At 49.6% G+C, this 55,489-nt stretch carries 63 protein-coding genes and 6 pseudogenes (1 of these 69 cut by a window edge); 27 read left to right on the top strand and 42 right to left on the bottom strand.

The features are described from left to right. From DT73_RS20890 to DT73_RS20880, 4 genes are all read right to left on the bottom strand, one after another. Positions 1 to 1,005, bottom strand: the 5' portion of a protein-coding gene (locus DT73_RS20890; protein ID WP_160173986.1) for a carbohydrate porin. 549 nt of this gene lie to the left of the window's left edge; 1,005 of the gene's 1,554 nt are visible here — the first part of the coding sequence; it begins with the start codon at positions 1,003 to 1,005; its stop codon lies off the left edge, out of view. Beyond that, entirely contained in the window at positions 980 to 1,108 is a 129-nt protein-coding gene (locus tag DT73_RS26955; RefSeq protein ID WP_255358367.1) for a hypothetical protein, read from the bottom strand. Before DT73_RS26955 ends, DT73_RS20890 begins: the two co-directional genes overlap by 26 nt. Positions 1,109 to 1,294: 186 nt before the next feature. Continuing rightward, the gene (locus DT73_RS20885) at positions 1,295 to 2,758 is read right to left on the bottom strand and encodes a glycoside hydrolase family 1 protein (protein WP_036114569.1); all 1,464 of its coding nucleotides are present in this window, start codon (positions 2,756 to 2,758) and stop codon (positions 1,295 to 1,297) included. Next, entirely contained in the window at positions 2,755 to 4,158 is a 1,404-nt protein-coding gene (locus tag DT73_RS20880; protein WP_051691498.1) for a PTS transporter subunit EIIC, read from the bottom strand. Before DT73_RS20880 ends, DT73_RS20885 begins: the two co-directional genes overlap by 4 nt. A gap of 172 nt (positions 4,159 to 4,330) precedes the next feature. On the opposite strand from DT73_RS20880, the gene DT73_RS20875 reads away from it, so the two are divergent. From DT73_RS20875 to DT73_RS20810, 14 genes are all read left to right on the top strand, one after another. Next, entirely contained in the window at positions 4,331 to 5,329 is a 999-nt protein-coding gene (locus DT73_RS20875) for an AraC family transcriptional regulator (RefSeq protein WP_036114566.1), read from the top strand. 121 nt (positions 5,330 to 5,450) lie between these two features. Next, positions 5,451 to 5,924, top strand: coding sequence for a MarR family winged helix-turn-helix transcriptional regulator (locus tag DT73_RS20870; protein ID WP_036114653.1), 474 nt, complete (start codon positions 5,451 to 5,453; stop codon positions 5,922 to 5,924). A gap of 330 nt (positions 5,925 to 6,254) precedes the next feature. Then, positions 6,255 to 7,373 carry an amidase gene (locus DT73_RS20865; protein ID WP_109266661.1) on the top strand — a complete coding sequence of 373 codons (1,119 nt, stop codon included), beginning with the start codon at positions 6,255 to 6,257 and terminating at the stop codon, positions 7,371 to 7,373. A 67-nt stretch (positions 7,374 to 7,440) separates the two neighbouring features. Continuing rightward, entirely contained in the window at positions 7,441 to 8,595 is a 1,155-nt protein-coding gene (locus DT73_RS20860; protein ID WP_235234562.1) for an acyl-CoA dehydrogenase family protein, read from the top strand. Between the two features lie 16 nt (positions 8,596 to 8,611). Next, entirely contained in the window at positions 8,612 to 8,971 is a 360-nt protein-coding gene (locus DT73_RS20855) for a hypothetical protein (protein ID WP_036114559.1), read from the top strand. Positions 8,972 to 8,986: 15 nt separating this feature from the next. Continuing rightward, positions 8,987 to 9,511 (top strand): nuclear transport factor 2 family protein, encoded by a 525-nt coding sequence (locus DT73_RS20850; protein ID WP_036114647.1) that lies wholly within the window; start codon positions 8,987 to 8,989, stop codon positions 9,509 to 9,511. Positions 9,512 to 9,531: 20 nt separating this feature from the next. Beyond that, the gene (locus tag DT73_RS20845; RefSeq protein WP_036114556.1) at positions 9,532 to 10,836 is read left to right on the top strand and encodes a Rieske 2Fe-2S domain-containing protein; all 1,305 of its coding nucleotides are present in this window, start codon (positions 9,532 to 9,534) and stop codon (positions 10,834 to 10,836) included. Further along, positions 10,833 to 11,312 (top strand): aromatic-ring-hydroxylating dioxygenase subunit beta, encoded by a 480-nt coding sequence (locus DT73_RS20840; RefSeq protein ID WP_036114552.1) that lies wholly within the window; start codon positions 10,833 to 10,835, stop codon positions 11,310 to 11,312. Before DT73_RS20845 ends, DT73_RS20840 begins: the two co-directional genes overlap by 4 nt. An 8-nt stretch (positions 11,313 to 11,320) precedes the next feature. After that, positions 11,321 to 12,061: an SDR family NAD(P)-dependent oxidoreductase gene (locus DT73_RS20835; protein WP_036114550.1), complete on the top strand. Its 741-nt coding sequence runs from the start codon at positions 11,321 to 11,323 to the stop codon at positions 12,059 to 12,061. 52 nt (positions 12,062 to 12,113) lie between these two features. Further along, on the top strand, positions 12,114 to 13,088 hold the full coding sequence (locus tag DT73_RS20830; protein ID WP_036114548.1) for a PDR/VanB family oxidoreductase: 975 nt from the start codon (positions 12,114 to 12,116) through the stop codon (positions 13,086 to 13,088). 11 nt (positions 13,089 to 13,099) lie between these two features. Next, complete coding sequence (locus DT73_RS20825) at positions 13,100 to 13,588, top strand: flavin reductase (RefSeq protein WP_036114545.1); 489 nt, start codon at positions 13,100 to 13,102, stop codon at positions 13,586 to 13,588. 167 nt (positions 13,589 to 13,755) lie between these two features. Continuing rightward, positions 13,756 to 15,033, top strand: a complete 1,278-nt coding sequence (locus tag DT73_RS20820; protein WP_036114644.1) for an MFS transporter — start codon at positions 13,756 to 13,758, stop codon at positions 15,031 to 15,033. A 440-nt stretch (positions 15,034 to 15,473) separates the two neighbouring features. Beyond that, the gene (locus tag DT73_RS20815) at positions 15,474 to 17,183 is read left to right on the top strand and encodes a sugar hydrolase (protein WP_200874810.1); all 1,710 of its coding nucleotides are present in this window, start codon (positions 15,474 to 15,476) and stop codon (positions 17,181 to 17,183) included. 191 nt (positions 17,184 to 17,374) lie between these two features. Next, positions 17,375 to 18,343, top strand: a complete 969-nt coding sequence (locus tag DT73_RS20810) for an IS5 family transposase (protein ID WP_084172340.1) — start codon at positions 17,375 to 17,377, stop codon at positions 18,341 to 18,343. 136 nt (positions 18,344 to 18,479) lie between these two features. On the opposite strand, the gene DT73_RS20805 is transcribed toward DT73_RS20810, so the two are convergent. After that, positions 18,480 to 19,373 (bottom strand): LysR family transcriptional regulator, encoded by an 894-nt coding sequence (locus DT73_RS20805; RefSeq protein WP_036114540.1) that lies wholly within the window; start codon positions 19,371 to 19,373, stop codon positions 18,480 to 18,482. 102 nt (positions 19,374 to 19,475) lie between these two features. Here DT73_RS20805 and DT73_RS20800 point away from each other — a divergent pair, with 102 nt between their 5' ends. Continuing rightward, positions 19,476 to 19,805: a YciI family protein gene (locus DT73_RS20800; protein WP_036114537.1), complete on the top strand. Its 330-nt coding sequence runs from the start codon at positions 19,476 to 19,478 to the stop codon at positions 19,803 to 19,805. A gap of 151 nt (positions 19,806 to 19,956) precedes the next feature. Here DT73_RS20800 and DT73_RS20795 read toward each other — a convergent pair whose 3' ends face one another. From DT73_RS20795 to DT73_RS20780, 4 genes are read right to left on the bottom strand one after another with little or no spacing between them, the layout of a single operon-like run. Then, a complete protein-coding gene (locus DT73_RS20795; protein ID WP_036114536.1) occupies positions 19,957 to 20,514 on the bottom strand; it encodes a flavin reductase family protein in 558 nt (185 codons plus the stop codon). Positions 20,515 to 20,572: 58 nt separating this feature from the next. Beyond that, the gene (locus DT73_RS20790; protein ID WP_036114535.1) at positions 20,573 to 21,430 is read right to left on the bottom strand and encodes an SDR family oxidoreductase; all 858 of its coding nucleotides are present in this window, start codon (positions 21,428 to 21,430) and stop codon (positions 20,573 to 20,575) included. Between the two features lie 35 nt (positions 21,431 to 21,465). Then, positions 21,466 to 22,233, bottom strand: a complete 768-nt coding sequence (locus DT73_RS20785; protein ID WP_036114534.1) for an SDR family NAD(P)-dependent oxidoreductase — start codon at positions 22,231 to 22,233, stop codon at positions 21,466 to 21,468. Between the two features lie 34 nt (positions 22,234 to 22,267). Beyond that, complete coding sequence (locus DT73_RS20780; RefSeq protein WP_036114533.1) at positions 22,268 to 23,011, bottom strand: SDR family oxidoreductase; 744 nt, start codon at positions 23,009 to 23,011, stop codon at positions 22,268 to 22,270. Positions 23,012 to 23,208: 197 nt separating this feature from the next. Between DT73_RS20780 and DT73_RS20775 the strand changes: the two genes are divergently transcribed. Then, positions 23,209 to 24,153, top strand: coding sequence for an AraC family transcriptional regulator (locus DT73_RS20775; protein WP_051691497.1), 945 nt, complete (start codon positions 23,209 to 23,211; stop codon positions 24,151 to 24,153). Positions 24,154 to 24,480: 327 nt separating this feature from the next. Here DT73_RS20775 and DT73_RS20770 read toward each other — a convergent pair whose 3' ends face one another. Then, positions 24,481 to 24,996, bottom strand: a complete 516-nt coding sequence (locus tag DT73_RS20770) for a hypothetical protein (protein ID WP_369792657.1) — start codon at positions 24,994 to 24,996, stop codon at positions 24,481 to 24,483. Positions 24,997 to 25,013: 17 nt separating this feature from the next. On the opposite strand from DT73_RS20770, the gene DT73_RS20765 reads away from it, so the two are divergent. Beyond that, a complete protein-coding gene (locus DT73_RS20765; RefSeq protein WP_235234560.1) occupies positions 25,014 to 25,385 on the top strand; it encodes an Rrf2 family transcriptional regulator in 372 nt (123 codons plus the stop codon). 55 nt (positions 25,386 to 25,440) lie between these two features. Here the strand turns inward: DT73_RS20765 and DT73_RS20760 are convergent. The 5 genes and pseudogenes from DT73_RS20760 to DT73_RS20745 form a co-directional block, all read right to left on the bottom strand. Beyond that, positions 25,441 to 26,313 (bottom strand): annotated as a pseudogene (locus DT73_RS20760) (efflux RND transporter permease subunit); the annotation flags it as partial. 29 nt (positions 26,314 to 26,342) lie between these two features. Next, positions 26,343 to 26,726: pseudogene (locus DT73_RS20755) on the bottom strand (transposase); the annotation flags it as partial. After that, positions 26,695 to 26,907 (bottom strand): transposase, encoded by a 213-nt coding sequence (locus tag DT73_RS25735; protein ID WP_235234569.1) that lies wholly within the window; start codon positions 26,905 to 26,907, stop codon positions 26,695 to 26,697. The pseudogene DT73_RS20755 and the gene DT73_RS25735, both read right to left, overlap by 32 nt. 86 nt (positions 26,908 to 26,993) lie before the next feature. Then, entirely contained in the window at positions 26,994 to 27,371 is a 378-nt protein-coding gene (locus DT73_RS20750) for an MFS transporter (RefSeq protein WP_036114526.1), read from the bottom strand. Positions 27,372 to 27,632: 261 nt separating this feature from the next. Next, positions 27,633 to 28,298: pseudogene (locus DT73_RS20745) on the bottom strand (transposase); the annotation flags it as partial. A gap of 138 nt (positions 28,299 to 28,436) precedes the next feature. On the opposite strand from DT73_RS20745, the gene DT73_RS20740 reads away from it, so the two are divergent. The 3 genes from DT73_RS20740 to DT73_RS20730 all read left to right on the top strand — a co-directional run bounded on the left by DT73_RS20740 (position 28,437) and on the right by DT73_RS20730 (position 29,522). Continuing rightward, positions 28,437 to 28,649, top strand: a complete 213-nt coding sequence (locus tag DT73_RS20740) for a hypothetical protein (RefSeq protein WP_036114524.1) — start codon at positions 28,437 to 28,439, stop codon at positions 28,647 to 28,649. A gap of 121 nt (positions 28,650 to 28,770) precedes the next feature. Further along, complete coding sequence (locus tag DT73_RS20735; RefSeq protein ID WP_004902250.1) at positions 28,771 to 29,049, top strand: DUF1778 domain-containing protein; 279 nt, start codon at positions 28,771 to 28,773, stop codon at positions 29,047 to 29,049. After that, positions 29,040 to 29,522 carry a GNAT family N-acetyltransferase gene (locus tag DT73_RS20730; protein WP_036114515.1) on the top strand — a complete coding sequence of 161 codons (483 nt, stop codon included), beginning with the start codon at positions 29,040 to 29,042 and terminating at the stop codon, positions 29,520 to 29,522. Before DT73_RS20735 ends, DT73_RS20730 begins: the two co-directional genes overlap by 10 nt. A gap of 109 nt (positions 29,523 to 29,631) precedes the next feature. Here DT73_RS20730 and DT73_RS20725 read toward each other — a convergent pair. The 3 genes and pseudogenes from DT73_RS20725 to DT73_RS20715 all read right to left on the bottom strand — a co-directional run bounded on the left by DT73_RS20725 (position 29,632) and on the right by DT73_RS20715 (position 32,536). Continuing rightward, a protein-coding gene (locus DT73_RS20725) for an IS1 family transposase (RefSeq protein ID WP_235234559.1) occupies positions 29,632 to 30,329 on the bottom strand; the annotation gives its coding sequence in 2 pieces (ribosomal slippage) (positions 29,632 to 30,080 and positions 30,080 to 30,329; 699 coding nt in all). A gap of 223 nt (positions 30,330 to 30,552) precedes the next feature. Next, positions 30,553 to 31,929, bottom strand: a pseudogene (locus DT73_RS20720) (ABC transporter substrate-binding protein); the annotation flags it as partial. A 121-nt stretch (positions 31,930 to 32,050) separates the two neighbouring features. Beyond that, positions 32,051 to 32,536 (bottom strand): HEPN family nuclease, encoded by a 486-nt coding sequence (locus DT73_RS20715; RefSeq protein WP_036114509.1) that lies wholly within the window; start codon positions 32,534 to 32,536, stop codon positions 32,051 to 32,053. 273 nt (positions 32,537 to 32,809) lie between these two features. On the opposite strand from DT73_RS20715, the gene DT73_RS20710 reads away from it, so the two are divergent. From DT73_RS20710 to DT73_RS20700, 3 genes are all read left to right on the top strand, one after another. Next, positions 32,810 to 33,064 carry a hypothetical protein gene (locus DT73_RS20710; RefSeq protein ID WP_036114505.1) on the top strand — a complete coding sequence of 85 codons (255 nt, stop codon included), beginning with the start codon at positions 32,810 to 32,812 and terminating at the stop codon, positions 33,062 to 33,064. Between the two features lie 50 nt (positions 33,065 to 33,114). After that, positions 33,115 to 33,633: a hypothetical protein gene (locus DT73_RS20705; protein WP_051691502.1), complete on the top strand. Its 519-nt coding sequence runs from the start codon at positions 33,115 to 33,117 to the stop codon at positions 33,631 to 33,633. Positions 33,634 to 33,748: 115 nt separating this feature from the next. Further along, a complete protein-coding gene (locus DT73_RS20700) occupies positions 33,749 to 34,102 on the top strand; it encodes a hypothetical protein (protein WP_036114497.1) in 354 nt (117 codons plus the stop codon). 61 nt (positions 34,103 to 34,163) lie between these two features. On the opposite strand, the gene DT73_RS26295 is transcribed toward DT73_RS20700, so the two are convergent. Next, positions 34,164 to 34,367 carry an Hha/YmoA family nucleoid-associated regulatory protein gene (locus tag DT73_RS26295; RefSeq protein ID WP_036114630.1) on the bottom strand — a complete coding sequence of 68 codons (204 nt, stop codon included), beginning with the start codon at positions 34,365 to 34,367 and terminating at the stop codon, positions 34,164 to 34,166. A 401-nt stretch (positions 34,368 to 34,768) separates the two neighbouring features. Between DT73_RS26295 and DT73_RS20690 the strand changes: the two genes are divergently transcribed. Beyond that, positions 34,769 to 35,545, top strand: coding sequence for a TraX family protein (locus tag DT73_RS20690; protein ID WP_084172339.1), 777 nt, complete (start codon positions 34,769 to 34,771; stop codon positions 35,543 to 35,545). A gap of 78 nt (positions 35,546 to 35,623) precedes the next feature. Here DT73_RS20690 and DT73_RS20685 read toward each other — a convergent pair whose 3' ends face one another. Then, positions 35,624 to 36,481 (bottom strand): hypothetical protein, encoded by an 858-nt coding sequence (locus DT73_RS20685; RefSeq protein WP_036114490.1) that lies wholly within the window; start codon positions 36,479 to 36,481, stop codon positions 35,624 to 35,626. Position 36,482: 1 nt separating this feature from the next. After that, positions 36,483 to 37,964, bottom strand: coding sequence for a GIY-YIG nuclease family protein (locus DT73_RS20680; RefSeq protein ID WP_036114471.1), 1,482 nt, complete (start codon positions 37,962 to 37,964; stop codon positions 36,483 to 36,485). 180 nt (positions 37,965 to 38,144) lie between these two features. On the opposite strand from DT73_RS20680, the pseudogene DT73_RS25965 reads away from it, so the two are divergent. Beyond that, a pseudogene (locus DT73_RS25965) lies at positions 38,145 to 38,342 on the top strand (Tn3 family transposase); the annotation flags it as partial. 953 nt (positions 38,343 to 39,295) lie between these two features. On the opposite strand, the gene repA reads toward DT73_RS25965, so the two are convergent. The 17 genes and pseudogenes from repA to DT73_RS20600 form a co-directional block, all read right to left on the bottom strand. Continuing rightward, entirely contained in the window at positions 39,296 to 40,183 is an 888-nt protein-coding gene (repA, locus tag DT73_RS20675; protein ID WP_036114466.1) for a plasmid replication initiator RepA, read from the bottom strand. 641 nt (positions 40,184 to 40,824) lie between these two features. Next, positions 40,825 to 41,628, bottom strand: coding sequence for a TIGR02391 family protein (locus DT73_RS20670; protein ID WP_003036327.1), 804 nt, complete (start codon positions 41,626 to 41,628; stop codon positions 40,825 to 40,827). Positions 41,629 to 41,649: 21 nt separating this feature from the next. Further along, on the bottom strand, positions 41,650 to 42,129 hold the full coding sequence (locus DT73_RS20665) for a hypothetical protein (protein ID WP_036114460.1): 480 nt from the start codon (positions 42,127 to 42,129) through the stop codon (positions 41,650 to 41,652). A gap of 78 nt (positions 42,130 to 42,207) precedes the next feature. Then, positions 42,208 to 43,146: a hypothetical protein gene (locus DT73_RS20660; protein WP_036114454.1), complete on the bottom strand. Its 939-nt coding sequence runs from the start codon at positions 43,144 to 43,146 to the stop codon at positions 42,208 to 42,210. 194 nt (positions 43,147 to 43,340) lie between these two features. Continuing rightward, positions 43,341 to 44,348, bottom strand: a complete 1,008-nt coding sequence (locus DT73_RS20655; RefSeq protein ID WP_036114451.1) for a membrane protein — start codon at positions 44,346 to 44,348, stop codon at positions 43,341 to 43,343. A gap of 298 nt (positions 44,349 to 44,646) precedes the next feature. Next, entirely contained in the window at positions 44,647 to 44,862 is a 216-nt protein-coding gene (locus DT73_RS20650) for a hypothetical protein (RefSeq protein WP_036114446.1), read from the bottom strand. Continuing rightward, on the bottom strand, positions 44,859 to 45,794 hold the full coding sequence (locus DT73_RS26865; RefSeq protein WP_051691494.1) for a hypothetical protein: 936 nt from the start codon (positions 45,792 to 45,794) through the stop codon (positions 44,859 to 44,861). Before DT73_RS26865 ends, DT73_RS20650 begins: the two co-directional genes overlap by 4 nt. Before the next feature lie 85 nt (positions 45,795 to 45,879). Then, a complete protein-coding gene (locus DT73_RS20640) occupies positions 45,880 to 46,383 on the bottom strand; it encodes a DsbA family protein (RefSeq protein WP_051691493.1) in 504 nt (167 codons plus the stop codon). Beyond that, on the bottom strand, positions 46,380 to 46,709 hold the full coding sequence (locus DT73_RS26860) for a hypothetical protein (protein WP_051691492.1): 330 nt from the start codon (positions 46,707 to 46,709) through the stop codon (positions 46,380 to 46,382). Before DT73_RS26860 ends, DT73_RS20640 begins: the two co-directional genes overlap by 4 nt. Before the next feature lie 206 nt (positions 46,710 to 46,915). Next, positions 46,916 to 47,236: a CcdB family protein gene (locus DT73_RS20635; protein WP_036114443.1), complete on the bottom strand. Its 321-nt coding sequence runs from the start codon at positions 47,234 to 47,236 to the stop codon at positions 46,916 to 46,918. Beyond that, positions 47,236 to 47,520 (bottom strand): type II toxin-antitoxin system CcdA family antitoxin, encoded by a 285-nt coding sequence (locus DT73_RS20630; RefSeq protein ID WP_036114441.1) that lies wholly within the window; start codon positions 47,518 to 47,520, stop codon positions 47,236 to 47,238. The genes DT73_RS20635 and DT73_RS20630 overlap by 1 nt, the downstream gene beginning before the upstream one ends. Positions 47,521 to 47,611: 91 nt before the next feature. Then, positions 47,612 to 47,998 (bottom strand): annotated as a pseudogene (gene traT / locus DT73_RS20625) (complement resistance protein TraT); the annotation flags it as partial. Then, the gene (locus tag DT73_RS26290) at positions 47,991 to 48,404 is read right to left on the bottom strand and encodes a hypothetical protein (RefSeq protein ID WP_036114438.1); all 414 of its coding nucleotides are present in this window, start codon (positions 48,402 to 48,404) and stop codon (positions 47,991 to 47,993) included. The pseudogene traT and the gene DT73_RS26290, both read right to left, overlap by 8 nt. Further along, positions 48,404 to 49,141, bottom strand: a complete 738-nt coding sequence (gene traK / locus DT73_RS20615) for a type-F conjugative transfer system secretin TraK (protein WP_036114437.1) — start codon at positions 49,139 to 49,141, stop codon at positions 48,404 to 48,406. The genes DT73_RS26290 and traK overlap by 1 nt, the downstream gene beginning before the upstream one ends. A 14-nt stretch (positions 49,142 to 49,155) precedes the next feature. Next, entirely contained in the window at positions 49,156 to 49,758 is a 603-nt protein-coding gene (locus tag DT73_RS20610; protein WP_036114434.1) for a TraE/TraK family type IV conjugative transfer system protein, read from the bottom strand. A 3-nt stretch (positions 49,759 to 49,761) separates the two neighbouring features. Then, entirely contained in the window at positions 49,762 to 50,064 is a 303-nt protein-coding gene (traL, locus tag DT73_RS20605) for a type IV conjugative transfer system protein TraL (RefSeq protein WP_036114431.1), read from the bottom strand. Positions 50,065 to 50,066: 2 nt separating this feature from the next. Beyond that, complete coding sequence (locus DT73_RS20600; RefSeq protein ID WP_036114429.1) at positions 50,067 to 50,519, bottom strand: type IV conjugative transfer system pilin TraA; 453 nt, start codon at positions 50,517 to 50,519, stop codon at positions 50,067 to 50,069. Positions 50,520 to 50,718: 199 nt separating this feature from the next. Between DT73_RS20600 and DT73_RS20595 the strand changes: the two genes are divergently transcribed. Then, entirely contained in the window at positions 50,719 to 51,348 is a 630-nt protein-coding gene (locus DT73_RS20595; RefSeq protein WP_036114614.1) for an Arc family DNA-binding protein, read from the top strand. A gap of 44 nt (positions 51,349 to 51,392) precedes the next feature. Here DT73_RS20595 and DT73_RS20590 read toward each other — a convergent pair whose 3' ends face one another. After that, positions 51,393 to 51,782, bottom strand: a complete 390-nt coding sequence (locus tag DT73_RS20590) for a relaxosome protein TraM (RefSeq protein WP_036114427.1) — start codon at positions 51,780 to 51,782, stop codon at positions 51,393 to 51,395. 580 nt (positions 51,783 to 52,362) lie between these two features. Here DT73_RS20590 and DT73_RS20585 point away from each other — a divergent pair. Then, positions 52,363 to 52,890, top strand: coding sequence for a lytic transglycosylase domain-containing protein (locus tag DT73_RS20585; RefSeq protein WP_084172334.1), 528 nt, complete (start codon positions 52,363 to 52,365; stop codon positions 52,888 to 52,890). 70 nt (positions 52,891 to 52,960) lie between these two features. Here the strand turns inward: DT73_RS20585 and DT73_RS20580 are convergent, their stop codons facing one another. The 3 genes from DT73_RS20580 to DT73_RS20570 form a co-directional block, all read right to left on the bottom strand. Then, a complete protein-coding gene (locus DT73_RS20580) occupies positions 52,961 to 53,779 on the bottom strand; it encodes a DUF932 domain-containing protein (RefSeq protein ID WP_200874811.1) in 819 nt (272 codons plus the stop codon). 344 nt (positions 53,780 to 54,123) lie between these two features. Beyond that, positions 54,124 to 54,627: an antirestriction protein ArdA gene (locus tag DT73_RS20575; RefSeq protein ID WP_036114419.1), complete on the bottom strand. Its 504-nt coding sequence runs from the start codon at positions 54,625 to 54,627 to the stop codon at positions 54,124 to 54,126. 439 nt (positions 54,628 to 55,066) lie between these two features. Then, positions 55,067 to 55,258, bottom strand: coding sequence for a hypothetical protein (locus DT73_RS20570; protein WP_036114416.1), 192 nt, complete (start codon positions 55,256 to 55,258; stop codon positions 55,067 to 55,069). Positions 55,259 to 55,489: the final 231 nt, after the last annotated feature.

Below are 55,489 nucleotides of genomic sequence, written 5' to 3'. Positions count from 1 at the left end.
TCCGTCACGAGAGAGTTTATTATTGATGATACCGGTCAGAAGCCATGCATCCTTCATCTTATAATATTCACCGTCATTTTGTGATGAACTCTGTCCGTCGCTTTTATTCGCCATCGCATAGCGACCATACAGATCCCAGGTCGTATTCGTTGTCAGTGGAAATTTCCGAAGGCGAACATCAAGACTGTTGGTGTTTACCGCTTGGGTGGTGGTGCGATCTTTGGAATAATTATCTAAGTCTTCCCGACCCAAACCAATTGCCAGTGTCCCTTTACCCAGTGGAATATCTTCGATCCCTACACCAGAAGCGATTGCGCCTTTGTGGTAAGAGAAGTCCAGCATCTTAAATTCCTGAGCGCGTAATTTGTGGCGTCCTACCCAGAAAGTTGCATCGGGAATAGCGCTGATAAATCCTTTTGTTGTCACATAAATATCTGAAAACTGCATCATGTTTTCACTGGTTGAATCGAAGGGTTCTTTGACATAAGTTTCACCAACGTTACCATCCATCAACACAATAGCTTTTGCTGTTCGCCCATCCTGGTCATATAATTTCTGACTAAACAGTAAGTCATACCAACTGCCGTGTTCGTTGCCAAAACGCCCCAGAGAACCAATGGCCCAGCTCTGCGGGCTGCCATTGCTGGCAGTCCCCCAACCGGATCGGAAATAGCCGTGAAATGAAAAACCAATTTCGTCTTCGATGGCTTTCGACAGTTCTTTGATATTCATATCTGCTGGTCGCCGGGTACTGTTTTTGGTCTTTGGTTTTGCCTCTGCTTCCTGTTGCTGAATCTTATCAATTGGACGAGCAACCTGTGCATGGGTATCCACGGCCGGGTTTAGCAGCGCGGGATTTGCCGCAGTAACGTGGTTCGTTTTCTTCTCTTTCTTTTTATAAATGGCGAGTTCATGTAATGCTTTTTGGAGTTTATCTTCGGTAGTTTGTAATTTACCCTCCGTATTTTTTGCATTTTGTTCAAGCAGGCTCAGTCGTTGCTCCACGGATAATGATTGCCCCCATACCGGTTCGGAACACATCAAAATAAAAGGTAATAATGTAATCCTGGTTTGCCAGTTCGACATAGTTTTCTACTCCTATCATCATTAAGTTGCATCACAGGGAGGATGCTTATATTTATGAAAACATAACAAAGGATATGAACTATTCCGCGGCTGACAAAGGCATTGTCACCGCTACTTTATATAAAATTAATAAACATCAATATACAGCCATTGAGAAATGAATAACTCAGCAGCAGAAATTACCCTGCTGCTTTATAGGATAATAAGGTTAAGTTAAATCTTCACCGTGTGATGCAATGCACTTTTGATACCAATAGAAAGAATCTTTTTTGTAACGCTGATAACTTCCTTTACCCTCATCATCAAGATCAACATAAATAACACCATAACGTTTAGACATTTCAATCGTACCACAGGAGACAATATCTATGATCCCCCACATGGTGTAGCCAAGAAGTTCTACACCATCAATGACGGCTTCTTTCATTTGCAAAACATGCTGACGTAAGTATTCGATGCGGTAAGGGTCGTGAATGCGATGATCACTTTCGAGAATATCGGTGGCACCAATACCGTTCTCAGCGATAAACAGTGGGATACGGTAACGATCGTAAAATTGGTTTAGCGTGATACGTAACCCGATGGGATCAATTTGCCACCCCCAGTCACTGGCTTTCAGATACGGATTTTTATTACCACTGACCAGATTCCCGCCCGTGGTTTCCCATGTTTTGTCTGTTGTGGCTACCATCGACATATAGTAAGAAAAACTCAGGAAATTGACAGTATTGTTGCGGAGAATTTCATCATCATCCGATTCTTTGTGGATCCTGATTCCGTTGTCGTTGAAGTAGCGCTGCATATATGCCGGATATTCTCCACGGACCATAACATCGGTGTAGAAATAGTTTGTGTATTGTTCTTTGTGCATTGTTTCCAATACATCTTCAGGCTTACAGGTTGCCGGATAAGTGGTAAAGCGGGCGATCATCCCGCCGATCCGCGCTTGCGGCAGAATTTCCCGAGCCAGTTTAATAGTGAGCGCGTTAGCAATAAACTGATGGTGTAGACACTGGAAGATCGCGGATTCATAATGATCTTCCTGGTCTTTGATGACACAGACACCATTATAAGGATTGAATTTTCCCGCATTGATCTCATTGAACGGTAACCAAAAATCTACCCGATCACCCAGTTTTTCGAATAAAACCCTGGCATAGCGCAGGTAGAAGTCGACCAGTATGCGGTTTTTCCAGCCACCATATTCTGTCACCAGATTTACCGGAATATTGTAATGGAGCATGGTGGCGAAGACTTTCATTCCCCGTTTGTGACATTCATCAAACAGATCGATATAGAACTTAATTCCCTGTGGATTTGGGTGTTCATCATCTCCGTTAGGAAAAATGCGTGACCAGTCAATAGAAGTGCGGAAAATCTTCATTCCCATCTCTTCCATCAATGCAAGGTCATCAGAATAGCGATTATAAAAATCAATACCCCGTGTGAACGGATAGTTGACCGCTTCAATGTTGTGTAAAGCGGCATTGAAACGTTCGGACGTCATATTAATATTACGATTATGATCACGTTCCGCACGATTCCAGCTGGGGTTAAAATAGCGAATGTTCTGCGTATCTAACCCTTTACCATCCTGCGCATAACCCCCATCGGCTTGTGCAGCTGAAATAGCGCCACCAAATAAAAAATCTACATCAAATCCTGTTTTCACTTAACATCTCCTGTTTTATTACCTGACTCAATGCGTAGCAAGACCACGGTCAGCAAATAAGCTACGCAGAAACTTATCGCCGCCCCGCTTATCGCAAAAACAATATTCATTGAATTATTGGGGTCGATAAACACGGGAAGGGTGGTTAATCCTGTTGGGGCCAGAGTCATGCGTTTGACCCCCATAATCCCAACAAATAATCCACCGACAGCACCGGCAACCAGCACCGCGTAGAAAGGTTTTTTCAGCTTCAGATTCACGCCATAAAGGGCTGGTTCAGTGATACCCAGCAGGGCGGTAAATCCGGCACCACTCGCCAGAGCACGAAAATCCGCGTCCTTGCTGAATCTTGCCGCCGCCAGTGCCGCCGCCCCCTGAGCAATATTTGACACCAGGAAGCCTGCGCCGATCATGTCAAAGCCATTGGTGGCAAGCGACTGGAAGGTTATCGGCATGGTCACGGCATAATGCATTCCGGTCATGATAAAAATGGGTGAGAAGACCGCCATAATAAAGGGCAACAGCCAGATACAATGGTCATTAACATAAGTTATGCCGACGCCAATACCTTTGCCGACAAAGTCACCAAAGGGCGCAATAATGGTTAACCCGAGTGGCACCATGATCAGCAGAGTCAGAAAGGGTTTCATAAAGAACAAAATAGCGCGTGGTGACAATCTTTCTGACAAGCTTTCCGCCCATGAAGCGATCCATACCATCAGAATGACCGGGATAACCGTGGAACCATAATGAACCAGTGAAACCGGAACATTAAGGAAACTAAGCGGGCTACGAGTGGCAACCATTGCTGTGAAGGTGGGGTGCAATAACATCCCGCCAAGTGTCATGGCGACAAACGGGTTCATACCAAACTTCATGGCGGAGGTGTACGCCAGCATGATCGGTAAAAAGTAGAAGGTTGTATCCGCTGCAAAATTAAGAACGACCCATGTCTGGGAGGTTTTTTCCATCAGACCGGTCATGGTCAGGATAATCAATAGCGTTTTCAGCATTGCTGCGCCGCTGATCGCAGGCAGGATCGGGGTAAATATCCCCGAGATGATGCCAAGAGCTTGTGAGACAACATTCTCTTTTTTCATCTTCTGCACGTCCGCAGGATCTTGCCTTACTTCAGCGGGTGTGGCGTTACTCTTGTTATTTTTTAAAAGCGTAATAGCGGAGAAAACATGGCCAACCTGTTGTCCTAATATCACTTGAAATTGACCACTACTTTCTACTGCCCCCAACACACCAGGCAGAGCGGAAACCGTTCCTTTATCTACCGGATCCATTGTATTGAGTGTAAACCGTAAACGCGTAGCACAATGCGTGACATCTTTGACATTATTCAGACCACCAATTCTCTCAATGATATCTTTTGCGAGCTGCTGATAATTCATTGTTGTCTTCCAAAATAATATTATGTTAAGGAGTGATACCTTTTACTTATAATTTAAAACCCTGCTACTTTTGAAATTGATTTTCACTAATTCATCCCCGATTATAGGTATTAAAACAGCACAAACAATATTCAAACCGACCGATCACAGTAACAAAAAGTAAGGTGATGTGATGCATAACCAGGATCTCGACACTCAGCTACGGCAGATTACCGAAAGTGAGCGATTTTATCTCAATAATCCCGGCAAAATCAGCCCTAAGTATAAGAATATAAATAAGAAAAATGTCAATGGACAGCAGGTGTACCGTTTCGAACATCCACGTGTCAGTCAGACGGAGATTGAGATAAGTAAGGATTCTCGCTTCACTTCTGTGCCGCTGCATACCCACACCAATGTCAATATGAACTATATCTATTCTGGATCATGCACCTATGTGGTTGACGGTAAGGAAATTACGTTAAATCAGAATGATGTTTGTATTTTTGATACTGATGTTATTCGCAGTAAAAAGACCATTGGTGAGAATGATATTGTGATAAATATTAGTCTTAGCAACAGCTTTTTCTCCAACTATTTTCTTAGTCGCCTAACCCAGCAAAATATTCTGGCCGGTTTTATACTGACTGCCATTTCTGCGACCAGGCAGCATGATAACTATCTCATCTTTAACACTCAAAATAGTCAAAAGATACGGGAGTTATTTATCTTTACCATGGAGGAGTACGGCAGTGATAATCTCTATTCACGCGAACTGATTGACTCATATCTGTCAATTATTTTCATTGAGTTGTTACGTATTTTTCATGCCAATAAAAACAAACAAACTATTCAGCTGTCAACTGATAAAACGGGTGAGATAATCAGCATCATCAGCTATATAGAGAAGAACTATCTGACATGTAGTCTGACTACGCTGGCAGAAAAATTTAACTATCATCCTAAATATCTCTCTCATCTGATTAAAGAAAAAACCGGGAAGTCATTCAAAGAGATTCAGTTACTGCAAAGAATGAAGGTGGCGGCTACCTACCTGACTAACTCCGCTTATCCAATACATGAGATTGCAGAAAAGGTCGGTTTTTATAATAAAAACTCCTTCTATGAAAAGTTCCGGGAACACTTTGGTATGACGCCGAAACTGTATCGGGATAGCAACCATCATGGGTAGCAGGCCACAAAGGAGTGACACCCCCTGACATCAGTACACAAGGGTGACTCTGGGTGTTTTGCTGCCCGCGGTTTTCCTATACCATTCTGCTATCGTTTCAATGTGCCTGTTCGGAGAACGCATGGCCCCTTCCAATGTGGAACATCACACGACTGATAGTCATGAAAGCCGCTTTTATCGTGAGGACTTTCCATTTTTCTGGATCGTGAATGTTCACGCAAAATATACCCAGTTAATGGACATTGAATTGAAGAAAGTGGCGATGGATGTGTCACGTTTCCGTGTGTTGATGTTGATCCACCAATACCGTAAAGCCAGTATCTCGCAAATATCCCAATATTCCGTCAGTAAAATGCCGACAGTCACCAAAATTGTAGGCAGGCTGCGCGACGATGGGTTGGTTGAAACCAGGGTCAGTGAGCAGGATGGGCGAGTCACCGAAGCAATACTGACTGAAGCGGGTACTCGCAAGGCTTTAGCTGTGATGGAGATAAGCCAGCGTATTTTCACCAAAGCGTTTAAAGGTATCTCTCCGGCGCAGGCGCGCAAGATGAACCAAATTCTGTCCGGCATACTCGACAATCTGGATGATTGAGCATTCCACTCCGATGTCTTTCCTCTGCGTCCCATGTCAAAAACCATCCGATATGACGTAAAAAATGAAGCCGAAAAACTATTTTTTTGGTCTCATTTTTCCTGTAAAACCAATAACAATTATCCATATTTGCATTGGGTGTTTTTATTTTTTCACTATAAAAACATATTGATAAATCATTTTTAAGACGAAGGCTTGTCAGGTTAACGTATTCTGACATAAGTAAATTATATGTGACAAATTACTTGAATATTCACATATTCGTGACAGGCGTAAATCCACAACAACAGTCGTGTGAATGCCACTTTTCCCCTTGTCGCGGATACTGCAATGATGAGCAATAGTGTTGGTTTTTTTTCAAAATTTACCCGAGGAACGGGCAATCTTTCCTTCGCGGTGAAAGACACCATTGATGTGTCTGGTTATCCCACCCAGGCGGGCAGTCGGGTTTTCCTGCATGCACCACCCGCAGCCCGCAACGCTCGCATCGTTCAGCAGTTTCTCGATGATGGCTGTCAGTTATTGGGTAAAACGATGCTGCATGAACTGGCGTTTGGCGTGACTGGGATCAACCACTGGGGTGGGACACCGGTTAATTACTCTTTCCCGGATATTATTCCTGGCGGATCATCAAGCGGTTCTGCAACGGTAGTTGCGGCAGGTTGTGTTGATTTTGCCATCGGTACTGATACCGGCGGTTCGGTGCGTATGCCTGCGGCCTGTTGTGGCGTTGTCGGCCTTAAACCGACGTGGGGTTTGATAAGCCGTGTCGGCGTCACGCCGAAACACAGTTCACTTGATTGTGTGGGGTTTTTTACTCAGACGTGCGGAACCCTGTTGCAGGTGATGGAGAAGGCACAGGGAAAAGTGGCAGACCGCTCAATCTCCCTGCCTGCTATTGGAGTGATGAAAGGCCATGCCACTGAAGCGATAGATGCTCTGTTGGCACAGCGACTGCAGCCTCTCAGTGCAGCAGCCACAACAGTGGATTTGACCTATTTCACGGAAGCTCACCAGGCCGGATTGACCCTAATCAGCCATGAGAACTGGCAGGCTTACGCTTCCATCATTGACGCAGAGGGCATTTCGCCAGATGTTGTTACGCGTATTCGGGCAGGGTCTGCCGTCACCGCTGCGGAGCTGGCAAATGCGGAAGCCGTGCGGGAAAAATTTTCTGAAGCTTTGGACCACCAATTAGCCGAAACGCCGCTGATAATTTTACCGACATTGCCAGAATTGCCTCCTACGTTAAGTGAAGCTTCCGATCCATTAAATGTGGTGAATCTGACTCGATTAATCAGACCTTTTAACCTTAGCGGGCACCCGGCTATGAGTTTACCCATTGGCGTAATTGATGGCCGTCCGGTCGCTATGCAGCTTATCACGCATAAAAACCATGATTTGAATTTATGTGTTTATGCAAAGAAGCTGGTTGAATCTTTTACCTGATTATATTTTCTGAACGCGAGATTTTTTCTTATTCCTGTTTTCAGGAAGGGCAGTATGTGGAGGTTATATGTTACAGACACGATTAGCTATGAATGCTGAAAATACCCACTGCGATATGAGTATTTTACTGCAGGAATTAAAATCCAGAGGGGAGGAGTTTGAAAATCAGAAATATATTACCCATGACATAATTGAGAAGTTCAAAGAACTCGGTGTTTATCGGGCATTAGTACCCAAAAAATATGGCGGTACAGAAATGACACCGGCGCAATTCTGTCAGCTGATTGAAAATATTTCAATCGCTGATGGGTCGGCTGGCTGGGTTGCAAGTTTTGGTATGAATCCTTTTTATCTTGGAGGATTACCGCTCTCAACGCTGGATGAAATTTATCGCAATGGCCCGGATGTGGTCTTTGCGGGCGGAATTTTTCCTCCTCAAAAAGCCATGGTTACAGACAAAGGTTTTGTTGTTTCTGGCCGTTGGGGTTTTGCCAGTGGATGTATGGGGGCGAGCTTGATTGGCGTGGGTATTGTGCCGGAAAACGGTGAGGAAAAATCGTTGCCACGTATTGCCGTATTGCCAAAAAATCAGACCACCATTGATCCCGTATGGAATACCGTGGGGCTGGCAGGCACAGGCAGCCATGATGTGGTTGTGGACAACGTCGTTGTACCCGAAGAATGGACGTTTATCCGAGGTGGAAAACTTAATCTTCAGGGCGATCTCTACCGTTATCCGGTGTTGTCACTGGCGACTCAGGTACTGGCGGTGGTAAGCGCCGGGGTGGCCCGTGCGGCACTGAATGAAATATACACCATTGCCGGTCAGCAGCGTTCGGTAACAGGGGCGCCGCGGCTGGCGGATCGGCAGTTTGCACAACGGGATGTGGCGCATTGCGAGGCAGAACTTAATTCGGCTCGAAGCTGGTTTTATGACGCTATCGACAAGGTGTGGCAAACCCTTTGCCGTGGCGATGCACCCCAGGATGAGGACGTCAATTTGCTGCGCCTCTCAGCAACCCATCTGACACGCGTTGCCGCAAAAGTCACTTCAAAAACGTTGATGTTGGCCGGGATGCCGGGCATCTCCATGCGCAGTCCATTACAACGTTACGCCCGCGATTCCATGGTCATCACTCAACACGCCTTCATGGGTGAGCTGACCTACATCAACGCCGGCAATATGTTTTTTGGGCAGTCACCTTTGCCCGGTTACTTATAACCAACAGGAGTACTACATGAGCCAGACAGATTCAATTCGGGTGCTGTTTTGTATTGGTGTGAACCAGAATTTTTTTGATGCTACGCCGGAAGTAGCAAAACAGGTTTGGGCAGCCTTTGGCGAAATGATGAAAGGGATTGAAAACATGCCAGGCATCACCGTGCTGGGCAATATGGACGATGACAAAGTGATGGTGGGACCTTCCGCAGGTTGGCCATGGACCACGTATGTCCTCGCTGATGTACAGGATTTTGCAACCGTCAGCGCTGCCTGTAACTTATTCCGCACCGTCATCGTGGGCGAAGGACCGTATCGACTGTGGAAATTTTGCAAAGTCGAAGCACGCACCGGACGTGAGTTAATTATCCAACAGTAAGAGGCTGTTATGCAGATGTCTGAGCAACAACACCTTTTATCAAGACTGGATACGCTGGAGTCTGAGGCGGAAATTCGCAGAGTTATCAGTCAGTATATGCATTTATGTGATGACCTGCGTTCTGAAGATAGCGTTACACAAATTGGGCAACTTTTTACCTGCAATGCCGAATGGGCAGGCATTGGTGAACTCTATGCCGAACGGCTGGGGAATTATAAAGGGCGCGCGGCTATAGAAGCGATGATGAGAAAGTATGTCACTCATCCGGCCCATTTTAGAATCAACACGCACTATTTAAGTTCTGAGTTTATTTATCTAAATGAGATAAATGAAGCCACTGGCCGCTGGAAGATGTTGCAATTGTCAACCTTCAATAATGGCCAGTCACATTTAAACGGTGCCGAATTAATTATTGAGTTTCGCCGTGAAAACAACATCTGGTTAATAAACCATTTCACTACGCGAAACCTATTTAGTCGCCCGATCGATTATTGGCATTCCCCCAGTGGATTGCCCATACCAGAAACCAAACGGGCCTGATAAATATTGGAGATGGAGTAATGCAAGATATCCCGGTAAAAAATATTGATTGTACGCCCAGTTCACAGGAGCTGGCCGCTCTGGTGAAGTCGGACCGTGTTCATACCTCTCTCTATACTTCAGCCGAAATTTTTGATGTAGAGATCGATAAAATTTTTTCCAATACCTGGATCTGGGTGGCTCACGAAAGTGAGATACCGGATGCCGGTAGTTTCAAATCCTCATTTGTCGGTACTCAGCCGGTCATTGTTGTACGTGACAGAAAAGGCAATATCAATGTGTTGTTGAACCGCTGTCGTCACCGCGCCGCAACAGTTTGCGAACACCAGAGTGGCAAAACCAATAACTTCGTTTGTCCTTATCACGGTTGGGGTTACGGGCTGGATGGTGCGTTGCGTGGAGTACCTCATCCAGAAAGCTATGCCGATACGCTGGATAAAGCCAACCTTGGCATGATTCGTCTACGTACAGAAAGTTATGCCGGTATGGTCTTTGCCACTTTTAAGGACGATATCGAGTCGCTGGTCGATTTCCTTGGACCCGCGAAAAAATGGATGGATTTATTTATGAAGCAAGGTGGCGGCTACCCGATCCAGGCCACGACGGCTCACCGTTTCCGTTTCCCAGGGAACTGGAAAATCCAGCTGGAAAACACTACCGACGGTTATCATTTTCCCATCGTTCATAAGTCTTTCCTTAGCTCAGTGGATAAACAGACTGAAGAAATGCTGAATTTTGTTGATGGCAGTGGCTTTGTTGAAGACCTGGGGAACGGCCATAGCGTGATGGTAATGATTCCGGAGTTGATTGATCTTGAAGAGAATCTTGATGCGCCGATTCCCGATCGTTTTGTTGAACTGGCCCAGGTATTACGTGACGAAGGCCATGCAGAACTGGAGGTCCGCCGCATAGTCCGCGCCGTAGGCGGCTGCGGTTTTAACCTCAACCTTTTCCCGAATGTGGCCTGTTCGATGGCCTTTTTCCGTGTACTCCAGCCGATTTCAGTTAAAGAAACTGAAATTCACCATGTAGTGATCACCATGAAAGGCGGACCGGAAGCAGCCAACCAGGCACGTCTGCGTATGCACGAACATTTCCAGGGACCGATGGGTTTTGGTACGCCGGATGATTCCGAAGCCTGGGAACGTGTCCAGCGCGGGTCATCTGCCGGGGATGATCTGTGGATCATGCTAAACCGAGGGTTGCCGGGGGAAGTGACCACCGAAGATGGCCTGCGCAGTGACGTCAGCGCGGAAACCGGGATGCGTGCCGCCTATCAAAAATGGAAAGAGTACATGACAGCAGAAACACGGGGGCAGCAATGACCGAGCAACAGGCTTTATTTTCCGCCATCAGTTTTATCAATTATGAAGCTGATGTGCTGGATCAGGAAGAGTTCAACCACTGGCTGACGCTGTGGAAACCGGAAGGGTTGTATGTCATCCCTATCGATCAGAAAACGGAAGATTTCGCTAACACGCTCAACTATGCCTACGACAACCAGCATATGCGGGAAAAAAGGGTTAACCGGCTTTACAGCGGGGAATCGATATCCACTACGCCACGCGCCAGAACCATTCGCATGCTGGCACGTTACCGCCTGCTGCATGCCAGCGAGGAACGGGTAGAAATCCGCTGTGCGCAATCGTTGTGGGAATACCGCAAGGGTAATGCCCAGCATTATGTCGCCGATGTCACCTATACATTGGTGCCAGAGGGCGAAAGCTTTCTGATCCTGAAGAAAGTGATTCGGGTGATCAATGGACAGGATTTCCTGCGCAGCATTGGCTACATCATGTGAGGTATCGAATGAAAAATGTTGCCCTGGTGACAGGTGCTGCTTCCGGGCTTGGGGCGGTGATAAGTCGCTATTTGTGGTCTCAGGGGTACGCGGTTGTGCTGGCGGATATTTCACTATCAAGTGCACAACAAATGGCCCGTGAGATCGATGTTAAAGGTCAGCGCACGGTGGGTGTACAGCTGGATATCCGTGACAGTGATGCATTTTCCCATGCTATTGACCATTGCGTGGCGCACTTTGGCGGACTGCATGTGCTGGTCAACAATGCGGCGTTGACACTTGCTACGCCAGTCATGTCAATCACGGTGGAAGAGTTTGATCAGGTGATGACCACGAATTTGCGCGGCACCTTTCTTGGTTGTCAGCTGGCAGGGGGTTATTTCGCCACACAGCAATATGGTCGCATTATCAATCTGGCCTCACTGGCGGGACAGAATGGCGGCACGGCCTCTGGCGCACATTATGCGGCTTCCAAAGGGGGAATTCTGACACTCACCAAAGTGTTTGCGCGGGCGCTAAGTCACGATGGCGTTACGGTGAATGCCATTGCACCGGGGCCAATGAATCTCCCTTCGGTTCATGCAATGGTCCCGGACGATAAGATGCAGGCGCTGCTTCAGATGATCCCGGTTGAGAAATTAGGGGAACCAGAATTTGTCGCGCAGGCGGTTGCCCTGTTGGCCTCACCCGCTGCGGGCTTTGTTACCGGAGCGACTTGGGACATTAATGGCGGAATTTACATGCGCTAAATGCCACCGGGTTGGTTATCCAATCCGGTTTCATCTGATGCAGGAGCATTGAATGTCAGAAATATTAAGAGTACGCGTCAGCGAACGTGATGTGCAGGGAGCCGAGGTGGTCGTGCTGTCGCTTCAGGCGATTGATGGGACTAATTTACCGGCTTTTAACGCAGGTGCCCATATCGATTTGCATCTTGCCGACGGACTTATTCGCCAGTATTCATTGTGCAGCAGCCCGCAGGAACGTCATTACTATCGTCTTGGTATCCTTAAAGATCCAGCTTCGCGCGGTGGCTCGCTGGCTGCACACCAATTACAGATTGGTGATGAAGTAACCATCGGTGCGCCACGCAACCTTTTTGCTCTGGACATGAGTGCTGAACATACCTTGTTGTTTGGCGGTGGTATTGGGGTGACACCGATGCTAGCTATGGCAGATGAACTGTACCGGGCAGGGAAGTCATTCGAATTGCACTACTGTGGCCGTGCGCGCGAGCGTCTGGCCTTCCTCAGTGAACTCGCCACCTGTTGCTGGGCGCAGGCAGTGCATATCCATGCGGATGACGAAGGTGAAGAACAAAAGTTGAATCTCAGCGCCGTATTGCCCCGTCATCATATTGATGGGCAAGTGTATGTTTGTGGCCCGGAAGGTTTTATGGATTGGGTCATCACCTCGGCACAGCGAGCAGGTTATGCCGATGAACGTATTCACAGGGAATATTTCAATCGCGAACTCGCCATCAGTGGTAAAGCCTTTGAAGTGGAAGTGCCTGAGCTGGATCTCACTGTCACCGTCAGTGAGAAAGAGTCAATTGTCGCTGCATTGGCGCGAGCAGGTATCAAAGTAAAGGTTTCCTGCGAACAGGGGGTATGTGGGACTTGTCTGGCCAATGTCGCCAGTGGCATCCCGGAGCATCGGGATGAATATCTCACCGAAGAAGAACGTTTGGATAACGATCAGATTCTGCTCTGCTGTTCACGTTCGAAGAGTGAGCGTCTGGTAATCGAAAACTTTGAATTCGTGAAACTAAAATAGAGAGGCAAATAATGAATCTTATGACCGACTTTCGTAATGCGATGGCGCAGCTGGGAAGTGCTATCACGATTATTACCACCGATGGCCCTGGTGGAAAATATGGCTTTACCGCCTCTGCAGTTTGTAGTGTAACGGATGAACCTCCGACATTATTAATTTGTATGAATCGTTCATCCTTTGCCAACAGCAAATTTAAAGAGAATGGTGTGCTGTGTGTCAATATTCTATCGGCACAGCATCGTGAATTGTCTGGGGTGTTTGCCAATGGCAAATTGCGTTCGGATGAGCGTTTTCTTCATGATAACTGGCAGACTCTGACCACTGGCGCACCGGTGCTGACGTCGGCAATCGCCAGCTTTGATTGTACAATTGGTGACTGTCATGAGGTCGGCAGCCACAGTATTTTTTATTGCCCGGTACAAGACATCGGTTTTGGTCAGGGGGAGCAGGGATTAGTTTATTTTAATCGTCAGTATCATACGCTGGCTGCCAGCCTATAAATTCTTTCCTGTTCAAAAAGGTAATCAGTATTTCTTATATTTATTCATCGCGATGAATATATTCGTCTGTTACGCCGCTAACAGACGATATTTGGATTTTTTCACCTGCATGAACGGAGATGATGATGAGCAATGACGTTACCAACGGTGATTTCAGCCGAAAAAATATGCGCAAGTTAATTATTGGTTCTTTCCTTGGGAACTCACTGGAATGGTATGATTTTTTTCTTTATGGTACTGCCGCTGCATTAGTTTTTGGGTCATTATTCTTTCCGGTTCAGGACGATCCGCTCATCAGCACATTGCTGGCATTTTCTGGCTTTGCCGTAGGTTTTATTGCCAGACCCTTAGGTGGCATTTTATTCGGTCATATTGGTGATAAATATAGCCGGAAAACAACCCTGATTATTACCCTGACCCTAATGGGGGCTTCCACATTTCTCATTGGATTACTCCCGACCTGGCACCAGGTTGGCGTACTGGCACCGATTGCCTTGATTAGCCTGCGCTTTTTGCAGGGCGTTGCATCCGGCGGCGAATGGGGAGGAGGGGTGTTGATGTTGAGTGAGAACGCGCCGGAAGAGAAAAAAGGCTACTATACCGCATGGAGCCAGGTGGGTGTTTCGGGTGGTTTTGTCCTCTCGGCGTTGGCTTTCTGGCTGGTTCAGCTGCTACCGGAAAACGCGTTCATGACGTGGGGCTGGCGGATCCCATTTCTGATGAGTGTGTTCATTTTTCTGGTTGGTATTTATATTCGAAAAAACATACGCGAGAATAAAGAATTTACGCAGCTGAAACAGGCCAGTGATACAGAACCGGAAGCAAACGTACCTGTAATTGAGATTTTTAAAAAATATCCCAAACAACTTCTCCAGGCCATTGGTCTGCGTTTGCCGGAAAACGGCGCAGTCTATATATTTTTCACCTTTTCAGTGGTGTTCTGTAAGCACGTTGGTATCGCCAGCGACAAAATTATCGCGGTTGTGACATTGGCAATGATGCTGGAGATTTTCTCTATCCTGTTCTGGGGATGGTTATCCGATAGAATCGGGCGTAAAACTATTTATTATATTGGTGTCATTGGTCTTCTTCTCACCGCCTTTCCTTTCTTTTCATTATTGGCCAGCGGGAACTTTTCATTGATGATGCTGGCAATGATGCTCGGCTTACCACTGTGCCATGGTGCGATGATCGCAGCACAACCCTGCATCATGAGTGAGCTGTTTCCGGTGGAAGTTCGTTATACCGGTCTGGCTCTGGGACACGAAATCGGCGCGGTAATTTCTGGCGGTATCAGCCCAATGATTGCCGTGGCATTGTTATTAAAATATGACCATTGGTGGCCAATTTCAGTAATGCTGCTGGGCTTTGCGCTGGTAGCCCTTATCGCATTGCTAAGTATTAAAGTTTCACCTCGTGCTTTATCTTCACGCACAGCTTCATGATTCAAGGAATAAAAAACGGATGATAAGTAGAAAGTAACTCTCACAAACTACATGCATGTATACTGAGGTAAGATAACGCGGGAAGATCGGCAGAAAATACACACGACCAGTAAGAGGTCTACTCAGTGTATTGAACACCACAGTTTTAATCTGGGGCATCACTTAGCACGTCAGTAAGAAAATCGCAGCTGTTTTAAGAATCAGGAGGATTAGATGATAAATATATTCTCCATTAATGACTAAATAGCACTATGAATAATTTTGAGTCACCATTGTATTTTTTATATTAGCTTCATTTTAATTACAACCTCCAATCTTACTTTTTGATACCCAAAACAAAATTTTTAATATTGACTACAATGGTTATTTTGTTATGGTGAATATATATCTATTTTAGGCGTCTCATCTTTTGATGAAGATTATCACCTTTGGTTTTTAAGATGAAATTATTAAGAGGATTAGATTTGAACAGGCGAGATCTTATTATTAAAACGGCAGTCATGATTACATCGTGTGGTTTGCTTTTAAAAAAAGCAGATTCCAAAGAATCAACTAAGCTTAGTAAGCCGATGATTTCTGGCTCGCGCCTTAAGGAATATAATAACCTTGAGTGGATCAGCATTGCAGAAAGATTGAAACCGACGCTTATTGAAAGTACTGTACAGGCTGTACAGCTAGTAAATGGTGTTAGCGACAAAAATAATATTTTACAATATAAAATGGTTTCTGATGAAACACGATCATTGAAATCAATTAGTGAGACTCCAGTCAATGCTGGTGATTTTTTTATCGTCGAATTTCCACATCATGTAACAGGATTTTTAACTTTTAATATGGACTGGGTTGGTAGAGGAAATGATGCGCCTACCAGATTAAGATTGATTTTTGGTGAAGTCCCAAGTGATGTACTGGAACCATTGTATCCATATAATGGAACTTTGAGTGCATCATGGCTACCTGATGAAATTATAAATATAGACCATCTTCCGGATGAGGTCACCATTTCGAGACGTCATGCATATAAGTATGTGAAAATTGAGGTTATGTCGGGTTCTAAAAATTTTGGTATAATATTTAGTAACATTCATACTATCGCAGTTAGTTCCGCAGGTGAAGACAAACAAACAAATATTTTAGGTCTTTCAGAAAAATGGAAAAAAATAGAAAAAATAAGTCTGAGAACATTACATGAGTGTATGCAGACCACTTTTGAAGATGGTCCACGACGCGACCAACGTTTATGGTTAGGCGATTTAAGGCTACAAGCGCTGACAAACTATCTCAGTTTTAAAAATAACAACCTTGTTAAAAGGTGTCTATATCTTTTTGCCGGACTAACAAATAGTGATGGCTTTGTTACGGCATGTGTTTACGAAAAACCCACTCCCACCGCCGGGGAAGGAGTCATGCTAGACTATGCTGCGTTATTTGGCCCAACACTTGCAGACTATTATTTTGCAACAAACGACCGTCAAACACTTGAACATTTATTACCCGTTGCATTGAAGCAAATTACCTTAATAACGGAACGATATGTAAATAATGATGGGGTTGTTCAAATTCCTGATAGACCATTCACTTTTATCGACTGGCAGGATGGATTGGATAAACAAGCATCAATGCAGGGGTTAATGATTTATTGTTGTCGACGAGTTAAGAGTTTGACGGAACTGGTTGGAGATAATTCCTCAAGTGCAAAGCTGGATAGTTTGATTCAACATATGACGAATGCTGCAACGCGTTATTTATGGAAATCAGATTCCAAATTATTCGTCAGTGGGCCAAATTCACAAATATCCTGGGCGTCACAAATTTGGATGGTGCTAGCTGGTATTGTTGACAATCAGACGGGAAAGGATTTATTGCAGAGGGTCATGAAAATGCCCAAGGCAATAACTCCACTTACTCCATACCTTTATCATCATCTTGTGTCGGCTTTTGTAACAATAGGGGACAAACAAGGTGCGCAGGATGTTGTGCTTGGATACTGGGGAATCATGGCAGAGTACGGGGTTGATACCTTCTGGGAAGCCTTCGATCCACATAATCCGAAAGCATCTCCTTATGGCGCGATGCAAATCAATAGTTATTGTCATGCATGGAGCTGTACACCTGCTTACTTTATCCGTTCATTGTTCACCAGACCTTAATCTTGGACTGACTCTACACTGTTTCTTCTCAATATCGGTGCCAAGCTAAATCAGAGAACCCGACATTTTTCAGACTTCGGATAAATTCATCTGAGGTCCGATTCGATTATTCAGGAATTCATGAGGCTGATCGTTATTGTATTCCATCAGTCAGAGTTCGGCCTTGTTGAATAAATCGAACTTTTGCTGAGTTGAAGGATCAGATCACGCATCTTCCCGACAACGCAGACCGTTCCGTGGCAAAGCAAAAGTTCAAAATCACCAACTGGCCCACCTACAACAAAGCCTTCATCAACCGTGGCTCCATAACTTTCTGGCTGGATGATGAAGCGATTCATACCTGGTATGAGTCGGCAACGCCTTCATCACGGGGAAGACCTCAGCGCTATTCTGATCTCGCCATCACCACCGTTCTGGTCATTAAACGCGTATTCGGGCTGACCCTGCGGGCTGCACAGGGTTTCATGGACTCCATTTTTAAACTGATGAATGTTCCGTTGCGCTGCCCGGATTACACCAGTGTCAGTAAGCGGGCAAAGTCGGTTAATGTCAGTTTCAAAACACCCACCCGGGGTGAAATTGCGCATCTGGTGATTGATTCCACCGGGCTGAAGGTCTTTGGTGAAGGCGAATGGAAAGTCAAAAAACACGGCAAAGAACGCCGTCGTATCTGGCGAAAGTTGCATCTGGCAGTTGACAGCAAAACACATGAAATCATTTGCGCAGACCTGTCGCTGAACAATGTGACGGACTCAGAAGCCTTCCCGGGTCTTATCCGGCAGACTCACAGAAAAATCAGGGCAGCATCGGCAGACGGCGCTTACGACACCCGGCTCTGTCACGATGAACTGCGGCGTAAGAAAATCAGCGCCCTTATCCCTCCCCGAAAAGGTGCGGGTTACTGGCCCGGTGAATATGCAGACCGTAACCGTGCAGTGGCTAATCAGCGAATGACCGGGAGTAATGCGCGGTGGAAATGGACAACAGATTACAACCGTCGCTCGATAGCGGAAACGGCGATGTACCGGGTAAAACAGCTGTTCGGGGGTTCACTGACGCTGCGTGACTACGATGGTCAGGTTGCGGAGGCTATGGCCCTGGTACGAGCGCTGAACAAAATGACGAAAGCAGGTATGCCTGAAAGCGTGCGTATTGCCTGAAAACACAACCCGCTACGGGGGAGACTTACCCGAAATCTGATTTATTCAACAAAGCCCTCAATCAACTGTGTGAGTCTGACAGTAAGCAATGACACCTGAGGCAGCGATGATAGTTCTTTCAGAACTTCCAAGGTAATTAGCTAAGATAATCAATCATTTCGTCAATAAATACCTGATACCTGCTTTCATTTACCCGTGAAGGGTCGTAGAGCAAATGCATTTCCCGTGAGGGAATAGTGAAGTTCTCCAGGACAGGAACGAGTTTTTCCCTGTTGATAAGTCGCCTGAGCTCTTTTTCATAACCAATCAGCACACCTGTGCCTCTTAATGCCGCCTCAAGGATTGCTCCCCAGTCGTTAATCGCCAGGCGAGAGTTTACCATCACTTCAGCAGGACCTTCAGTGCTGGCAAAAGGCCAGTAATGGGTTAACCCCGCAGACCAGGGTGCAAAAACCAGACACTCATGATGTTTCAGATCAGAAGGTTGTTCTGGATGACCGTACTTTGTCAGGTATTGAGGAGCAGCACATGCAATAAATCGGTATGCAGGCAACGGTTTTGCCGCAAGCCGGAGTTTCTTATCAAGCTCGCCGATTCGTATCACCAGGTCAAAATCTTCTGAAGCAGGATTAATAACGTCATCAGTAAGAACAAGTTCAATACGCATTTTCGGGTAGCGCTCAAGAAATGTGCTCAAAAAATCCACCAGGACATAACGGCCGAACGTTACCGGCGCATTCAGCCGCAGCGTACCTGCAAGAACTCCGCTCGTACTGCTTGCTTCCCGGTCAGCGCTGTCGATGGCCTGTAAAATTGTTTCACAACGCCTGTAGTACAGCGATCCTGCCGGCGTCAGGCTTTGCCTGCGCGTCGTTCGGTTAAGCAGGCGCGTTTCAAGCTGCTTCTCAAGTGTGGCGATATGGCGGGCCACCATCTGAGGCGACATACCGAGTCTGTCTGCGGCCGCGACAAAAGAGCCCGTCTGAACCACAACCACGAAGGCCCGCATTCCGGTAAGTTTATCCAGCATTCGTTACTCCTGGTTGTTTCAGAACTCAATATTGGCGAATTTTAAAAACTGCTAATACTTATTATGCTTATTTTTTGTCTCATGAACAGGACAGCGAAAACGATGCACATTTATATTGTCAGAATGGACCATCCGGACGGCCGCGGGTGGAATACCTTTGTGCGCGAGCATGTGATTTATCTGAAGGGTCTGATAGAACAGGGCAAACTGTTAGCGTCCGGTCCGCTCAAAAACACGCCACTGCGGGCGGGGTTTCTTATTTTCAGGGCTGAGACGCGCGATGAAGTCCAGTCCATGATCGGTGCGGACCCTTTTGCACGTGAAGGCCTTATTGCCCACCTTGATATCCAGCAATGGGACCCGTTGTTCGGGCAGCTCAGCAGTTACTCAAGCCATAATGCAAGCGGGGATTTGAAGGATTTAATTGATTAACCAATTGAGTTAAGAAAAATTTCTCTCAGTCTGCCGGATGATCCACATACAGGGTATGGGGAAGAGGAACGCCTGTATTCATGGCGATACATTTCCGGTATGTTCGGTAATGTATCGCCATTAACCAATTCTGGTTAGCATGGCAGAACATTCAATCCATCAGGTCGCGCCATTTTACCATCCTGTCACTGAGGTCAAGCGTCTCTCCGTCGACACTGAAACGGCCATCGCCCTGATGGTGGAGCAGGCGCAGTTCCTGCCATGCGCGGTCAAGCCAAATCCTCCGAACTTCCAGCACCCACAGGTTATAGCGCCGCACCTGTCGGTCATCCACCACTCTGCACTCCAGGTTAGCCACGCATTCATCTATCAGAGGCGCACTGACCGATTGCGCGACAACGGGGGTCAGGCCGAAACGCGCAAATTTGTCGTCTGTTTCTCCCGAGCAATTACCGATGTCCACAACGGCCTTTGCCATCCCGGCTGGCGGTACAGCCAGAACACATTCCCCGGTATCTGACAACGCCTGATAGCTGTAATCCCAGGGGCCGATAATCACACCGACCAGCGGTGGGGCATGCTGCATCATCATGTGAAAACCTGCGGTCATCAGATTCGTTCGGCCATCTGTCCCCCTCGTGGACACCAGAATAACGGGACCAGCTTCAAGAATACGGTACGCTTTTTCCGCAGGTAGGCTGTCATGCATGAGATATCCTCCAGAAAGAAAATCAGGGACAGTGTGGTTCACATGTCCCCGGGGGTTATTACTCTTCAAAATCCGTGGCGTCTGACGCGCTTCGCCAGACATCAAGGTTCTGACTCACTGCATGCATTTTTTGTTCAGCGAGGGTGTTGGCAATCTTACCAGCAAAAAGATGCACGGGAGGGGCGTCAGCACTGGCCGCCTGCAGTATCAGAGAAGCGACTTTATCAGGATTGCCAGCCTGTTTGCCGTCCAGACCGTTCAGATGGAGGTCCAGCGAGGCCTGAGCTTCGGTATAGTCAGCGATTGTGCGCTGGGCCACGACCAGCGTCTCTTTCGACAGAAACCCGGTGCGTACCGGTCCAGGATAAACCACTGTGGCTCTGATGTTCAGCTCTGCCAGTTCGGCCGCCAGGGTTTCGGTCAGACCGGCCAGTGCGAATTTGCTGGCGACATAGCTGCCCCAGCCCGCGTAACCGCCCTGAAAGCCCACGATCGACGCCACGTTGAAGATATGGCCGCTGCGCCGCGTACGCATATGCGGCAGGGCATGGCGCAGAACATGCAGGGGAGCAAACACGTTAACATCAAAATTACGACGTAATTCGCTGTCGGTTAATGCTTCAATGGTGCCCTGCTGGCCGTAGCCTGCGTTGTTGACCACACAGTCAATGCGCCCGAAGGCGGCAATGGTGCTGTCGATGGCTTTTTGAACGCTGGCTTCGTTCACCAGGTCCACCTCCAGCGCCAGCAGTCGCGCGTTATCGTCGCCGAATGCCTGACGCAGACTGGTCAGGGTGCGGGAGGTTGCGGCTACGGCATCGCCTCGCGCCATTAACTGGCGTGCCAGCGAAAGGCCAATACCACGAGCAGCGCCGGTGATAAACCAGACTTTTGCAGGGGAGGTTTGTTGTTGCATTGATGAAGACTCCTGTTGTTGAAAAATGAATTGCATTACTGAATGGCGACACTCATGCCACCGTCGGCCATAACTACTGCGCCGACAATGTAACTGGCCCTGTCTGACGCCAGAAAGGCGGCGACTTCTGCGATTTCATCGGGGTGGGCTGCACGACCAACAGGCGCTTTACGACCATGCTCTGCCAGATATGCCTGCCCGTCGGGCTGGATTGTATTCGTGATGTTTGTCACCGCATCTCCGGAGCCGACTGCATTAACACGAATACCGTGAGTGATAGCTTCCAGCGCGAGTGTACGGGTTAACTGTGCCAGCGCCCCCTTGGAAGCTGCATAGGCGGCGATACCGGGAAAAGACTGATAACAGGCGTAAGAACCAATATTAACGATTGCACCCGATTTTGCCGCCATCATTGGGCGCATGGCTTCCCTTGAGAAAAGGAATGCGCCCGTGGCATTAACAGCCATGACCTGGTTCCATTCCCTGAGCGTCATTTCTGCCACCGGCTGGTTGATGATGATGCCAGCGTTGTTGATTAATACGTCGAGGCGACCGAACTGTTCTGTTGCAGTCCGCACAGCCAGTTCCGCACTGGCTTCCTGAGTCACGTCGGCGACAACGGGGACAATGCCTTCACGTGCTAGCGCATTGACATTATCCCCCCGGCCAACTGCGACGATACGTGCGCCCTGGCGGTGCAACAGTTCGACGGTCGCCAGGCCGATACCGCTGGCGGCACCGGTGACGATCGCAACACGGCCTGCAAAGGGCATACCCCTGGAAAAAGAGTCTGACTCTGACATGAACACTCCTTAATAAATGAAAACATGTTTACGGTTAATGAGGACTGGCCACAGGACGGACGATGAGTTCGCTGATATCTACGCCAGCGGGTTGTTCGATGGCATAGGCGATTGCCTGCGCCACGGGCTCCTGAGGTAAGGCGATGCGCCGGAATTCGCGCATGGCAGCCCGGGCTGTTTCGTCCGTAATATGATCGGCAAGTTCTGACTCGACCACTCCCGGGCTGACCAGCGTCACCCGGATCGCATCGGTCTCCTGCCGAAGCCCGTCAGAAATAGCGCGCACGGCAAACTTGCTAGCGCAATAGACAGCGGCTGTGGGCGAGACCGTATATGCGCCTGTGGAGGCAATGTTAATAATGTGACCATAACCCTGCTCCTGCATGATCGGCAGGACGGCGGCTATCCCGTGCAGAACGCCCCGTACATTGACATCCAGCATGCGGTTCCACTCTTCGACCTTCAACGCTGCCAGCGGTGAGAGTGGCATAACGCCAGCGTTATTTATGAGCGCGTCAATGCGTCCGTGCTTCTCCAGCGCCCTGGCTGCGATGCGTTGCAAATCTTCTGGTCGCGTGACGTCAATTGCCATGGCATCAACATTACCCCCCGTTGCCCGCAACTCTGTCGCCAGTGCGGTCAGTTTTTCAATACGTCTGGCACCGATAAACAAATGATGACCCTTCCGGGAAAGATGACGCGCTGTGGCCTCACCTATACCACTACTGGCACCGGTAAGAATGACCACCTTAGACGTTTCTGATACCACTGTTTTCATCACTCCTCCTTGCCTGTCCCCGGGCGGGACAGGGAATGTCATTGGAATATCAAACAGGCAGGTATCATAAAGAGAGGGCACTTACGACGACAGGCCTGACACTCTTGCATCATTGCCTAATCCTATTTTCTTTATTGATTTTTAAGCATGCAGGGGGTGAAAATATAATCATTAAATTCAATTATCAGGTCTGCTGTATGCCAGAAAGATTGCCCTCCATATCTCAACAGTCCGAAATGGCGGCTATGATTTGCCAGCTCGCCCCTCATGAAGGTCACACCCGTACGTTGCTGGATGGCGTGCGTCTGATGCGTGCTGACGGCGCGCTGGGGCGTACCCCCGTGTTGTACGAACCAGGCATTGTTATTGTCTGTCAGGGGCACAAAAGAGGTTACCTGGCCGACAGGGTTTACCACTACGACCCGTTGCACTACCTGGTGCTGTCAGTACCTCTGCCATTTTCAAGTGAGACAGATGCCAGTCCGGCAGAGCCTTTGCTTGCTGTATCCATTCGTCTGGATATGACAGCGGTGGCAGACCTGGTTGTGGCTGTCGATCACCATGCCACTGCATCAGGTTCACCCGTTGGCATTGTCTCCACACCACTTGACGACACGCTGGCAGATACAACAGTTCGTCTTCTGAAGGTATTATTTTCACCACTTGAAGCGCGGGTTCTGGGGCCGGGGATTGTGCGGGAGCTGATTTTTCGTGTTCTGCTGGGTGAACAGGGCGGAGCCATTCGTGCTGCGCTGGCCTGTCATGGCAACTTTGGACGTATTGCGCGTACGTTACGGCGTATCCACCTCGATTACGCCCGGCCACTGGATGTGGCTTCACTTGCGCACGAAGCTGGCCTGAGCGTACCGGCTTTTCATGCGCATTTCAAAGCCGTTGCGGCGACTTCCCCCATTCAGTACATCAAGTCAGTGCGTCTTCATCAGGCGCGACTGATGATGATACGGGATAACGTTACTGCAGCAGGGGCAGCAGCGCGGGTCGGCTACGAAAGTGCGTCGCAGTTCAATCGGGAGTTCAAAAGACTGTTTGGTCGAAGCCCCGGAGAGGAGACACGTAAAATGCGCACAGCATTCGCACTGATGGAACCTGCGCAACTCGAAGCAGCGACGTCGACACACTAATCTGCAACTGTCGATATTCATGCGCAAACGTTCACTGCAAACCGGACTGAGACGCCAGGACGCTAACAGTTCATGCTGATATTAAGTTTATCTGAATAACCTGTGGGATTTTCGTTCGTAACAAAAATGTCAGCAACACCTGCCGGCACATCAACACCGGCAGCCAGAACCAGTTTGTACCTGTACCTCTGTGAGCTGCGTGGAAGACGAATGTAAAAACATCGCAAAACCTGGTGCGAAAGCGTAAAGCAGTCGTGCCATTTATATGCACAGATTGCCGGGCTAACCGTCCTGCTTTCATCACCAGGTTTTCAGGCTCCGTTCGAGTTACAAACCCAGCTTGTCTTTCATTTCTTTTTCTTCAATCGCCTTGGCAATAGCGTTTCTCATCACTTTCAGAATGATCCCGCTGAACATGGCCGTTAAACCGATGGTAAAGAATGCCGTAACCGCAAGGTCAATTAACCAGAAGCCTGAATGAACAAGAACGGGCCTGTAAATTGCAACACCGGCAAAAACCACCCAGTGACTAAAACAATAAAAACAACTGAAAAGGTAGCCTATCATGGCATTTTTTTTGACCATCCATTCACGCAACGGGCGAAACATTTCCTGCTGTGTGACGGTGATTGAAATGCAACTGGACATCAGTGCAATGACGAGGCAGACCCATAACTGTTCTGACACATTTTCGAATGACATAAAAATACTCTCTGTATGGATATCATGTAATAGTATAAGATACATGATATCCCGCCACTTATGCAACAACGAAAGTTTCATAAGAGATTCCGCAGCAAACAGGATTAAAAATGAGAAAAGACCACCGGCTGTCCCGTGCATTACACGTGCTGATACATATGGATAAAATCCGCGATCCCGTTACCTCCGAAGATATAGCCTCGATGATTAATACGAATCCGGTTGTGGTCAGACGCCTTTTCCAGGGGCTCAAACAGGCGGGTATCATTCATTCTGAAAAAGGGCATGGAGGTGGCTGGACACTCCAGAAACCTCTCGGAGACATCACTCTCCTTCAGGTTTTCCACGCTATTGGCAGCACTGAACTTTTTTCAATAGGCTGGGCGACTGAGCATGACAAATGCCAGATAGAGGATGCAGTTAACAATGAAATAAGTGATACGCTTGAAGAGGCGAGATGTCTGATTACGAACCGCTTTGCTGAACTTACTCTTGACAGGCTTGTGCCGGAAGTCCTTAAACATAAATAAATTCAACAGCCGGGCATCATATAGTGTCCGGCTGTTGAAAGGTCATCATGAATTTTTAGTCTGAAGCCTGTTCTGTTACCGGCCGTTCCTCAGGCGCGTCCGGTAATGAGGCCGAGTGCAAAGGTTTCCCGGATATTTGTCGGGCTAACAGGTAGAACACGGGGGTCATAAACAAGCCCAAAAGGGTGACGCCAAGCATGCCAGAGAATACCGATATCCCAATTGCCTGACGCATCTCAGCGCCAGCGCCATGCGATACCATCAGCGGGATTACGCCCATGATGAATGCCAGTGAGGTCATCAGAATTGGACGCAGCCTGAGACGGCATGCCTCTTTCACCGCGTTAAAGGCAGACTTACCTGAAAGTTCAAGCTCACGGGCAAATTCAACAATTAGAATGGCATTTTTAGATGCCAGCCCGACCAGAACGATAAATCCAATCTGTGTAAAGATATTATTGTCCCCATCTGTAAGCCACACCCCGGTAAGCGCGGAAAGAATACTCATTGGGACAATCATAATGACAGCCAGCGGGAGTGTAAGGCTTTCATACTGGGCAGCCAGTATCAGGAATACCAGGAATACACAGAGTGGAAAAATCCAGACGGCACTGTTGCCTGCAAGGATTTGCTGGTAGGTCAGGTCTGTCCACTCATACTCTACGCCGGGTGGAAGCGTTTTCTTTGCTATACGTTCAATCTCTTCCATCGCCTGACTTGAAGAAAAGCCTGGAGCAGGCGCGCCACTGAGATCGACCGCTGTAAAGCCATTATAACGGGTAACCAGCTCAGGACCGTGTGTCGGCTCAATACGGGCTATGGCAGACAGCGGTACCATATTGCCATCGGCATTGCGGGTCTGTAGTTTCAGTATATCCTCCGGGGTCGCCCTGAATTCTGCGTCAGCCTGCATCCTTACCGTAAGCGTACAGCGAGAGCCGTATTGACGGGGATGCGTTATTCAGTTGGCAGTACTATGCGCCAGGGTAGCAGTTCGCTGACCCGGTTGACTGGCCAGTCGGCGATGACGTCAAGCACATAGCGGAGGTAGCCTTCTGGATCCATGCTGTTCAGCTTGCACGTCCCGATCAGGCTGTACAGCAGTGCACCCCGCTCACCACCGTGGTTAGAGCCGAAGAACAGCCAGTTCTTTCTCCCCAGACTGACCATCCGCAACGCATTTTCAGCGATGTTATTGTCCGCCTCGGCCCAGCCATCATCTGCATAGTATGTCAGCGCCGGCCACTGGTTTAGCGCATACGTGAACGCCTTCGCCAGCTCCGAGTGTCGCGACAGAGTTTTCATCTTTTCACGCAACCAGCTTTCCAGGGATTTCTGAAGAAGGTAATAGCAGCTTTCCCTCGCGCCACTGCTGGCGCCATTTAAAGAGCAGATTGGCATTAATGCCATTTTCAAGCGCCAGCTTTGAGATGGATATCCCGGGTTCGCAGGAGGCAGCAACGAGCTGTTGTTTAAACTCAGGAGAATAATTAGGGCAGCCTTTACGCCTGCCTGGAGTCATATTTTTCTGCATATCTGACACTTTGGTTCCCACTACTTATTGGTGGACACCACTTTGTCGGATGCTTCAGATTATGACCAGACGGTTTACGCTGTACGCTTACGATTTAGCTTCGCTGCGGTGCTTGCAGCTACAGCCAGGAATAATCCATGCCCGATGCCAGCCACAAAGCGTGCAACAACCATTGCGGAGAGTGTGGAAGCAAAAGCAGCCACGAAGCTCCCCAGGGTAAATACCAGAGCCGTCACGAGCATGACATTTTTTCTGGACCAACTGGCTGTTAGTGCGGTCAGGATTGGTGCAGAGAATGTTGCACCCAATGCATAGGCAGTGACAGTCGCGCCGACCTGTTCAACGGTGACATTTAGGCTCGAAGCCATGACATCGCTGAGTCCAATGGGTACAAACTCTGCCAGGCCCAGGGCAAATGCGCTCAGGGTGAAGATATACACAACAAAAGGCATGATCATTTCTCACATCATTTAAGGTTGGATGCGAGTTTAGAAAGACAGAAGGTATATTAAAAATAATGCATTTTATGCTTGGTATAGGATTTTCTATACATAGAGCATGCCACCGAAGCCATATAATGCGTGTCAACCCATAAAATAATCATGTCAGGATGTCTCTGGTTCTGAATGCTGCGCGCCCGGGGGATGTCTACTGTATGCGATACCTTTGACCAGTCGGTGGGAAAGTGATCTTGACCCGCCATCTCCGGACAGGTAAAGGGCTTCGTCCAGCGGCGCCATTAAACGGCAGCACGCATCCACCCAGTTGGAGAGCAGTGCGCGGCTCAGCTCCACCCCCTGACGGGTAAGGATTTCCGTCTGGCGGTACAGCGGCAGATGTTCACAGTATTTGGCTGTTAACACACGGGCCAGCAGACCCGGTCCGGCGATACCCCGCTCGACAGGACGTGACGGCGCGGGAGCTTCCACGATACCGTCACATTTTGTGCAGGTTTTTTTTACCCGCACTGTGCGGATCACTTTCAGGGCGCTGGCAACCAGCTCCAGCTGCTCCGCGCTGACTTCGCTGAGGTACGCCATTTCACCGCCACATGCCGGGCAGCAGGTTTCTTCCGGCTCCAGCCGGAGTATCTCACGGGGAAGATGTTCCGGAAGCGGACGACGGTGCCGGGACTGACGGAGCTGGCGGGGAACCTGCGGGTCGTCTTCCCGCCCACTGTAACGATCGCTCGCCTGTTCGCGCTGTTTCAGCAGCGCTTCGGCCTGTGCCACCTCGCGGCGCAGTTTTTCTATCTGAGCCCTCAGGTGTTCTATCTCCCGTTCGTCTTCCTCGATCTTTTCTTCAGCGCGGGTCAGCGCAGAGCGCAGGAAGGCCTCAGTCTCGGCAACGAGACTGAGCTGGCTGTCTTTCCGGCGAAGTCATAAATTTTTTGAGATCCCATCTCTCTGAGTGTGAATACCCGGCTTGTTCTCACGCTTATCACCGAAAGTGGCGAACTGGCCTGAGGGGCGAGCGCTTTAACAGAATTAACACCTACTATGTTATGGAGAAAATAAATGAGCATCGAAGCGAAGCAGTTTCTTACCGGCAGCGGCAGAGGAGTGCTGACAGATGATGGAAGACAGGGAATGGGAGCGGTTGCTGGTGTAGGTTCGTCAACCGAGAGAATGCAGGGTATCTTAGCTGCAGCGGTGTTTGAAAACTGCGGCCAACTGGACAACCAGCAGCTTGATGAAATTATCAGCTGGATACAACTTTATAAGTCCTGAAAGATGCATGATGATACAACGCGGCTCGTGTTTCTGATCGACGAAAGTGTGCCAGATTTGTATAGCGTTTCTATATACAAAGGCTATAATTGTGTATAAATATGCTACACATGAGGTATCTATGAAACCAGACGTTCGTGAAGCTCCGATTAATATCCGGGCCAAAACATCACAGCGTGACCTGATCGACATGGCCGCAAGCCTGGTCTCAAAATCACGGACTGATTTTATGCTTGAGGTTGCCTGCAGGGAGGCACAGGACATTCTGCTTGATCAACGCCTGTTCCTCCTCAATGACAATCAGTTTGAGGCGTTTATTGAAGAGCTTGACGCCCCAATAACGCCGGAGCGCCAGGCGCGAATCGATAACCTGATGAACCGCAAATCACCATGGGAATGAGAGCGCCTGAGTCCCTGACGTCTGAACATAACATCGCTGAGTTCTGCTGCCAGGAGCCTGCCCTTAATGAGTGGTTAAAGAAGAAGGCTCTCAGAAACCACAGTACCGGCATTTCCCGTGTCTATGTCGTCTGCGCAGAAAACACTAACCGGGTCATCGGTTATTATTGTTTATCTTCGGGTAGCGTCCACCGTAACACAGTGCCTGGGGCCTATAGACGCAACGCGCCTGATGTTATTCCAGTCATTGTTTTGGGACGGCTTGCCATCGACCAAGCCTGGTCCGGGAATGGGCTTGGTGCCGCACTTCTTAAGGATGCTATCTACCGTACGCAAAACATTGCCTTTCAGGTCGGGGTGAGAGCACTGGCCGTGCATGCGCTGAATGAAGAAGTTAAATGTTTTTACACCCGTTTTGGCTTTGAGCCTTCCATAGTCAACACGCTGACATTGTTATTCCCGATAAAAGTCTGAATGGTTTTCTGTGGTGAGTATGTACGTGAACGGCCAACAGTCTCTTACGATCGGACGTTTCTGGTGCGACTCGGAGTCCACGGCGTGCTGTTGAGGTAATGACTCCAACTTACTGATAGTGTTTTATGTTCAGATAATGCCCGATGACTTTGTCATGCAGCTCCACCGATTTTGAGAACGACAGCGACTTCCGTCCCAGCCGTGCCAGGTGCTGCCTCAGATTCAGGTTATGCCGCTCAATGCGCTGCGTATATCGCTTGCTGATTACGTGCAGCTTTCCCTTCAGGCGTGATTCATACAGCGGCCAGCCATCCGTCATCCATATCACCACGTCAAAGGGTGACAGCAGGCTCATAAGACGCCCCAGCGTCGCCATAGTGCGTTCACCGAATACGTGCGCAACAACCGTCTTCCGGAGCCTGTCATACGCGTAAAACAGCCAGCGCTGGCGCGATTTATCCCCGACATAGCCCCACTGTTCGTCCATTTCCGCGCAGAGGATGACGTCACTGCCCGGCGGTATGCGCGAGGTTACCGACTGCGGCCTGAGTTTTTTAAGTGACGTAAAATCGTGTTGAGGCCAACGCCCATAATGCGGGCGGTTGCCCGGCATCCAGCACCATTCATGGCCATATCAATGATTTTCTGGTGCGTACCGGGTTGAGAAGCGGTGTAAGTGAACTGCAGTTGCCATGTTTTACGGCAGTGAGGGCAGAGATAGCGCTGATGTCCGGCAGTGCTTTTGCCGTTACGCACCACCCCGTCAGTAGCTGAACAGGAGGGACAGCTGATAGAAACAGAAGCCACTGGAGCACCTCAAAAACACCATCATACACTAAATCAGTAAGTTGGCAGCATCACCAAGAAAGAGTGCAAGTATTCGGAACATAGTGAAGCCTGTATCAGGTAGAGTGAAAACTTATTTTGTCATGTGAACACTGTTATCGTCATCCCGTACCCTGAATCAAATAATGTGTCGTCTCAGAAGGTTATCTTCCTGACATCATGCAAAGCACAACCGAACTGCAGGTTACTCAGGCTCCATCCATGTTGATTTAAAATCGAACCAGCCGAGATTGTTCAGGTGGATCCCCTGAGCCTGCTCAGGCCCTTTCAGGCGCATCCAGTGATGGAACAGCGGCTGCAACCACCCCTCCCCCACCACATTTTGCACCAGTTGCTGAGAGGTCAACGTTTCTTCTCGCCACTGTCGCAACCACTGGTTGAAAATGACGGTATTGCCCCCGGAAATGTGGCCCTTTAACAAGGGCATACCCAACAACCATGCCCCTACATTCCATGCTTCGGGAACAGGAAAGTTGACTGTTCCCAGCCAGAGGTCCACTTTTACCTCTCCTGTGGCCCAGCGTTCGTACTCTAATTCGATGAGTTCGAGGTCGACGCCAGAATCGGCAAGAACATCTCTCATATCACCAGCCAACATCCGGTATTCAGGGTGCTGTGCGTGATAAGCTAACTTTAACCGGCAAGGTATTTTTGGCGGCTGCGATTGACCGGCATCCATACAGTGAAACCATGCAGGTAACAGGCTCCCTGTCGGCACCCAAAATTGTCGGATCGGCTCGATCAGTTTCTGTATTAACAGGTTCGGATTGAGCTTTTCGCGCAGCCAGCGTCGGTTTTCAATGCTCTGCCACTGGCTGGAGCGGCTGTCACAAAGCAAAAAGTACCCGCCGCGCTCAAGAAACATCTCGTTTGAAAGGTCAGACGGTTTACCTGTGAAATTAACCGCACGACCGGCAGCATAATCCACGTCACTAATGCTTGAACTCAGCCAAGCGGCAGACTGCCCGGGCACGGCATTAACTGCTGTCGATTTGGCCGGTTTATCACTTAATGACAGCGTGGCAAGATCAGCCCACATCAATACTTCCACCTCATCAAGCAAGGCCCGAAAGCCGAAATAGCGGTCATAGGCTTTTAGAAGCAGACGCCAGTCGTTATTTTCACTCACCTGATATGGTCCGGTGCCAACGGGATGTGCGGCAAAATCCGCACGCAAGGCGTGGTCGGCAGGCAAAATCAGCGCTGTCGGGTGAGACAATAAAAGCGGAAGTTGTGGGTCTGCCTGGCTGAGCTCAACCACTACACTCAGTGCACCGCCCTGACAGATACGCTGAATATGAGAGAAAAGCGGATTGCTCGCGCAGCGGGTCAACGATTCAACCACATCTTCGCTGGTCAGCTCCCGTCCGTCGTGAAACAACACACCTGGGCGCAAATAGAATCGCCAGTGCAGTTCGTCAACCTGACGCCATTGATGTGCGAGATCGGGCTCTAGTGTGCCAGTATTCTCATTGATACGGGTAAGCCCGTTAAAAATTTGTCTGACAAGATGCAGCTCCGAACGACGCAGCGGAGTGCCGGGGTAAAGATTAGGCATGGTGTGTCAGCAACACTGCTGAAAGCTCAGGTACAGTGCAACCAAATCCGGCCGACAGCGAAAGGAGAGCCTGATCCCGTGTTGAACAATCGAGAGTGAACATATTGAAGCGCTCCTACAGACCTCAGACGGCCGGAGTTGGCGCCTGTCGATGCCCCATATTGTTGAGCAGCAAAGACGCATAATATTTCAGAAAGGGCAAAAGCTCCGGAGCACTGAAAGTTGCATAGCCATCTCTTTCTCCACGGGCCTCCTTAAAAACAATACGGTTAACGAGGTGTTCGTCGGTGACTGACTCAATCTGGACACAGAAATGGGCCACGGAATTTCGCATTTTATGAATAAGCTCCCGCAGGTTCATTTCAGGCCCGGGCAACTGTGACTGATGCAACCCCATTTCGGCTTTAAGTTCTTGCGTTAAACGGGTGGAAGGAATGAAAGTAAACGCCCTCTCTTTAGGCAAAACAATAAGGCCCAGAAGGCAGTTCAGGGTCAGTGTGTAGTTGTACTGTTCCGGGAATGGCCAGCCTTCAATCATTATGTTGTACTGATCAATAAGCGCAAGGGTTCTCTGAACAAACTCAGTCTCAAAATCATAATAATTTCCCATTCAATCCTCCAGTCCCGATTTAAAAGCTCACTATACCATCCGGCCAGGCAGAGGGTTCAGGAGCAGCACTTCCGACTCTGGAGGTTTTCGGATCTGTGCGACAGGAAATCGGTACAGAATATGATTTTATGATTAATTAAATAAAATCATATTGGATATGATATTTGTAATTTATACATTAATCATATCTGATATTATATAACCATATTATTAGTAAATCATATTAGGTATAGTGTCAGCCCGGATTCAGTATTATCAGATGGAGTGTGCAGGATGGATAACGACGTGACGTTTTCACTCAGCTACGAGCTGCTTTTAGAGGTAACTGAAAACGAGATTAAAAGATGTGATCTCCGCCAGGGCACCGACCACTATGTCCAGGCGCTGACGAAAGCCCATGACTTGCTGCATTTCTGGCATACTCTCGTGATGCGTGGCTATCCGCTCCTGCCTGACGTTGAACGCGTGAACAGGGACTTTCAGTATCTGGCTTCACTCATGAAAGCCGGTAAAGGGGAGGACGCGTGACGGCAGAAAACGCCCGCCGGCCGTCGCCACTGCAGAAAAGGATACTGATTGTGCTGGCCGCCCTCGATGCAAAACGGCCGGGGCCAGTGGCCACGCGGGATATTGAGCGGGTGCTGGCGCAGGGCGGGGACGCCCCGGTGTACGGGCCAAACCTGCGGGCCTCCTGCCGCCGGATGGAAGTTGCGGGCTGGCTGCGCACCCTGCGCGCCCCGAACCTGCAGCTGGCCGTCGAACTGACGGATGCCGGCCGCAAGATTGCAGAACCGCTCTACCAGGAAGCACTCGATGCTGAAACTGCACGACAACGCCAGACAGAAGTCCGGTGTTTGCCATTACGCCAGACGGCTGCCAGTGACGCGGTGGCGTTGCAGCTCGGTGATGAACATTACACCCTCCGGGAAGCGGCTTATGTGGTCCGTCTGAACGGTACCACCTGTCTGCAGTTGACGGATGCCTGTGGCATACGCCAGATGAAGGAGGGAGATCCCCTGCAGGTGGCTGACTGGTATCAGGCCTGTTTTGATGCAGGCCTGCCGGTCACTATCCAGGTGAATGAGAGCCGGGACTGACCGCCACCACACCCACTGGTTATCGAACGCTTGCTCGTAATATGGCTGGGCAGGCGTGATTTAATGTAATTTCAGACTTAACTATCAAATTAACTACATGATTTTAAGGATAAAAATGGATTCTCTCTTAGCGATTTTAGGTGGGGTTGGTTTAGGTGCCATTTTAAAATCAATTGTGGATTATTTTTTAAATAAAAAATCTGGTAGCAATAAAACTCAATATGCTGAAACTTGTGACGCATATATCGGGATTCTTTTGGCGTTACATAAGATATCAGTCATAAAAAATCATGAGACATCTAAAGATTTTGGGCTTGCACACATGAAGGTCAGGCTATTTGGTTCAGACAAAGTTGCCAGTCTTATAAGTGAAGCTGTTTATACTGATGATGAAGCCAGGAAAAATGAAATTTTAGAAAAAGACATGATTGATGCGATGAAAGATGATTTACGTAGCAAAAGGACGTAATCAAACATCCTGTCTAAAAGGTGGCAAAATTTGGGCGGGTTCATTACGTCATCTCCACTGGTCAGCGCACATACTTCCAGGCCTCTTTGGGCACCCGGTCAAAAAAACGGTTCATGGCAATTTCTGCCCGCCGGTGGTCTGCCGCCTCCCGGAGGATAAACCGGTCATCCCCGGACAGTTTCATTTCCATATGTTCAGCCACTTTATCCAGATTGTCGGCAGATTTAATTTTTCGTAACTGCCTGACAAGATCCATTTTGTTCATATTACACCCCCGGTAATAAACACATTCAGATAATATATTATTTTCTATCTTAATATGGCTGTGCTGGCAATGTTTTATTGCTTTTATTATTAATGTAACACCTCCCGCGAAAACAGATACAATATTAAACACTTCTCTCCTTATATATTATCAATGTGCGCCGATAAATGATATTATTAAGGGAGGATAATACATGAATGACTTTCATATTTTGCGCCTGTGCCTTGCACAGGGAAATACACACCAGGCCCTGTTGATTTTACGGGATAAACGTGAGTCCGTTGCCAGAAAAATACTGGAAAAAGCCGGTGTCAGGGTTCCTTCCCTGTCCGGCCGGTTATTCTGGCACTGGGCACAGGACTATATTATCCGGGAATGCCGGCGCCAACTGGATTACCTGAATGCTGAACCTGCTCTCCCTGAAACCCCGTCCCCGGACACCGGTTCTGTCACTGGCTGCCACCCTGAGTCCCCGGGAACTGGACTGGGTGAAACTGGTGGCCCTGCTGGCGATGCTGGGCGACCATATCAACACCCTGTTTCTGTCCCCGTCACGGCCGGAGCTGTATGCCCTGGGACGGATGGCGTTTCCCCTGTTCACCCTGATGTGGGCCGTCAACCTGAATCGTCCGGGCAGGTCGCTGCAGGCCTGGGCAAACCGTTGCTGGCTGTGGGCGGTGGTGACACAACCCTGCTTCACCCTGGCCTTTTACGGTCTGGTGCCCTGGTACGCCCTGAACATCCTGTTTGTGTTCGCCGGCGTCACCCAGCTGCTGGCCCTGACAGACCGGGCGGGCCGGCGGGGAACCCTGACGGGGCTGGCCATTCTGGTGCTTCTGCTGTGGCCACTGACCCCGGCCAGTTACGGGCTGCAGGGGGTGGTACTGGCACTCTGTGCCGCACTGTATTTTCACCCCGGTCTGGTGCGTTACCGGCAGTGGCTGACCGGCGGCCTGTGCGTCTCCCTGCTGACCCTCAACGGGCTGTCGCTGTTGCCACAGTGGCCACTGGCCACCCTGGTGATGGCGGTCCTCCCCACGGTGATGCTGCCGTTGTGTGTCCTGACGGCCGTAACCGGGCAGTCACCGGATGGCCGGCGGTTTATGCCCCAGACGTTCTTTTGGTTGGCCTATGCCGGGCACCTGCTGCTGCTCGGGCTGGTCCGGCTGGTTATGTGAGGCGCATTGAATACCGTTTCTGATCGGTCTGGCGCAGCCCAGTCATCCCAGCGGATGATAGATGGGTAAATCTCGCCGTTAAATAACGCCGTTAAAACGCATCACTTCGATAACGACCAGTCCGGCGGCAAGAGCGCTAGTCGCAAACAGCAAGTAATCGCGCAGTCCTGCACGTTTTAATCGAGACGTCTTCTCTAATTCGCTGACCCGCGCTGCCATGCCTGTTGCGACGTTTTCCTGCAAGGTCAGCTTGTCCATCAGTAAGGCCAACTGTTGCTGGTACTGTTCCGCCTGCTCTTCAAGGGCCAGAGCCAGCTTCCCTGACTGTTGCCATTGCTCCTGCTGCTGTTGCTCGAATTTTGGGACAACCTGCTTCAGGAGGGCAAGCTGTATTGCGTGTTCATCCTGACCTGCCTGTAAACGTTGAAGCATCTCTTCCTGCTGCCAGCTCAATGACTGTAACCGGCTAATCTCCTCTTCATGTTCCTCGACACGCTGTGCCTGTTCCAGTTTGTCTTCCACCTGGGATTTCAGATGTTCAAGAATAGCCAGTGAGTTTTCACGGCTGCTGAGATCCAGCATCGTGTCGTTGTGTTTCAAGTCACGAATCGTATTCATTAACGCCAGATGGAACTCCTTCAGAACGATATTTTTTTCTGACTGGATTTGTAATAAACACTCGATCACTTCCTGGGTGATATTCAGACTGCCACCTAGGCTTGCAATCATCGCCGCTAAGTCAGTGTCATTTCTCGCGGTGAGACTGCCACCCCAACGCCCCAAAAAACCCCGATTATTGAAGTCATCTGCCGCTTTTTGTATCCCTTTACTTCTCTCTTGTTCCTCTTTCAGCTTTTTGCCTATTTCGTGGAGATTTTTTTTGAAACCAGCGATGCTGGAGTCTTTGTTCTTCTCAACAATCGTGACAACCGTCATATTACTGCGCTCCCAGCTTTTTAATCTCTTCGGCAAGAGAAAAGCGAGTCAGTCTGATGACATCATTGTTCAGTTCTGCCGTATGCTCCCGGGTTTCACTCATCAGATTCACCGTGCTACCTGCATATTTTTGCAGTTCAGCCACCATACCCACACTGCTTTCATGGTTAGCAATCAACTGCTGGAAAGCCTCCCGTCCTTTTGCGGTATAGGCAGGTTCTGTTGAGAGTATCAGGCTGACGGTTTTAGGGACGATATCGGCCAAAAGGTAACTGCTCAACCCAAATCCCATTGCGCACAGGGAGGCAGAAATATAAGGGGCAAAGGGAGCCAGTGGAGCAAAAAGAGCCACCATACCGGATTCAATTACCGGTTCTACCGCATCCCAGAACACCAGAGTCCCGCTGGTGATAATGACCTCAGAGACCTTATAGATGGTTTCTTCCCTGGTCATGGTTTTGCTACCCTTCATCAGTGAGAGTGCCGCCATGCCCAGATCATAGATATTTTTTGCTAACTGATAAATTTTCCCGATGGCCTGAGACAGTGCATTTAACACGAACTCGAATAAACCTCTAAGCAGATTTAACGGAGCTTTTATCAGGTTAACGATAACCTTCCATATTTTATCAAAAAAGCGTTTTAGACGGATTTTCACCTGCGCTTTCTGGGTGATAAACAGGTCAACAACTTCATCCTTCAATGCTTTAATCATCGTGGTACTGAGTGTTTCCAACACATCCCACCCGACATTTTTTAATGCCTCTTTCCCTGCGCCAAAGGCCAGACCTCCCGCCTCGTTTGCCGCATCTTTCATTTTTTTTGCTTCGATATTAGAACGCGTACCCTGTTCTGTGCACAGCTCTTCTTTCTTATTTACCGGGGGTTTCTCATTTTTTAAAATGTTAGCCTCGACCGCTGCTGCCGTCTCTGCCGAATCCATGACCATAAATTTGACGGTGCAGCCCTCTTCAAACTCCGCCGCCATTTTGTATTCTGTACCATTCTTTTTGGCGTTTTTATTTTCATTCAGATGCCCGGCATGCCACCGTTTCTGTAAATCCTTCGCATCGCCGATATACCGCACCTCACCGGCGCTGTCATAAACCACATAGACCCCCGGGGAATTTGGCACATCTTTCAGGCCTTCCGGCACACCATTCTTGATCGTGAACTGTCCATCAAACTTCATGGTGGAAATAGAGGAAATGCCATGAGTGAAACTTTTGCTTATCATTTCCTTCCACTGAACACCCCGATTCGCCACGGCAAGCACACTCGCAGACGACGTGGCGTTAAGCGTATCATCCACCGTTGTACTGAGGTTGGGGGCCTTGGCATTCGGTTGAGAATTTCGTTTATTACGAAAACCGCCGATCAGTTTTCGTGCAACATTATCAACGGTTTTATCAACAATACTGTTCAGCAGGGGGTTAAGAGTATTGAGTTCCGGGTATTCCTGAACCATGGTTGGTGATGACATAATGATGTGTCTCTCTGGCTGTGGTTGAAAGGCCTATTTCCACTCGAAATGCAACAAAATAACGAAAGCACCGGAATGGCAGGCTCCGAATGAACGTGTTCAGGTACGTTGCGGGTGATCAATCTGTTGATTTTATCTAGTTAGAGTTGATTCTACGTTGGAATCGTCAGCCATGCATCTATAGAAATAGTCATTGAGTCATTGAAACGAAAAGGCATCTCGATTAATGAGCAACTGGTATCTCATCTTTCTCTTCTGGGTTGGGAACATATCAATCTGAGTGGAGATTACGTCTGGCGTAATAATCTTAAGCTGGTGTCCGGGAAATATAGGCCATTACGCACAGTCGATGCCAAATTGTACAAAAAGCAGTCTTAACGTGGGAAAATTTCCATTTTCCAATACAGTACACTAAATGCTGCAGAAAGCACTCAAAGGTGAGTGTTGTTTTCGTTATGGACGGTTCATGAAAGGCGGCAGCACAGGTGTGACAGACTGCCCTGAACGTAAACCGCCGAAGCCCGGCACAGCCGGTACACCATCAAAAGGTTTCACCAATCGACCCCTCCACCCTGACAAGCCATACCCGCTTAAAGCCACGTAAAACTACCGGTACGCGGCCGGAGTGGTCACGGCTTTAGCCGTGGCGTATCTCCGCGTTATGCGCCCTGTTAAGGGCGCTTACGAGCGTGTTCTCCGGAACTCAACAGCCACACCACCTAAAGCAACACCAAAACCAACTAGTTACAACACCCTTCTGAAAGCGATGGTGTTCCGGGCCGGTGGCCCGGGGCGGCGGCGCTTTTCAGGGGGGAGAGGGGCACGATGGTGCAGGTACGGAAATTCTGTGGGTGTTCGTGGGCAGTTGTGCCTCAGAATGAAGGCTGCGGTGGCAGGTGGGTAAGGGTCTGGCTCTTTGCGTATGTTGTAACTATTTTGGTGTTGGGGCCCGCCACGCAGTGGTGGGAGGTGCATCTGCTTTTTTCTGAGCGGCGCGTCCGTCAGGACGCTGCAGGCGAAGGCCTTTTCCGCTGTTGGGGGTTGTCCACGTTATTCACAGATTCTGCGGCCTGTATAACTGTTCTTTATTGTTATATGAGGGGGTTATGTAGGTCTTGCGGTTAACGCCCGTGACAGTTGCCGCTAACCTCTCCTGCTTATTTGCAGTTAAGGGTGGATAACTTTTCCGGTCAGGTGAAACCGGGGGAACGGGTGTCAGAATGACGTCTGTCGGGTGGTCAGGCTGGCAGGGATTTGTACAGGAAGTGAACAGTGGCGGGATACGGACGCGGGGACGCCTCCGCCGTCAGGCGGATGGCTGAAAAGCAGGGTCAGTGAAGGGGCGGCGGTGTGCCGAAGTCCACCAGGTCGAGCTGGTACAGGTTGTCCCACACCATCTTCTCAAACCGTCTCGCGGGCATGTGCCGGGCTTCCGTGCCGTGGCGCCGCAGTATCCGGCTGGCCACTTCGCGCTTGCGCTCCTCAAACGGCAGGGATTTCATGCGCCGGCGGAATTTGCCGTCAGCCGCCCGGGTCCGGCGTGAAATCAGGGCATTCATCCGCGCATCTGCATACCAGTCCTTCCGCAGGCTCTCCGCATCCAGGCTCCAGTCCTCACGTTCGGTACGCAGGTTATGCAGCCGGTGTTCGCGGGCCTTATTCAGGTCGTCCTCACGCACCCCGAGTATCCGGAATCCTTCATCGGTCAGGGTGATGTAACGGGGCAGACGGGTTTTGTTGATGCTGTCCCAGTTATCCGCCAGGTCCGGCGGTGGCACGGCAATACCGGTACGGTAAAACAGCTGGATGGCATTGCTGATGCGCCGGGCCGTCACCGCCTGCGACTCCAGCACCTCACCGTGTTCATCCCGGGGACTCAGGGCTTCTGCCAGCTGGCCATAATTGAGGGTCACCACACCGGTGACAATGTTGGCATGATTCAGAAACGCCAGTGCCAGGGCATCGAACAGCCGCCGGGCCATGGCTGACATTCCGCGCCGGCGGTATGCCCTGATACGCTGCACCACCAGGGGGTGGGCAGACGGACGTATCCCGTCCGGTCGTTCAGGGCTGACCATACGGTTGACGGCAAACTGCAGCACACTGGGCAGTTTTTTGAAACCCGCCGGGCGGTGATACGCCGGGAACGGGCATTTGCAGACCGTGGAATGGGTACCACGGTGGCGGTTATCCGCGCGCTGAATTATCTGGTCAGTCACCCCACGCTGCACTTATGGCGGGGGTATATTGTGTTATGTTGAACATGCGTTATAATCCTTTGCAGGCAACGCGCCTGCTTTGGGCCCCCTGAACATCTGATGATTCCGCCAAGTTTCATGTGCAGATTTCAGGGGGTTTTTGCATTCAGGTCCCGTACACGGGCACCCTGCACCCGGGCGTATTACGGACACGCCCCGTCCATTGATTCCTTCCATCCCCCGCCCGGCCGCATTTTATCGGACGCAGGACAACCCTGTGACTTAACCTGCCAGTCCGCATCCGGTCCGGGTCGCCTCACCCGTTCCGGCCTGACAGTTTGTGTTAAGTCACAGTTTCTTGAATTTTCAACGGTATTTCCGCTCAAATACCGTTACAGGCCTTAGCATACCGTCACAATCACGAATTTTCCAGGAAAAGGATTATTCTGATATGCAAACAAATATGACACCGCTCGCCGCAAACGCAGGACGATGACGGCCTGCGTGAGGAAGCGGAAAGGCACTACAGTATAAGGAAATACCTGACGCACGGATGCTGTTAACGGCACGACTGGCGGGTTGAACAGTGAGCCCGGTCCGGAGAGATAAAAGGTACAGCAAGATCAACACTGTGTAGCTCATGCAACTCCACTATGGTGCGGCTATAGTTGTTTCTGCGTGCCATCCAGCTTGCGATGAATAAGCGAAACCAACGTAAGGATGTCCAGCGCATCCAGTTCAGACATGGGCCAATTCTTCTTAGGCGCATGGGCTAGTGGATTGCGCACAGCGCCGAATAGACCAATCAGTAGATTCGCAAAACCTTTCTGTTCGCTCTTTTCTGAGTCGGTGGTGAGCGATCCCAAAGTCAGAACAGGTTGTTGTCCGGTAAATGCCTTGTTCACCAAGTCAGCACCATCACCGCTCAACCCGGACAACTGACGAATACGTTCCGCAACCCCCTTCGTCGCCTCGAAGACGGCATGAAAATAGTTTTCGTCCAGAAGTTCGGCACGGCAATAGTTCAAAACTTCCGCATGCACAGCACGGCTTTCGAGTGCAGCCTTAAGTCGCCCGGCGCGGGCTCGAGCAGAATCCAGAGTCGTTACTTTAGCGGCGCTCGCGACCTTACCATCCTCACGGATATAAAAACCGGAAAAAGCCAGGACAACATTGAGTTCATCACGTCGCCAGGCAAATACCGATGGATCACGGGCGTAATTAACCGGGTTCATCGCACGGTTAATGAACATAATAAGATGGTTGCCGACCTGATACTGGTTCTGCGCACCTGCGAGCGCATTAAACAGACGTTTCCACTTTGTCATTCCTGGCGATGTGTCCGCAACTTTAATTTCTTGTAGCAGTCGCTCGATCTGCGACCCACTCAAGCCACGTTCGGTATCAGCAAGGACGCGACAGGCGGCCTCAAGGTGCTGAGAGTTGAATGATGGAATACGTATCATGAATTATCTTTCTATCACCTCTCAGACCCACTCGAGCGCCGTGATGATCGATTGCCCTTCGGTGCCGACCTCCACAAACAGAGCGTGCTCGTAACCAAGCTGCTGCTTATAACCTCGAAGTTTTAGTAGATCGATCTCTCTATCGACGCGACTCGTTGATTTTTTGAACTCCAAGACCAAATGATTCTGTCGTGTACCTCGCCGATGCACGATCACATCTGGAAATACTGTCTTTGCCTCAACGTCTTCGCTGTCTGGATCAAGTTCCAAATTTCTGAGCCGTTTAGGTTCAATGCTGTCCCGGTTGTATTCGCAATCTACAGTCCAACCGGGAAAATATTGTTGGAGGTACATCGCAAAGCGAAAGGTAATCGACCGTTCGTTAGCATCGATACCGAGAAGATCATGATCAATGAATAGTAGCTCGGACAATGCATGTGACACAGCTTCGCCTGGTGCATATTGGTTGAGGTAGTGAATTTGTTCCGGGGTCAGTGCCATCACCACATTCGCATAATTAAGAAATTATATTGGGCTTTCAAGAAGAATAAGTACGCTGTAGGTTCCATTTTTCATTGCCTAACTAAGGCTCACACTGAAGGAAGTATACACTGATTGAAACGTCGTGAGGATTCTCTGTCTCGCGTCGTCTAGCTCGTCAGCCACGCGTTGCGTGAGCATAAACGTGGGGCAATCGGGCTGACCACATCCACAAGGTCTTATTTCCCCTTCCTTAAGCCGAGTTACGAAGATGCGCCGCAGTTGGTCGACCTGACGAACCACTTTTCCCATCACTGTCTGGATGCGTTGATTTTTGAGATGGTGGATCGAAGGAATGCGCCTGATCTCGACGCCATCACGCGTTCTCCACAAACCTGTATTTAGTGCGCCAATGGTATCTTCGATTGCCTTCTGAAAAGCAGGGAGAGAACTTTCTTGTTGAAACGGTGTGCGAAATGCTGGCCGGTCAAATACGGCAGCCATCAGTTGCAGAACATCGGCGTCGGAAAGGTCGGGAAAATCATCTGTGAATTTTTGAATATCAGCTTCAACATCAGGAAACTCGACGCCCTGGACAAAACGGTGCAGCAGATATTCAGCACGAAGACGCAAGTTTTCTTCGAACTCTACGCCCGACCATATCGTTACATGCCTGACGCCCAGGGAAGCTGCTGCTTGCTCAATGCGCGTTCTGCCAGCATCCGAGACCGCACCACGAGAGACGAACTTAAAGACGTCTGGGACACTGCCAGTTGCTTTAATCGACTTACTCATGTCGCTCTTGGCTTTTGCCAGTGTCAACGTGTCTCGGTTCGCGCATTGGATAATGGTCTTACGTGCTGGCTGGTCATCAAATGGTTCAATACCCGAGATATCTCGCCCTTGATCACCTCCTGATTGACCGTGCCAAATCAGATCATGCCAACCCGCGCGCAGGTGGTATGCAAAAACAAGGCGCTCGAACTGGATACCACTGTAGTCCTCAAAATGAACCGGAGAAACCGTTATCGTCGCCATACTCGCTCCTTTTCTGCTGCGATTAGTCTTCGGTAAACCTTACTACGTCCCTGTGAATTTCCGACGTTACCCAATGAAAAGCAACAAATATTAGTGGCAAACCTTGCTTCGCCAAATGCCCACGGAGTTTGAAATGCAGAATAACTTGCCACAAACGATAAACTTACCAGTCAACAACGGACAGATTCATCACTTTAATCTTTTATTTGTTCAATAATGAAACCATCTTCCCTAACAAATTTAAGTAATCTATCCAAACTACCGATACTCCACTGGTTGGATATAGCCACCATTTCACCAGATGAAAGTTCAATGATGTCATCATCATTAATATGATACCTGTTCATTTTATATCCTGTAATCTGTTCAACTAATGCTATTGTCCTGTGCTTTATGACATGAGATAGTTTGTGTTTAAGAGTTTCAAGATTTTCAGGATTTTCAGGATTATGCTTCTCTATCCAGTCAGTAATAACCACAAGAGCCAGATTCCTCTTATTATAAGTCACACCTTTGTAATTATAACGAGAGTAGTCGCGATCAGATTTATTAGAACTGGATATCTGTTCAATTCTTTTCTCCCTAAACTTAACCTGATACTCGTCAAGCTCAGGAACGGGGATTATCTGTTCCGAATTTATAAGTACCTTACCATCAAAATGATATGGTGTTATTTTCACACAACTGATATCAACACCTTTATCCCTGAGCCAAATAGCTGTTGTCGTGAGTTCTTTACTAAATCCTGCGGAGGCTAATATAATCCTTACATCTTTCCCAAAATCAACAAGCTCAGTATCTTCCAACTCAACAAACTCCAGTATTCGCTCCTTGGCATCAATATCCAAATTATTTTTTGTTATGTAGTTTTGGTAATATTCACATGCTTTAGAAAAGCTCATTGTGGAAATCATAGCGGCATACCTGACAGCCTGAAGTTCCATATGTGCTCCTATTTCATCTCGTTTTAATTCAATAACAACGAGATTAGCCTGTTTATCGATAGCCAAAATATCAATTCTTCTTTTACTATCCTCCCAGTCAGAAAATTCCTCAGATATTACCAGAGACTCAGGAGCTAATATCTCAATGTTATTCTTAATTGCCTCCTGAAGGTCATAACGTTCCTGTAATCCTTCGATACTGTAAGTTGTTTTTTCCAATGGCGTGAGGATTTTATTCGATATGCTATAAAGACCCATGATCAATCACCTGGTGATAATATATAAGAAATACTGACGATTGTTCTTACACTTCGCTGTTACAAAGTGTATAAGCTTAACTGTGATAACTGCTTCCGCCAACCAGTTTATCAGTAAATTTTTCGTATCATTACGCCTAATAACTTATTGTTAGCATACCGGAAGGGCTGGACCCGACTTCTGAGATGCGTTGTCAGGGGCTTGAATGGGATTTGAAGTTTGGAATTGTCGCAATGTTTTTATTTTGGACTGGAACAAGTTGCTGACCCTCACTTGTTCCAGAACCCTTAACGCCCCTTCAGATGATGCTTTTTTTACCCTGCTCGACAAGTGAAGAAAATGTATCCAGGTCAAAACTCCATGCCCCATCAGGGCAGTTAAATATTTCAATCCGGAGGCCTTCTCCAGGCTCATTGGAAATTTCAGCCACCTGTTCACTACCAGCATAAATTTCAAAAACAACGTTTTCCCTGTCCGGCAGACTGGCTATCTGTGATGTAAGTTTGTATGTCATTTAGGAGGCTCCAAAAAACCAATAAAATTTCCGTTTGCATCATATCTGATCCCTTTCCCTTCGGGGGATATGATGTCTGTCACAAGGCCAAATCGGCCCGTGTTTTTTTGTAAAACTGTACTGCCACTGTCATTAAGAATACCATCAACAATGCCCTGTCCCTGCGTATTCCGCGCTGTAGTATCTCCCACCGCTTTGGGGAATATACTGCCTGCCCGGTCCCCGTGTTTTTGCAGCGCCCTTCCGGCTTTAGTTAAGCCTGCTTTGTCCATAACACCTGCAGCATCAGACAATTTTGACGTTGAAAAACCAGCGATATCCTCAAGTTCCTGTATTCTGGCTGGCGTTACACGCCCTATACCCAGAATGGATGCACCGGCAATAATAAGTCCTTTTGTCCGGGGATTCATAACCTGGTCATACCCGGCGGGGGCATCGCCTCCCAGTTGCCTGGCTGTATTCCTGAATCCGTCCGGATTACCGTTATAAATCCCCCCGGCAGCCAGCAGTCTTCCGGCCGCTTTACTGTTGATGGTGCCGGTAATGTACCGGGGACGGTGTAACTGGTTGCGGATGAGATAACTGAGCCGGGTGTGCAGCGCCACCGGCAAGTCACCGCGCAACGCCCCGGATGATGTCACCACCCGGGCCATCTCGTCCCCTGAATCGTGTCTCTTCAGCAGCACAATATTGCCGCGCCGGACATCATTCAGCGCGTCACGGTATGCCATCCAGGTAAACTGACGGTGAAAGACCCGGTATTTATTGACATAAACACTGTAGCCATCCGGCAGATCCCATTCCTGAATCCGTCGTTCAGGGCTGGCGGTATATTCCAGGTCCTGAACGGCAGCAGCCGGGTTGCGGATATTCGGGATATCATCCAGCCAGATATCATCCAGAGATTTTGCCTGATATGTGTGGAGTCTCACGGTCCGTATTTGCTCCTGTATTCCCTTGTGAATACAGGGGATTTCATCGCCTTACATACTCCACAACAATAGTCTTTGTCTGAATTTACGATTTCGTGGCTTTGCCGCCGGCCCGCCTGATGGCCGCCTCAATCTGAGCCACCGGTACGGCACCCGGTAATACCGTAATCGTGTCCGGCGTGGGATTATCCACCGGCATCACAATCAGGCCCGGTGTGCCGGTCAGTCCCAGTTTTTGCGCCAGCTGGTTGTTGGCCTCCAGAACGCTGTCACTGTCTGCGCCGGACGCCAGCGGAGTGCCCTTCATCACCGTGCGGGTGACGGCATCAATATCCGCCGGGGTCAGAGCGCCCTCATCATGACCGGTCCGGTAAATGCCGTTATGAAACGCCATATAGGCGGCCGGGCCCTTTGTCTTCCAGATGTTAAGCCCCCTGACCGCCGCATCATGGGAAGCCGGCCAGCGGGAAGCAAAAATGGGCCAGTCCTTAAAGACATAGCGCACCTCATGATGGCCCTGCATCACGTTTTCCAGTTCCGGGGCCAGCCGGCTGCAGAACACACACTGGTAGTCAAAAAACTCAATCACGGCCAGCGGCGCAGCGAGTACCGCCAGCGAACCCGGGCCAGTAGTTTGCCCGGCAGCAGGGTCAGCGCACCGGTGGCAGCGGATAACACAGTGCCGGCGGCCAGAAAGACCAGCACCGCCGTCACCGTATTGAGGGCGTATGCCGGGTGCCACAGGGTCGGGTCTGTCGTGGTCCCGGCCAGGGTAAAGCTGAACAGGAAGGAATGACCCATCGTCCATTTAATCCAGGCACTGCCTTCGTACAGCATCAGAATGGCGCTGTATGTCAGGGAAAGGGCGAGGAAAAACATGACCACCAGGCCGGTTTTGAATGATGAGTGTTGCATGATGAAATCCTTGATAAAAGACACAGGGACCGCTCGCCGCAGACAGGATGAGTGAGCCGCAGGGCGGTGAATCTGTCCTGTGGAGGAAGCGGAAGTGAATGAAAGTTAAAACGGGCACCAACGCCCCGGAGCCGGGACGACAGGCGGTGTCAGCTGAATATCAGGTGAGGAACAGAAACGGTCAGTGAACGGCAGAAAACGGTTCGTCAGATGCCAGAAACAATGCCATGCAGGCCGGAAAGAATATCGGCGTGGATCTCAGGGACAACCGCCACCACATCCGCCTCTTTCAGTTTGTCTTTACTGACGGTCGTGACAGATTTAACGATGACCACATAACGCTGACCACTCACGGAGATAACCGGTGTCAGTGACCGGATCTGTGAGTTTTGCGCTGTCATGGGGGCCAGTGGCATGACCACACGGGAATCATAGTTATCCAGCAGGTCAGACTGAATATCGATGATGAAAGGGTACTGTTGCCGGGTTTTGGGCGACCGGTTGACGTAAACAGCATACTGCGCCATCAGAGAACCCCGTATTCATCATCGTCCGTGAACAGTCCGGCTTCCCGCTCGAAGGCATTAAATGCCTGAATACCCGCCCGTAACTCATCTTTCCGGGTTTCCTGCTGCCTCTGTCTGACGGCTTCAGCCAGCATGGCATCGAGCGTCGCGGACAGGTTGATATTCATCCGGCGCGCTGCGTCCACGTTTTCGGCCGTCAGGTACACATTCGTGCTGCGTTTCCCGGACCGTCTGGTGACCGCTGGCGTGGTAAGGTTTGAGACAACAGAGACGGATGATTTCATGGAACCTCTCCCGCAGAGAACAGAAACTATGCGCATAATTTAGCGCATAGTGTATGCCCTGACAAATTTGCAGGTTCAGTCGCCGGCGTGTTTACAGAATACCGGTGATGGATTTGGCCAGTTGGGCTTCCAGTACAGGCCGGGCTTCCTCAAACTTCAGGTTCACCTTATTGGCTGTGGACACCACGCGGGTCTGGTACTTCATCCGGTTGCCCTGTTCCGTACTGGTCTGCAGTTTCACGCCTGACGCTCCCTGCTTCAGCGCCGCCACATTGTCTGTTGTTACAGACGCTTTGCTCTGCTCTGAAATTTGCAGGTCTGTCACCATGGTGTAGTTCGTGTCCTCAACCATGGCATCGGCCGCCATACCCACCAGTCCAGCCGCCAGTCCCGCGCCGAGCACGGCACCGCCTGAATTGCCGTTGTAGGCCGTGATACCCGCACCCAGCGCCGAGCCCATGGCCGCGCCTTCATAACGGGGTGTTACCAGGCGTGGTGCTGGTCTGACTGTTGCCTTCCGGGGCAGCGTTGCCCGTATTTTTCCCCTGTTGCAGCTGCGCAATCTGCTGGTCTTTCTCCTGCAGTTTGTGCGTGAAATCATCATGGTTCTGCTTTATCTGTTCAGCCAGTTGCTGAACCTTCTGCTCCAGCGCGGAGGTGGCGGCCTGCTGCTGTTGCATCGCGGAGGTCTGCAGTTTGTCATCAAAGGTGGCGGTCACCACGCCCACCATGTTCGGGGTGGCCGGGAGGGCTTTTGCCCGGGTCTGTCCGTCGTCACGACCGAAGACCATGATGCCGGCAGTGGCCGCCCCGGCGATGGCCAGAACGGAAATCAGGACGGCCAGCTGTTTGCGGCGGGTGGTGACATTTATGTTCAGTCCCATCAGTGGCGCACTCCGTCATCAGAAAAAATCACCCAGACATAACCTTCACCGGATGCATACAACTGGCGGGTTGAGAGCATCACGGCACGGACATTTTTCTGCCAGAAGTCTTTTTCATGCAGGGTCTGTGTCACCCAGCCACTGTTACGCATGCGGTAGCGAACAATACGCAGGTGAGCGCCCACAAACTGTTGTTCGGGGGTGAGTGTGACCGGAACGGGCGGGGTGTAATCCGTACTGCGGCTGACGGGATACACGTCGAAATTATCCGGGACTTCCCCTTTTGTGGCGGCGCGGGCGATATCCACCAGAGTTTTCTCATAGGACTGCCCCTCTTCCCAGGTTTTTGCTTCCGGATTCTGGCGGACCGGAAGTGACTGCGGTGTCAGGCGGATGGTACGGCCGGCACCCGGGCGGGGATGAACATTCAGTGAAACAGCCGCATCCTTATCGGTCTGCAGGAAAATAGTGAAATCCTGCCCGACCAGCGGCGAGATAATCAGGGCGCCGTCCGTGGTGCTCTGTTTGTCATACGCACCGGCGGGACCACTGATACTGGTAATCAGCTCGCCGTCGATAACGATTTTGTTCGGGTTGGTGTCACTCAGGGTGACCGGGACCTGGGCGTTATTGTCAAACGGGATGCCGGCGGGACCGGAGGCGGCCCGAAGGCCGCCGGCAAAGGTTCCGGTCAGAAGCAACACAGTCACTGCCGCCGGAGAAAAACGTTTTTTCACAGGCTGACTCCTGGTTATTTCTGTGTGGAAGGTTTAATGACTTCTGAAAATTCCTGCAGAACAGGCGTACCGTTCAGGTACTGAATTTTCAGACGGTAGGTTTTCTCTTCCGGCTTGAGCGGTGACGGGACCGTGTCCTGCCCGGTATTCAGGCGACCGTTGGTCGTTGAAGCGGACAGCGTTCCCGTGACCAGCATGTCACCCGGCGCGAGGGTCGTAATATCAGCGATATTGAAGACCGTGGTGACACCATTGCGTCTGATGTATTCAGCCTCCACATCCAGCACTTTCTTCATGGCATCCCGGGAGGCGGCCGGAACGTAACTGAGCAGAAGTTTTTGCTGGTTGTCGATGGTTTCAGGACTGACGGTCAGGCGGAGATAGACGAACGAGGTCGCCAGCATACTCATTAAATTTGAGTCGCCGCTTTTCGCATCAGAGGAGAATGGCTGGTTATACACCATGGGCGTGGTGACAGTGCGCTGGGTGGTGGCAAAGTGCCAGGCCAGAAGGCCGGTGATGACAGAGGATGTCATACTGAGGACAAGTAACGCACACAGGATAATGAATGCGTACCCGAGGGACTTCTTACGACTACCCTGAATCCGGTATTTCATCCGCTATGCCCTCCAGTGTCGGAAACTGGAATCAGGCAGGGCCTGAAAGACAGTGCGGAAAAGTGAGGTGGGTAAATACCAGTAGCAAAAATTAAGCAACCAGTAACTGCCCTGCCCTTTCTTAAAATACCTGACAGCAAACCAAAGTGCCCCGGCAACCCCTAACATGACAAAGGCCATATTAAAAGCGATACCGATAACAATGACCGGTGCCACGACAAAGAATTCATCCTTTGGCAGACCAATAATACGGTCAGGCTGATTCAGTGTTTCCGGGAAGTCATATTTATCCACTTCCCCGTCCATGGTTAACCCCCGGCGGCGATTTGGAAGCCAATGCGGGTAAACAATATCATGATAACAAGGCCAACAAATGCCAGTGGCGAACGGCTTTTAATGTAGGTAAATATCGCAATAAAAATCTCGGCATAATAAAAATACTTTTCAATCGAAGAGCCATGCCCAAATGTCGCCGTCACACTGGAATCCTGAGACGATAATAAATCGGTGGCCAGTGCCGGATGCATCATTGCGGCCATTAAAGCCAGCACACCGCCGAAAGCGGCAACGGTTTTCAGTGCCTCCTTATATTGTGTCCGTTTATGCTGAAGACGGGACAGAACAGAAGAAGCCGTCGTGTGGTCGTCGTTTGCTGCTATTTCCCCGCTGAGGGTCATTGCAATTTTATTACGGACGGTGCGAAATACCGACGCTACCGCCCATCCCTTTCTGGTATGAAGGGCATTACCTGTTAAGTGCATTCAGGAAATCTCCACAATGTTCAGGAAAAGTGAATTTACGTAAGTCTTTGTTTACGCACCGCGATTTTCCCATGAAAGTAAAAAAAAAAAACTGTGATTTATGTCACATTTTTACGCGTTATTAGGAATTATCCGAACATGCCCGTCCTGTACCCTTGGTCTGGCAGGAAAAAACCCTGCAATAAAAATGGATAACGACATGAAAGTTAAAGAGAACCTTTACGAAAAGCGTGGGCGACCCCGGAAGTTCAAAGCCGGGGATATTACGGAATGGAATATCCGTGCACCTGAGAATCTGTTGATGGAGTTGCGAATATTTGCCCGGACACGGCAGCGGAGCATGAATGATGAAATAATGCAGCGTCTGATGGAATCACTGAATTACCGCCCTGACATGCCATTAATTAAAACGGTGGAGGGACAACAGCTGCAGGCACTGTCGAGAAAATTTTATGAATGGATAACAGAAACCCACCCTGAAATACCACAGAAACCGGACGCGGAATCCACGGCAGATGAATCCACACATGCCTGGATTGATGAAAGACGGGTCCTGTTACCGGGAAAGACACAGCAGTACAGTATGCGTATTCCGGAAAATCTGGCGACAGAACTCCGGTTAATGGCACAAATAAATCAGCGCAGTATCAATGATGAGATACTGACCCGGCTGATGCACTCACTGCATTATTTTACGGAAACCTGGGTGGGGCGGGACAAAGACATTACCGCCCTCAAGGTACTGGCGTTATCTTTTGATAAGTTTATCAGAGAACAAACAGAAGACGTCGAGAAAGCGGCGTTACCCTGGAATAAAAAAGAAAAGTAAATATTGTTCTCAGCGCCAGCCCGCAGGCTGGCCTGACAGAAAAATCATTCCTCCTTCAGGAAATGAAGTTTCTCTGCTGCCGCTTCGGCCTCATTGATGGCAGTGACATTCTGACTGACCAGTTCATCAATTCTGTCCACTGAGTTTTCCCCGTTTATTTTCAGGTACATTTCACTGACCAGTGCCGTCAGAATCATTATCCCTTCCCGTGAGCCGGTCACTTTCTTTATCAGGTCGCGCCGCCATCCCTCCAGGTCAAATGCACTTTTCTCTTCGCGGCTTTTATAAACCAGCAGTCCGAGACGCAGCAGTTCATTACACATGGAAGACACATTGACTTCAGAAGATGTGGCACCATTCTGTATTTCAATCTGTACAATGTCGCGTATCTCGCGCTCTATTTTATCCTTGACGTAAATCCCCAGTCTTCCCATATTTTTCCTCTCCGGATGACAGTGTCGGACCCGACACTGTCAGTATTAAATCTGCCAGGAAATCACATCCCGGACACGGGTCACCGGTATCGTACAATCCGACACCATCAGGTCTTATACAGGTAGTACAATCCGACACTAAGATATCGCACAGTGTGACACTGTGCGATATTAAACTCAATGATAGTTAACGGTATCTACATTTGTGAGACATTTATACGACATCCTGACACCAACAGTATCGTACAATCCGACACTACAATGTCGGAGGAAGCTACGATGTTTTAGCGTGACACATCAAAATCGCGCACACATATCAACACCAACTCACTGAATTTAAACATCTTATCTGCAAGGCGAAGCCTTGCGTGGGGTGTGAGGTAGTTGGAGGTAAGTAAAGAGCGGCAGATTTAAAAACTCAGATTGCCTGATTTTATATTTCAGCCCTGGCTGAAAGGCCATGATTAAAAGCGCTTCCGGCGCGTCTGTGAGGAAAAATCTTGCGAAGCGTGATCGGCGGGGGTATTTTACGGACGATTCAACAGCGGCAATTTTACGACGTCTGACAAAGGTCACTGAAATGAAAAAATCACTCCTGGCTCTGCTGGCCTTTTCTTTTTCCGTTCAGGCCGCGCCGCAAATGTGCTTTACCCAGGCTGGACGGGATTTTCATATTGACCCGCTACTGCTGACCGCCATTGCCATACAGGAATCCAGACTTATTCCTGATGCGGTGAATAAGGCGAACAAAAACGGTTCTGAAGATGTGTGCGGAATGCAGATAAACAGTTCTCATTATCCTGAGCTGAAAAGATTTAATATTTCCCGCGCCACCCTGTTACATGACCCCTGTTTGTGTGTGTACACGGGGGCATGGGTTCTGGCGAGAAACTTTAAGGCTTACGGGAAAAACTGGGACAGTGTTGGAATGTATAATGCGGGGGCATCGGTGAAAAACATCGGCATTCGTCGGGAGTATGCCAAAAAAATAAAAAGTATTTATACCATTCTGCTGACCAGGCAGGCGCTGCTGTCACCACACCCTCACCCGGCGAATGATGTTAAAACGGTAATGAACAATAAAAATCCGGCATCGCCAGGGGAATGACACTTTTAACGCTCTGCACTGTGTGAATATAAAAAGACCTGCCGGATACGGGCAGGTCTTTTTACAGGGTTCATGACATGATTTTTTTCATTTCCTCAGCCAGTCGCCATAATGCCTGGTTAAGTTTAATGTCACCGTCAATGCCTTTTATCGCGCGTGTCCGGGTGAGTTTTCCCTTTTTCGTCCGGGTACGTAATCCGCCCTGTATCATATTTTCCTGAACACGGTTGAACGTGGTCCATAAATCCGGGCTGTTGTCATACCAGCGGCGGGAATTTAACACCTGTGTGGCTGTCACCGGTTTTTCACCGTCCGGGTAACGGTATTCCAGTGCGGATTCAGCAAAGGCACGTTGAGCATCTTCTGACAGGGTGATGGCTTTCATCCCTTCCATTTCACCATTGATTTTGTCGAATATTCCCAGAACCTCATAGGCCCCTTCAATGACCTGGCCGACAATATCCCCTTTGTGAGGAATTCTTATTTCCGCAAAGTTCTTCCAGCACACCAGACCATTTGTGCAGACCTGCCGATACATGCCCGGGATCATCTGATAAGAGCTGGAGCCGTCATGGCTGTTTAATAAAATAATTTCCGGGACTTCCTGCCCGTTCACCTGGTCATGACGGCGCAGGCGTAACAGGTGTTTGGTATATTCACGGCGGGATTCATCATTCACCCGCGCCTGGGTGGCGAAATAAGGGACGAAACCCTCTTCAAATAATTTATCCACCAGGGTGATGGTGGGAATATAAGTATAACGGTCTGAGCGGGACTCATGTTTTTCTTCCGAAAAGACACTGGGAACAAATAGCGCCAGTTCGTCCCGGGTCAGCGGGCGTTCTTTGCGGATGGTGTTGCCGGTACGGTAACGGGATGCAAATGAAATCATGAATAATTCTCCTGTGTGTATGAAATTTGAAGGTTCCCGGACCGGGTCAGCCCGGGAATAATTCGTTGCCCAGCACAACCAGCGAAGGAAAACCGTCAACGGATGACCAACACCGTCACACTCATCCCGGATACAGGCACATCCGGATGATCGGGCATCCCTTCACACCCCGACCGGAGACGGGCAGCAGCGCCACTGGCGCAGCCCGCCCGTTTCCGGCAGGCCGGAGGCCTGCGGGAGGGGTTCAGACGCACGAACAGGCAGCTCCCTCTGCCTGAGTCCGTTTACCGGACGGCTTCCCCCTGGCGAATACACTGCCCGCCCAGGTAAGCCGTGCCCTGTCAGTGTGAAAAAACGTATCCGTCGACCAGGTCATATTCGTTGAGAAACAAATCCCTGGCCCAGGCTTCATAGTCGAAATACCCGCGAAAAGCTTCAGGGATTTCATTCAGTGCACCGGAGTCCTCCAGTTGTCCGGTGGCAAACGCCTCTTCACTTTCTGCCTCACCACAGTAGGCATTTTCAAAGGCATCATAGTCACAGCGCCCCGTATACCCGGACCAGGCGACAAATGCTGCCGCATTCCCGTCCTCAAACGCCTGTTTCCATGCGTCGATAAACGACCAGCTTATGGACGATTCAGACGCGAACTGCCCGGGAATCCCTTCGATATCCTGAAACATCAGTTCCGGATCAGCTTCACCGGCATGCAGCGCGTGACAGGCGGCATAAAAATCATCTTTATCATCGAATTCGGTCAGATCGAACCACTGACCATACAGGCTCCCGGCGTTGTACTGGTGCCAGGTGCCAACATAAATCGCCGGGGTGGTAATGTGTTCCATAACGTCTCCTTAGTCTGGATTATCCGGGGATCGGCTTTCGCCGTGCCGACACGACAGCCCGACGAACAGCGAACAATGCAGGGGCGACACCGGAAGCCGCAGCGCAGATAAATAACGGAGACAGGCTGGACGGTTACTGGCCGAATATTGAGGCCGGTAACGACGGGAAGACTGACGACCGGCCTTAAAACACTGCGACCGGGTGAGGGTGGCGGCGACAGCGAACCCTTGTATTGGCAGCGGTCGGGCTAAAGTAGAGGCACGGCGATTGCCGCAGGCCGGCACGGTACGCCGGAAGCGGACTGGAACATCGTGGAAGGACGCCGGTACAGTGGAGCGCCTGAGCGACATCCTTTTCCCCTTTTTCATGACAGCCAGACTTCGTGTGTCGTCCGGCCAGCATCACGGGAAACAGGCAGATCCCTCTGCCTGAGTCCGGTTACCGCCCGGCTTCCCCCTGGCGAATAAACTGCCCGCACAGGTAAACCGCGCTCTGGCAGGTCAGAAAATAACAGAGGTCATCAATCACCTGCTCCGTCCTGAGTGGGGTCAGCCCGTCGGCCGCCCGCCGTTCGTTGATGAGTCTGCGGTAACGACGCAGAATGTCGCGTGATTCAGGTGCCAGTTTCATTTGTTCCCCTTAATCGCCCAGCGCGCCATGCAGCGTCGCCATCATATGGTTTTCTTCGCGCAGGGAGTCTTCCGCGTCCCCGCCCCCCTCGCGCGCGCAATCTGCAATCCGTTCCATTTCCCGCCCGGCCAGGTGCATCTGTAGTGGTCAACTATTTCCGGACAGTTTGTTGAGTCGTTTTTCCATATAGTCAGGTGTAAAGCCTGCATTATGGCTATGCGGTCGTTGTTG

The organism is Mangrovibacter sp. MFB070, from assembly GCF_000705335.1.
GTDB classification, from domain to species: domain Bacteria; phylum Pseudomonadota; class Gammaproteobacteria; order Enterobacterales; family Enterobacteriaceae; genus Mangrovibacter; species Mangrovibacter plantisponsor.
Note: the sequence above shows the minus strand (reverse complement) of the source record. Positions and strands in the feature narration are given on the sequence as shown.

What these genes read in the sequence shown, in the direction of transcription:
- DT73_RS20835 (WP_036114550.1), top strand. Translation starts at nt 11,321, where the DNA reads ATGAAAAATGTTGCCCTGGTGACAGGTGCTGCTTCCGGGCTTGGGGCG.
- DT73_RS20880 (WP_051691498.1), bottom strand. Translation starts at nt 4,158, where the DNA reads ATGAATTATCAGCAGCTCGCAAAAGATATCATTGAGAGAATTGGTGGT.
- DT73_RS20680 (WP_036114471.1), bottom strand. Translation starts at nt 37,964, where the DNA reads ATGTCATCACCAACCATGGTTCAGGAATACCCGGAACTCAATACTCTT.
- DT73_RS20715 (WP_036114509.1), bottom strand. Translation starts at nt 32,536, where the DNA reads ATGGGAAATTATTATGATTTTGAGACTGAGTTTGTTCAGAGAACCCTT.
- DT73_RS25735 (WP_235234569.1), bottom strand. Translation starts at nt 26,907, where the DNA reads ATGACTCCAGGCAGGCGTAAAGGCTGCCCTAATTATTCTCCTGAGTTT.
- DT73_RS20765 (WP_235234560.1), top strand. Translation starts at nt 25,014, where the DNA reads ATGGATAAAATCCGCGATCCCGTTACCTCCGAAGATATAGCCTCGATG.
- DT73_RS20845 (WP_036114556.1), top strand. Translation starts at nt 9,532, where the DNA reads ATGCAAGATATCCCGGTAAAAAATATTGATTGTACGCCCAGTTCACAG.
- DT73_RS26295 (WP_036114630.1), bottom strand. Translation starts at nt 34,367, where the DNA reads ATGAACAAAATGGATCTTGTCAGGCAGTTACGAAAAATTAAATCTGCC.
- DT73_RS20805 (WP_036114540.1), bottom strand. Translation starts at nt 19,373, where the DNA reads ATGCTGGATAAACTTACCGGAATGCGGGCCTTCGTGGTTGTGGTTCAG.
- DT73_RS20650 (WP_036114446.1), bottom strand. Translation starts at nt 44,862, where the DNA reads ATGACATACAAACTTACATCACAGATAGCCAGTCTGCCGGACAGGGAA.
- DT73_RS20830 (WP_036114548.1), top strand. Translation starts at nt 12,114, where the DNA reads ATGTCAGAAATATTAAGAGTACGCGTCAGCGAACGTGATGTGCAGGGA.
- DT73_RS20710 (WP_036114505.1), top strand. Translation starts at nt 32,810, where the DNA reads ATGGATAACGACGTGACGTTTTCACTCAGCTACGAGCTGCTTTTAGAG.
- DT73_RS20635 (WP_036114443.1), bottom strand. Translation starts at nt 47,236, where the DNA reads ATGGCGCAGTATGCTGTTTACGTCAACCGGTCGCCCAAAACCCGGCAA.
- DT73_RS20685 (WP_036114490.1), bottom strand. Translation starts at nt 36,481, where the DNA reads ATGACGGTTGTCACGATTGTTGAGAAGAACAAAGACTCCAGCATCGCT.
- DT73_RS20585 (WP_084172334.1), top strand. Translation starts at nt 52,363, where the DNA reads ATGAAAAAATCACTCCTGGCTCTGCTGGCCTTTTCTTTTTCCGTTCAG.
- DT73_RS20610 (WP_036114434.1), bottom strand. Translation starts at nt 49,758, where the DNA reads ATGAAATACCGGATTCAGGGTAGTCGTAAGAAGTCCCTCGGGTACGCA.
- DT73_RS20870 (WP_036114653.1), top strand. Translation starts at nt 5,451, where the DNA reads ATGGCCCCTTCCAATGTGGAACATCACACGACTGATAGTCATGAAAGC.
- DT73_RS20740 (WP_036114524.1), top strand. Translation starts at nt 28,437, where the DNA reads ATGAGCATCGAAGCGAAGCAGTTTCTTACCGGCAGCGGCAGAGGAGTG.
- DT73_RS20820 (WP_036114644.1), top strand. Translation starts at nt 13,756, where the DNA reads ATGCGCAAGTTAATTATTGGTTCTTTCCTTGGGAACTCACTGGAATGG.
- DT73_RS20825 (WP_036114545.1), top strand. Translation starts at nt 13,100, where the DNA reads ATGAATCTTATGACCGACTTTCGTAATGCGATGGCGCAGCTGGGAAGT.
- DT73_RS20860 (WP_235234562.1), top strand. Translation starts at nt 7,441, where the DNA reads ATGTTACAGACACGATTAGCTATGAATGCTGAAAATACCCACTGCGAT.
- DT73_RS20785 (WP_036114534.1), bottom strand. Translation starts at nt 22,233, where the DNA reads ATGTCAGAGTCAGACTCTTTTTCCAGGGGTATGCCCTTTGCAGGCCGT.
- DT73_RS20875 (WP_036114566.1), top strand. Translation starts at nt 4,331, where the DNA reads ATGCATAACCAGGATCTCGACACTCAGCTACGGCAGATTACCGAAAGT.
- DT73_RS20600 (WP_036114429.1), bottom strand. Translation starts at nt 50,519, where the DNA reads ATGCACTTAACAGGTAATGCCCTTCATACCAGAAAGGGATGGGCGGTA.
- DT73_RS20790 (WP_036114535.1), bottom strand. Translation starts at nt 21,430, where the DNA reads ATGCAACAACAAACCTCCCCTGCAAAAGTCTGGTTTATCACCGGCGCT.
- DT73_RS26955 (WP_255358367.1), bottom strand. Translation starts at nt 1,108, where the DNA reads ATGATGATAGGAGTAGAAAACTATGTCGAACTGGCAAACCAGGATTAC.
- DT73_RS20670 (WP_003036327.1), bottom strand. Translation starts at nt 41,628, where the DNA reads ATGATACGTATTCCATCATTCAACTCTCAGCACCTTGAGGCCGCCTGT.
- traL (WP_036114431.1), bottom strand. Translation starts at nt 50,064, where the DNA reads ATGGACGGGGAAGTGGATAAATATGACTTCCCGGAAACACTGAATCAG.
- DT73_RS20730 (WP_036114515.1), top strand. Translation starts at nt 29,040, where the DNA reads ATGGGAATGAGAGCGCCTGAGTCCCTGACGTCTGAACATAACATCGCT.
- DT73_RS20570 (WP_036114416.1), bottom strand. Translation starts at nt 55,258, where the DNA reads ATGAAACTGGCACCTGAATCACGCGACATTCTGCGTCGTTACCGCAGA.
- DT73_RS20750 (WP_036114526.1), bottom strand. Translation starts at nt 27,371, where the DNA reads ATGCCTTTTGTTGTGTATATCTTCACCCTGAGCGCATTTGCCCTGGGC.
- DT73_RS20575 (WP_036114419.1), bottom strand. Translation starts at nt 54,627, where the DNA reads ATGGAACACATTACCACCCCGGCGATTTATGTTGGCACCTGGCACCAG.
- DT73_RS20595 (WP_036114614.1), top strand. Translation starts at nt 50,719, where the DNA reads ATGAAAGTTAAAGAGAACCTTTACGAAAAGCGTGGGCGACCCCGGAAG.
- DT73_RS20665 (WP_036114460.1), bottom strand. Translation starts at nt 42,129, where the DNA reads ATGGCACTGACCCCGGAACAAATTCACTACCTCAACCAATATGCACCA.
- DT73_RS26290 (WP_036114438.1), bottom strand. Translation starts at nt 48,404, where the DNA reads ATGGGACTGAACATAAATGTCACCACCCGCCGCAAACAGCTGGCCGTC.
- DT73_RS20655 (WP_036114451.1), bottom strand. Translation starts at nt 44,348, where the DNA reads ATGGGTCTTTATAGCATATCGAATAAAATCCTCACGCCATTGGAAAAA.
- DT73_RS20700 (WP_036114497.1), top strand. Translation starts at nt 33,749, where the DNA reads ATGGATTCTCTCTTAGCGATTTTAGGTGGGGTTGGTTTAGGTGCCATT.
- DT73_RS26860 (WP_051691492.1), bottom strand. Translation starts at nt 46,709, where the DNA reads ATGCAACACTCATCATTCAAAACCGGCCTGGTGGTCATGTTTTTCCTC.
- DT73_RS20590 (WP_036114427.1), bottom strand. Translation starts at nt 51,782, where the DNA reads ATGGGAAGACTGGGGATTTACGTCAAGGATAAAATAGAGCGCGAGATA.
- DT73_RS20795 (WP_036114536.1), bottom strand. Translation starts at nt 20,514, where the DNA reads ATGCATGACAGCCTACCTGCGGAAAAAGCGTACCGTATTCTTGAAGCT.
- DT73_RS20770 (WP_369792657.1), bottom strand. Translation starts at nt 24,996, where the DNA reads ATGCACGGGACAGCCGGTGGTCTTTTCTCATTTTTAATCCTGTTTGCT.
- DT73_RS20735 (WP_004902250.1), top strand. Translation starts at nt 28,771, where the DNA reads ATGAAACCAGACGTTCGTGAAGCTCCGATTAATATCCGGGCCAAAACA.
- DT73_RS20660 (WP_036114454.1), bottom strand. Translation starts at nt 43,146, where the DNA reads ATGGCGACGATAACGGTTTCTCCGGTTCATTTTGAGGACTACAGTGGT.
- DT73_RS20780 (WP_036114533.1), bottom strand. Translation starts at nt 23,011, where the DNA reads ATGAAAACAGTGGTATCAGAAACGTCTAAGGTGGTCATTCTTACCGGT.
- DT73_RS20840 (WP_036114552.1), top strand. Translation starts at nt 10,833, where the DNA reads ATGACCGAGCAACAGGCTTTATTTTCCGCCATCAGTTTTATCAATTAT.
- DT73_RS20815 (WP_200874810.1), top strand. Translation starts at nt 15,474, where the DNA reads ATGAAATTATTAAGAGGATTAGATTTGAACAGGCGAGATCTTATTATT.
- DT73_RS20865 (WP_109266661.1), top strand. Translation starts at nt 6,255, where the DNA reads ATGATGAGCAATAGTGTTGGTTTTTTTTCAAAATTTACCCGAGGAACG.
- DT73_RS20800 (WP_036114537.1), top strand. Translation starts at nt 19,476, where the DNA reads ATGCACATTTATATTGTCAGAATGGACCATCCGGACGGCCGCGGGTGG.
- DT73_RS20630 (WP_036114441.1), bottom strand. Translation starts at nt 47,520, where the DNA reads ATGAAATCATCCGTCTCTGTTGTCTCAAACCTTACCACGCCAGCGGTC.
- DT73_RS20775 (WP_051691497.1), top strand. Translation starts at nt 23,209, where the DNA reads ATGCCAGAAAGATTGCCCTCCATATCTCAACAGTCCGAAATGGCGGCT.
- DT73_RS20850 (WP_036114647.1), top strand. Translation starts at nt 8,987, where the DNA reads ATGTCTGAGCAACAACACCTTTTATCAAGACTGGATACGCTGGAGTCT.
- DT73_RS20690 (WP_084172339.1), top strand. Translation starts at nt 34,769, where the DNA reads ATGCTGAACCTGCTCTCCCTGAAACCCCGTCCCCGGACACCGGTTCTG.
- DT73_RS20855 (WP_036114559.1), top strand. Translation starts at nt 8,612, where the DNA reads ATGAGCCAGACAGATTCAATTCGGGTGCTGTTTTGTATTGGTGTGAAC.